Source organism: Bacteroides sp. AM07-18, from assembly GCF_003602695.1.
Taxonomy (GTDB): Bacteria; Bacteroidota; Bacteroidia; order Bacteroidales; family Bacteroidaceae; genus Bacteroides; species Bacteroides uniformis.
Map to the genome: position 1 here is coordinate 1 of NZ_QTLM01000007.1, position 56172 is coordinate 56172.

General features: G+C 44.7%; 59 protein-coding genes and 4 tRNA genes (1 of these 63 only partly in view). 27 read left to right on the forward strand and 36 right to left on the reverse strand.

The annotated features are described in order from the left end of the window. Positions 1 to 310: 310 nt before the first annotated feature. The 3 genes from radC to efp all read right to left on the reverse strand — a co-directional run bounded on the left by radC (position 311) and on the right by efp (position 2730). Positions 311 to 997, reverse strand: coding sequence for a DNA repair protein RadC (radC, locus tag DW096_RS10665; protein WP_022401073.1), 687 nt, complete (start codon positions 995 to 997; stop codon positions 311 to 313). Between the two features lie 31 nt (positions 998 to 1028). After that, positions 1029 to 2018 (reverse strand): glycosyltransferase family 2 protein, encoded by a 990-nt coding sequence (locus tag DW096_RS10670; protein ID WP_118930996.1) that lies wholly within the window; start codon positions 2016 to 2018, stop codon positions 1029 to 1031. Between the two features lie 145 nt (positions 2019 to 2163). Further along, positions 2164 to 2730, reverse strand: coding sequence for an elongation factor P (efp, locus tag DW096_RS10675; RefSeq protein WP_005825176.1), 567 nt, complete (start codon positions 2728 to 2730; stop codon positions 2164 to 2166). A gap of 194 nt (positions 2731 to 2924) precedes the next feature. Between efp and rpmH the strand changes: the two genes are divergently transcribed. The 7 genes from rpmH to DW096_RS10710 all read left to right on the forward strand — a co-directional run bounded on the left by rpmH (position 2925) and on the right by DW096_RS10710 (position 8247). After that, a complete protein-coding gene (gene rpmH / locus DW096_RS10680) occupies positions 2925 to 3086 on the forward strand; it encodes a 50S ribosomal protein L34 (protein ID WP_004292199.1) in 162 nt (53 codons plus the stop codon). Positions 3087 to 3255: 169 nt separating this feature from the next. Beyond that, positions 3256 to 3903, forward strand: a complete 648-nt coding sequence (locus tag DW096_RS10685) for a PASTA domain-containing protein (protein WP_117600267.1) — start codon at positions 3256 to 3258, stop codon at positions 3901 to 3903. A 53-nt stretch (positions 3904 to 3956) separates the two neighbouring features. Beyond that, positions 3957 to 5027 (forward strand): RluA family pseudouridine synthase, encoded by a 1071-nt coding sequence (locus DW096_RS10690; RefSeq protein WP_005834741.1) that lies wholly within the window; start codon positions 3957 to 3959, stop codon positions 5025 to 5027. Further along, positions 5024 to 6004 (forward strand): D-alanine--D-alanine ligase, encoded by a 981-nt coding sequence (locus DW096_RS10695; protein WP_005825166.1) that lies wholly within the window; start codon positions 5024 to 5026, stop codon positions 6002 to 6004. The genes DW096_RS10690 and DW096_RS10695 overlap by 4 nt, the downstream gene beginning before the upstream one ends. 12 nt (positions 6005 to 6016) lie before the next feature. Continuing rightward, positions 6017 to 7174 (forward strand): hypothetical protein, encoded by a 1158-nt coding sequence (locus DW096_RS10700; protein WP_005825164.1) that lies wholly within the window; start codon positions 6017 to 6019, stop codon positions 7172 to 7174. A 4-nt stretch (positions 7175 to 7178) separates the two neighbouring features. After that, positions 7179 to 7847, forward strand: a complete 669-nt coding sequence (locus DW096_RS10705) for a NigD-like C-terminal domain-containing protein (protein ID WP_118930997.1) — start codon at positions 7179 to 7181, stop codon at positions 7845 to 7847. A 13-nt stretch (positions 7848 to 7860) separates the two neighbouring features. Then, positions 7861 to 8247, forward strand: a complete 387-nt coding sequence (locus DW096_RS10710) for a rhodanese-like domain-containing protein (protein WP_035449865.1) — start codon at positions 7861 to 7863, stop codon at positions 8245 to 8247. Between the two features lie 140 nt (positions 8248 to 8387). Here the strand turns inward: DW096_RS10710 and DW096_RS10715 are convergent, their stop codons facing one another. The 12 genes from DW096_RS10715 to ribD form a co-directional block, all read right to left on the reverse strand. Next, entirely contained in the window at positions 8388 to 9341 is a 954-nt protein-coding gene (locus DW096_RS10715; RefSeq protein WP_087332252.1) for an acetylornithine carbamoyltransferase, read from the reverse strand. Between the two features lie 44 nt (positions 9342 to 9385). Beyond that, on the reverse strand, positions 9386 to 10633 hold the full coding sequence (locus DW096_RS10720; protein ID WP_087332250.1) for a glutamate-5-semialdehyde dehydrogenase: 1248 nt from the start codon (positions 10631 to 10633) through the stop codon (positions 9386 to 9388). 67 nt (positions 10634 to 10700) lie between these two features. Continuing rightward, a complete protein-coding gene (gene proB / locus DW096_RS10725; protein WP_087332249.1) occupies positions 10701 to 11780 on the reverse strand; it encodes a glutamate 5-kinase in 1080 nt (359 codons plus the stop codon). Beyond that, on the reverse strand, positions 11770 to 12009 hold the full coding sequence (locus DW096_RS10730; RefSeq protein ID WP_005825154.1) for a DUF2007-related protein: 240 nt from the start codon (positions 12007 to 12009) through the stop codon (positions 11770 to 11772). The genes proB and DW096_RS10730 overlap by 11 nt, the downstream gene beginning before the upstream one ends. Before the next feature lie 75 nt (positions 12010 to 12084). Then, positions 12085 to 12924 (reverse strand): glutamate racemase, encoded by an 840-nt coding sequence (gene murI / locus DW096_RS10735; RefSeq protein ID WP_008662870.1) that lies wholly within the window; start codon positions 12922 to 12924, stop codon positions 12085 to 12087. A gap of 109 nt (positions 12925 to 13033) precedes the next feature. Continuing rightward, positions 13034 to 13540, reverse strand: coding sequence for an OmpH family outer membrane protein (locus tag DW096_RS10740; protein ID WP_005834750.1), 507 nt, complete (start codon positions 13538 to 13540; stop codon positions 13034 to 13036). A gap of 128 nt (positions 13541 to 13668) precedes the next feature. Beyond that, the gene (locus DW096_RS10745; protein WP_120028761.1) at positions 13669 to 14184 is read right to left on the reverse strand and encodes an OmpH family outer membrane protein; all 516 of its coding nucleotides are present in this window, start codon (positions 14182 to 14184) and stop codon (positions 13669 to 13671) included. Between the two features lie 28 nt (positions 14185 to 14212). After that, on the reverse strand, positions 14213 to 15142 hold the full coding sequence (locus tag DW096_RS10750) for a hypothetical protein (protein ID WP_118930998.1): 930 nt from the start codon (positions 15140 to 15142) through the stop codon (positions 14213 to 14215). A 25-nt stretch (positions 15143 to 15167) separates the two neighbouring features. Continuing rightward, positions 15168 to 17807, reverse strand: coding sequence for an outer membrane protein assembly factor BamA (gene bamA, locus DW096_RS10755; RefSeq protein ID WP_118930999.1), 2640 nt, complete (start codon positions 17805 to 17807; stop codon positions 15168 to 15170). Positions 17808 to 17859: 52 nt separating this feature from the next. Then, positions 17860 to 18594 carry an isoprenyl transferase gene (locus DW096_RS10760; RefSeq protein WP_005834753.1) on the reverse strand — a complete coding sequence of 245 codons (735 nt, stop codon included), beginning with the start codon at positions 18592 to 18594 and terminating at the stop codon, positions 17860 to 17862. A 5-nt stretch (positions 18595 to 18599) separates the two neighbouring features. Beyond that, positions 18600 to 19964 (reverse strand): DUF6242 domain-containing protein, encoded by a 1365-nt coding sequence (locus DW096_RS10765; protein ID WP_005834755.1) that lies wholly within the window; start codon positions 19962 to 19964, stop codon positions 18600 to 18602. Between the two features lie 134 nt (positions 19965 to 20098). After that, a complete protein-coding gene (gene ribD / locus DW096_RS10770) occupies positions 20099 to 21154 on the reverse strand; it encodes a bifunctional diaminohydroxyphosphoribosylaminopyrimidine deaminase/5-amino-6-(5-phosphoribosylamino)uracil reductase RibD (protein ID WP_016272515.1) in 1056 nt (351 codons plus the stop codon). Positions 21155 to 21228: 74 nt separating this feature from the next. Here ribD and prmC point away from each other — a divergent pair, with 74 nt between their 5' ends. The 5 genes from prmC (at position 21229) to argH (ending at position 25135) form a co-directional block, all read left to right on the forward strand. Continuing rightward, the gene (gene prmC / locus DW096_RS10775) at positions 21229 to 22065 is read left to right on the forward strand and encodes a peptide chain release factor N(5)-glutamine methyltransferase (RefSeq protein ID WP_118931000.1); all 837 of its coding nucleotides are present in this window, start codon (positions 21229 to 21231) and stop codon (positions 22063 to 22065) included. Beyond that, on the forward strand, positions 22062 to 22541 hold the full coding sequence (locus tag DW096_RS10780) for a regulatory protein RecX (RefSeq protein ID WP_118931001.1): 480 nt from the start codon (positions 22062 to 22064) through the stop codon (positions 22539 to 22541). Before prmC ends, DW096_RS10780 begins: the two co-directional genes overlap by 4 nt. Positions 22542 to 22623: 82 nt before the next feature. Further along, on the forward strand, positions 22624 to 23262 hold the full coding sequence (pyrE, locus tag DW096_RS10785; protein ID WP_005825142.1) for an orotate phosphoribosyltransferase: 639 nt from the start codon (positions 22624 to 22626) through the stop codon (positions 23260 to 23262). A gap of 93 nt (positions 23263 to 23355) precedes the next feature. Beyond that, the gene (locus tag DW096_RS10790; RefSeq protein ID WP_117958816.1) at positions 23356 to 23766 is read left to right on the forward strand and encodes an SRPBCC family protein; all 411 of its coding nucleotides are present in this window, start codon (positions 23356 to 23358) and stop codon (positions 23764 to 23766) included. A 28-nt stretch (positions 23767 to 23794) separates the two neighbouring features. Continuing rightward, positions 23795 to 25135 (forward strand): argininosuccinate lyase, encoded by a 1341-nt coding sequence (gene argH, locus DW096_RS10795; protein ID WP_009037779.1) that lies wholly within the window; start codon positions 23795 to 23797, stop codon positions 25133 to 25135. On the opposite strand, the gene DW096_RS10800 is transcribed toward argH, so the two are convergent. From DW096_RS10800 to DW096_RS10810, 4 genes are all read right to left on the reverse strand, one after another. Next, entirely contained in the window at positions 25086 to 26765 is a 1680-nt protein-coding gene (locus tag DW096_RS10800) for a recombinase family protein (RefSeq protein WP_158589297.1), read from the reverse strand. The two genes, argH and DW096_RS10800, sit on opposite strands and share 50 nt — an antisense overlap. Next, positions 26752 to 26913: a hypothetical protein gene (locus tag DW096_RS19415; protein ID WP_165853719.1), complete on the reverse strand. Its 162-nt coding sequence runs from the start codon at positions 26911 to 26913 to the stop codon at positions 26752 to 26754. The genes DW096_RS10800 and DW096_RS19415 overlap by 14 nt, the downstream gene beginning before the upstream one ends. 92 nt (positions 26914 to 27005) lie before the next feature. Further along, positions 27006 to 28031: an AAA family ATPase gene (locus DW096_RS10805; protein WP_118448759.1), complete on the reverse strand. Its 1026-nt coding sequence runs from the start codon at positions 28029 to 28031 to the stop codon at positions 27006 to 27008. Positions 28032 to 28227: 196 nt separating this feature from the next. Beyond that, positions 28228 to 28521: a helix-turn-helix domain-containing protein gene (locus DW096_RS10810; protein WP_118931003.1), complete on the reverse strand. Its 294-nt coding sequence runs from the start codon at positions 28519 to 28521 to the stop codon at positions 28228 to 28230. Positions 28522 to 28693: 172 nt separating this feature from the next. Here DW096_RS10810 and DW096_RS10815 point away from each other — a divergent pair, with 172 nt between their 5' ends. Together DW096_RS10815 and DW096_RS10820 are read left to right on the forward strand one after the other, a co-directional pair. Beyond that, positions 28694 to 28999, forward strand: a complete 306-nt coding sequence (locus tag DW096_RS10815) for a hypothetical protein (protein ID WP_165853720.1) — start codon at positions 28694 to 28696, stop codon at positions 28997 to 28999. A gap of 28 nt (positions 29000 to 29027) precedes the next feature. Next, positions 29028 to 29615, forward strand: a complete 588-nt coding sequence (locus tag DW096_RS10820; RefSeq protein WP_118931022.1) for a tyrosine-type recombinase/integrase — start codon at positions 29028 to 29030, stop codon at positions 29613 to 29615. Here the strand turns inward: DW096_RS10820 and DW096_RS10825 are convergent. Both DW096_RS10825 and DW096_RS10830 read right to left on the reverse strand, forming a co-directional pair. Then, entirely contained in the window at positions 29612 to 31576 is a 1965-nt protein-coding gene (locus DW096_RS10825) for a patatin-like phospholipase family protein (protein ID WP_118931005.1), read from the reverse strand. The two genes, DW096_RS10820 and DW096_RS10825, sit on opposite strands and share 4 nt — an antisense overlap. A gap of 16 nt (positions 31577 to 31592) precedes the next feature. Continuing rightward, a complete protein-coding gene (locus DW096_RS10830) occupies positions 31593 to 32144 on the reverse strand; it encodes a hypothetical protein (protein WP_118931006.1) in 552 nt (183 codons plus the stop codon). A gap of 123 nt (positions 32145 to 32267) precedes the next feature. Here DW096_RS10830 and DW096_RS10835 point away from each other — a divergent pair, with 123 nt between their 5' ends. The 3 genes from DW096_RS10835 to DW096_RS10845 all read left to right on the forward strand — a co-directional run bounded on the left by DW096_RS10835 (position 32268) and on the right by DW096_RS10845 (position 34706). Further along, entirely contained in the window at positions 32268 to 32504 is a 237-nt protein-coding gene (locus DW096_RS10835) for a helix-turn-helix domain-containing protein (protein WP_032595125.1), read from the forward strand. A gap of 239 nt (positions 32505 to 32743) precedes the next feature. Further along, positions 32744 to 33247 carry a hypothetical protein gene (locus DW096_RS10840; RefSeq protein WP_118931007.1) on the forward strand — a complete coding sequence of 168 codons (504 nt, stop codon included), beginning with the start codon at positions 32744 to 32746 and terminating at the stop codon, positions 33245 to 33247. A gap of 262 nt (positions 33248 to 33509) precedes the next feature. Then, positions 33510 to 34706, forward strand: coding sequence for a hypothetical protein (locus DW096_RS10845; protein WP_100262892.1), 1197 nt, complete (start codon positions 33510 to 33512; stop codon positions 34704 to 34706). 88 nt (positions 34707 to 34794) lie between these two features. On the opposite strand, the gene DW096_RS10850 is transcribed toward DW096_RS10845, so the two are convergent. Together DW096_RS10850 and DW096_RS10855 are read right to left on the reverse strand one after the other, a co-directional pair. Next, positions 34795 to 35781 carry a hypothetical protein gene (locus DW096_RS10850; protein ID WP_199711487.1) on the reverse strand — a complete coding sequence of 329 codons (987 nt, stop codon included), beginning with the start codon at positions 35779 to 35781 and terminating at the stop codon, positions 34795 to 34797. Then, positions 35774 to 35968, reverse strand: coding sequence for a hypothetical protein (locus DW096_RS10855; protein ID WP_007848218.1), 195 nt, complete (start codon positions 35966 to 35968; stop codon positions 35774 to 35776). Before DW096_RS10855 ends, DW096_RS10850 begins: the two co-directional genes overlap by 8 nt. Positions 35969 to 36383: 415 nt before the next feature. On the opposite strand from DW096_RS10855, the gene DW096_RS10860 reads away from it, so the two are divergent. Further along, a tRNA-Gly gene (locus DW096_RS10860) sits at positions 36384 to 36456 on the forward strand. Between the two features lie 21 nt (positions 36457 to 36477). After that, positions 36478 to 36561: transfer RNA gene (locus DW096_RS10865), tRNA-Leu, on the forward strand. A 349-nt stretch (positions 36562 to 36910) separates the two neighbouring features. Here the strand turns inward: DW096_RS10865 and DW096_RS10870 are convergent. From DW096_RS10870 to argR, 10 genes are all read right to left on the reverse strand, one after another. After that, positions 36911 to 38161, reverse strand: a complete 1251-nt coding sequence (locus DW096_RS10870) for an acyloxyacyl hydrolase (protein WP_120028759.1) — start codon at positions 38159 to 38161, stop codon at positions 36911 to 36913. Between the two features lie 219 nt (positions 38162 to 38380). Beyond that, a complete protein-coding gene (locus DW096_RS10875; RefSeq protein ID WP_005825134.1) occupies positions 38381 to 40036 on the reverse strand; it encodes an AMP-binding protein in 1656 nt (551 codons plus the stop codon). Between the two features lie 7 nt (positions 40037 to 40043). Further along, positions 40044 to 40598 carry a helix-turn-helix domain-containing protein gene (locus DW096_RS10880; protein ID WP_005825132.1) on the reverse strand — a complete coding sequence of 185 codons (555 nt, stop codon included), beginning with the start codon at positions 40596 to 40598 and terminating at the stop codon, positions 40044 to 40046. A gap of 121 nt (positions 40599 to 40719) precedes the next feature. Continuing rightward, positions 40720 to 41493: a pyrroline-5-carboxylate reductase gene (gene proC, locus DW096_RS10885; RefSeq protein ID WP_044469112.1), complete on the reverse strand. Its 774-nt coding sequence runs from the start codon at positions 41491 to 41493 to the stop codon at positions 40720 to 40722. Between the two features lie 129 nt (positions 41494 to 41622). Then, the gene (locus DW096_RS10890) at positions 41623 to 42744 is read right to left on the reverse strand and encodes an aspartate aminotransferase family protein (protein ID WP_005825124.1); all 1122 of its coding nucleotides are present in this window, start codon (positions 42742 to 42744) and stop codon (positions 41623 to 41625) included. A gap of 5 nt (positions 42745 to 42749) precedes the next feature. After that, positions 42750 to 43718 carry an N-acetyl-gamma-glutamyl-phosphate reductase gene (gene argC, locus DW096_RS10895; protein WP_005834778.1) on the reverse strand — a complete coding sequence of 323 codons (969 nt, stop codon included), beginning with the start codon at positions 43716 to 43718 and terminating at the stop codon, positions 42750 to 42752. Continuing rightward, positions 43711 to 43929 carry a PspC domain-containing protein gene (locus DW096_RS10900; RefSeq protein ID WP_118931009.1) on the reverse strand — a complete coding sequence of 73 codons (219 nt, stop codon included), beginning with the start codon at positions 43927 to 43929 and terminating at the stop codon, positions 43711 to 43713. The genes argC and DW096_RS10900 overlap by 8 nt, the downstream gene beginning before the upstream one ends. Beyond that, positions 43930 to 45135 (reverse strand): argininosuccinate synthase, encoded by a 1206-nt coding sequence (locus DW096_RS10905; protein WP_035449833.1) that lies wholly within the window; start codon positions 45133 to 45135, stop codon positions 43930 to 43932. A 12-nt stretch (positions 45136 to 45147) separates the two neighbouring features. Next, positions 45148 to 45705 carry a GNAT family N-acetyltransferase gene (locus DW096_RS10910; RefSeq protein WP_005825115.1) on the reverse strand — a complete coding sequence of 186 codons (558 nt, stop codon included), beginning with the start codon at positions 45703 to 45705 and terminating at the stop codon, positions 45148 to 45150. A gap of 35 nt (positions 45706 to 45740) precedes the next feature. After that, positions 45741 to 46214 (reverse strand): arginine repressor, encoded by a 474-nt coding sequence (gene argR / locus DW096_RS10915; RefSeq protein WP_118931010.1) that lies wholly within the window; start codon positions 46212 to 46214, stop codon positions 45741 to 45743. Positions 46215 to 46531: 317 nt separating this feature from the next. On the opposite strand from argR, the gene DW096_RS10920 reads away from it, so the two are divergent. The 6 genes from DW096_RS10920 (at position 46532) to DW096_RS10945 (ending at position 53409) form a co-directional block, all read left to right on the forward strand. Next, complete coding sequence (locus tag DW096_RS10920) at positions 46532 to 48004, forward strand: rhamnulokinase family protein (protein ID WP_118931011.1); 1473 nt, start codon at positions 46532 to 46534, stop codon at positions 48002 to 48004. 41 nt (positions 48005 to 48045) lie between these two features. After that, the gene (locus tag DW096_RS10925; protein WP_118931012.1) at positions 48046 to 49299 is read left to right on the forward strand and encodes an L-rhamnose isomerase; all 1254 of its coding nucleotides are present in this window, start codon (positions 48046 to 48048) and stop codon (positions 49297 to 49299) included. A 22-nt stretch (positions 49300 to 49321) separates the two neighbouring features. Further along, entirely contained in the window at positions 49322 to 50332 is a 1011-nt protein-coding gene (locus DW096_RS10930; protein ID WP_005825105.1) for an L-rhamnose/proton symporter RhaT, read from the forward strand. A gap of 47 nt (positions 50333 to 50379) precedes the next feature. Continuing rightward, the gene (gene rhaD / locus DW096_RS10935) at positions 50380 to 51189 is read left to right on the forward strand and encodes a rhamnulose-1-phosphate aldolase (RefSeq protein ID WP_005825102.1); all 810 of its coding nucleotides are present in this window, start codon (positions 50380 to 50382) and stop codon (positions 51187 to 51189) included. A 25-nt stretch (positions 51190 to 51214) separates the two neighbouring features. Continuing rightward, positions 51215 to 52369, forward strand: a complete 1155-nt coding sequence (fucO, locus tag DW096_RS10940) for a lactaldehyde reductase (RefSeq protein ID WP_118931013.1) — start codon at positions 51215 to 51217, stop codon at positions 52367 to 52369. 122 nt (positions 52370 to 52491) lie between these two features. Continuing rightward, complete coding sequence (locus DW096_RS10945) at positions 52492 to 53409, forward strand: AraC family transcriptional regulator (RefSeq protein ID WP_120028758.1); 918 nt, start codon at positions 52492 to 52494, stop codon at positions 53407 to 53409. Between the two features lie 41 nt (positions 53410 to 53450). On the opposite strand, the gene DW096_RS10950 is transcribed toward DW096_RS10945, so the two are convergent. The 3 genes from DW096_RS10950 to DW096_RS10960 form a co-directional block, all read right to left on the reverse strand. After that, positions 53451 to 53523: transfer RNA gene (locus DW096_RS10950), tRNA-Pro, on the reverse strand. 15 nt (positions 53524 to 53538) lie between these two features. After that, positions 53539 to 53611, reverse strand: a tRNA-Phe gene (locus DW096_RS10955). Positions 53612 to 53748: 137 nt separating this feature from the next. After that, positions 53749 to 54750 carry a malate dehydrogenase gene (locus tag DW096_RS10960; RefSeq protein ID WP_117963073.1) on the reverse strand — a complete coding sequence of 334 codons (1002 nt, stop codon included), beginning with the start codon at positions 54748 to 54750 and terminating at the stop codon, positions 53749 to 53751. A 193-nt stretch (positions 54751 to 54943) separates the two neighbouring features. On the opposite strand from DW096_RS10960, the gene DW096_RS10965 reads away from it, so the two are divergent. Further along, on the forward strand, positions 54944 to 55780 hold the full coding sequence (locus DW096_RS10965) for a S1 RNA-binding domain-containing protein (protein ID WP_005834783.1): 837 nt from the start codon (positions 54944 to 54946) through the stop codon (positions 55778 to 55780). 100 nt (positions 55781 to 55880) lie between these two features. Next, positions 55881 to 56172, forward strand: the beginning of a protein-coding gene (locus tag DW096_RS10970) for a DUF4476 domain-containing protein (RefSeq protein WP_005825088.1). The gene runs 401 nt beyond the window's last position; the window shows 292 of its 693 coding nt (coding positions 1-292); the start codon lies at positions 55881 to 55883; the stop codon falls past the right edge of the window.

Genomic DNA, 56172 nt, shown 5'->3' on the forward strand with positions numbered 1-56172 from the left:
TAAAAAGAAAAAGCGTCTAGCTAAATCAGGAAAAGACATTTTCATTACTTCAGAAAGGGTTTGACGGTGGGGAAACACGCTTCACCCGCTGGGGGAACTCCCTTTACCCCTGGGGAAACTCCTTTTACAATACGCGGTAAAGGTCTTTACAATATGGGGTAAAGGACGTTACAATATAGGGTAAATACGTTTACATACTGTGGTAACGGCTTTTACATTGGCTGGTAAATAGCTGGTAAATACAATGTGCTGATAGTTAGTGTTATGACCGCTTTTGTCTTTCGTATAGTATGTCCGTAACTTGGATTATTTATAGCAATCCTTCGTCGTTGAAGCTGTAATGGCTTCCGTCCGTGACGATGACGTGGTCGGTCAGGTGTATGTTCATGGTTTGGGCGGCTTTCCTCACGAGTTCCGTCAGCTGCCGGTCGTCGTTGCTGGGGTGCGGGTTGCCGGAGGGATGATTGTGGATAAGGGCTATCTGTGTGGCGCGTTGCAGCAGGGCTTCGCGCAGGATACTGCGCACGTCGGCGGTGGTCTGGTCGATGCCGCCGCGGCTGATGCGTACCTTGTCTATCACTTTGGCGGCGTGGTTCATAAGCAGTACCCAGAATTCTTCTGTGGCAAGGTCGCAGAGCAGGGGATGGAACAGCTCGTAGATGTCGGCGGAAGAGCGGATGGCGGTACGTCCGGAGCGTTCCTGCAGCTTGCGGCGTTTGCCCAGTTCCAGGGATGCCATGACGGTGATGCTTTTGGCGGGGCCCATGCCTTTGAATCGGGAGAAGTCCCGCACCTCCCATTTGCCCAGGCGGTTGAGGTCGTTGCCGCAGGCGGCGAGTATGCGCTGCATCAGTGTCACGGCGGTTTCTTCCGTATTGCCGGAGCCAATGAGGATGGCTAGCAGTTCGGCATCGCTCAAGGCTTCCGCCCCTTTCTGCATCATCTTTTCCCGCGGGCGGTCCTCTGCAGCCCACTGGTTGATATTCAGTTTCTCCATATCATCCCTAATCCTTAACCCCTAATCCTCCTTATTTGTAAAAGTTCTTTTTGAACGCCTCGAACTCGTCCTTGCCAAGTATGCAGCGGTTCCACCAGGCGCGCAGGAACCCCGTCCCGTATCCGATGAGCTGGATGAAGGAGGCGGCAACGGAGTAGAGCCCGATGCTGAGGCTACGGTTCCGGATAGTGGAATCGATGCATACCAGAAGCGCATAAAGAGCGATGGGCAGCAGGCTGTACGGACAGAAGAGCGTTCCCAGCAGGAATATGGCCACTCCCAGGGTAAATGCGGCCGGCAGCAGGTGGACGAGCTTCAGTGATTCCGGATACTTCTTGTACAGATTGATGCGGGCAATCCCGGAATTGTGTACCTGCTTGAAGAACTTCCGAAAGTCTGTCCGGCGCTTATGGTATACCCAGGCACCGGGGAACAGCCGGCATGTATATCCTCCCTTGAAGATTCGGATGCTGAAGTCGATGTCCTCCCCGAAGCGCATCCGCGAGAATCCGCCCAGGGCTTGGTACACTTCCCGCCGCACACCCATGTTGAAGCTGCGCGGATAGAACTTGTCCATCTTCTTCTTCCCCCCACGGATACCGCCGGTGGTGAAGAAGGAGGTCATGGAGTAGTTGATGGCTTTCTGTATGTCTGTGAATGATTCGTGCGCGCGGTCGGGGCCTCCGAAGGCATCGGCGGCTTCGTGCTGCAGCTCTTCTTCCACAGCAAGGAAATAACCTTCGGGCAGGATGCAGTCCGAATCCAGTATTATCAGGTATTCGCCCTTGCTTCGTTCCACCCCGTAGTTACGGGTCTGCCCGGGGCCGGAGTTGGGCTTGTCATAGTAATGCACGTCCAATAGTTCCTGATACTTCTCTGTGACCGGCTTGCAGGGGATGGAGGAGCCGTCCTCCACCACAATCACTTCAAAATCCTTGAAACTTTGCCGCGTCAGGCTTTGCAGCAGTTCGTCTACCTCATCGGGGCGGTTGTATACGGGGATGATGACGGAGTATCTCATGGGTATGGCTCTATGTTTTGGTTATCTCCGCAAAGATATATCATTTAAGCTTTGCAGATGAATAAATGGAAAGAAAAATCCCCGGATGCCAAGTGGAGCACCGGGGATGATATGAAAAGGGCATTTGCCTGATTTCCAAAAGGGCTTATGCTTTTACGCGGCTTACGTAAGAACCGTCGCGCGTATCGATTTCGATAGTCTCGCCTTCGTTGATGAACAAGGGGACGCGGACTGTGGCGCCGGATTCTACTGTGGCGGGCTTCAGCGTGTTGGTGGCTGTGTCGCCTTTCAGTCCCGGTTCCGTATAGGTAATCTTCTGCTGAACCTTGATGGGCACGTCGGCATAGAGCACGGTTTCTGTGGAAGCGTCTGATACCACGTCTACTATCATTCCTTCGAGCAGGAAGTCAACACCGTTGATGAGGTCGTGGGCGATGGGAATTTGGTCAAAAGTCTCCTGGTTCATGAATTGGTAGTTGTCACCGTCATGATAGAGGTATTGGTGGGGACGACGTTCTACACGCACGTCTTCCAGTTTCTCACCGATGTTGAAACGACGTTCCAGAACGTAGCCGTTCACCACGTCTTTCAGCTTGGTACGCATGAAGGTATTACCTTTTCCCGGCTTTACATGCAGGAAGTCGATGCAGAAATACAGCTTGCCGTCCATGCGGATGCAAGTTCCGATTTTAATGTCTTGGGCATTAATCATACTTATAGTCTTTAATATTATTATATTGGTATTTACTTCTTTAGTGCTGGTTTGCGGGTGCAAAAGTAATGGAATTCGGTAAAAAACACAAAAACTTTTGAGAGAAAATGAGTTATCTCTTGGTTTATTTGAAAAAAGTACCTATTTTTGCAGCCCGAATTCGTGAGAATAATAACATAAAACAAGATACAGTAATGAAAAGAACATTTCAACCCTCGAACAGAAAGAGAAAGAACAAACACGGTTTCCGTGAGAGAATGGCTACAGCAAACGGCCGCAGAGTATTGGCAGCACGTCGTGCTAAAGGCAGAAAGAAACTGACTGTTTCTGACGAATACAACGGAGTAAAGGCATAATAGTCGTTCTCGTTCGTATTAAAGAAATAAGGGAGCTGCAAAAGACTGATTCTGGTCTTTTGCAGCTTTTCTTATGTATTGTGCCCGCTTCTCCGGAAAAAACTATTGCCAACTCCGTGTACTATGTGGTGAAAATTGTATCTTTGTCCCAAATAATGCATTATCGATTATGACAATAAAAGATTTTTTCTCTTTCCGGCAGAACCGGTTCTTCTGGGCGAACATCCTTGCGATGGCCGTTGTGGTAGTGGGATTGCTGTTCGGAGTGCTGAAAGGACTGGATATATATACCCGCCACGGCGAGGCTGTGATAGTGCCCGATGTGAAGGGCATGGGAGTGGAGGAAGCCGAGAAAATGTTCCGTAACCGCGGCTTGGTCTGCATCGTTTCGGATTCCAGTTATGTCAAGACTCTTCCTGCCGGCTGCATCCTCGAATATAATCCGGCAGCCGGACAAAAGGTAAAGGAAGGACGTACCATCTATCTTACAATCAATACGATTGAAGTCCCTCTGCACATAGTGCCCGATGTGGCGGACAACAGTTCGCTGCGGCAGGCGGAAGCGCGTATTCTGGCTTCGGGCTTCAAGCTGGCCGAGATACAGTATATTCCGGGTGAGAAGGACTGGGTGTATGGCGTGAAGTATAAGGGTCGTCAGCTTTCCATCGGCGAGAAAGTGCCCACCGGCGCAGTGCTGACGCTGATGGTGGGAGATGGAGGCGCCTTGAAGGCAGACTCCCTGGGAGTGGATTCCGTGGGAGGTACCGTTGAACCCGTGTTGTCCGAAGACTCTGCGGCAGATGAGTCCTGGTTCTGATAAACATCTGACTCCAATCGTAAATTGTAAATAGTCAAATTGTAAATGCCGTGATGATAGAAGAATTGCCGGATGATATAGATAATGATGAGCTGGACGACGTAGAGCCGGTGGGTGACGAGGCGCAACTCTATGAACACTTCCGTGTGGTGGTGGACAAGGGGCAGGAGATGATGCGGGTGGACAAGTATCTGTTCGACCGCTTGACGAACTCCTCGCGCAATCGCATCCAGAAGGCTGCCGATGCAGGCTTCGTGATGGCGAACGGCAAGGCTGTGAAAAGCAGCTATAAGGTGAAGCCGATGGATGTAATCACTGTGATGATGGACCGTCCACGCTATGAGAATGAAGTCATCCCCGAAGACATCCCCCTTGATATAGTATATGAGGACAAGTATCTGATGGTAGTGAACAAACCTGCCGGTCTGGTGGTGCACCCCGGTCATGGCAACTATCACGGTACGCTTGTCAACGCCATAGCCTGGCATATGAAGGATAATCCCGATTATGATGCCAATGACCCGCATGTGGGACTGGTGCACCGCATCGACAAGGACACCTCCGGCCTGCTGGTGATAGCCAAGACTCCGGATGCCAAGACGAATCTCGGCAACCAGTTCTTCAACAAGACGACAAAACGCCGTTACCGGGCGCTGGTCTGGGGAAATGTAGAGCAGGATGAAGGGACCGTTGTCGGCAATATCGGTCGTAATCCCAGAGACCGCATGCAGATGACCGTCCTCCCCGACGACCAGGGAAAGCATGCCGTCACCCATTACCGGGTGCTCGAACGTTTGGGATACGTCACACTGGTGGAATGTATCCTTGAAACGGGACGCACCCATCAAATCCGTGTGCACATGAAGCACATCGGACACATACTTTTCAACGACGAACGTTACGGTGGACACGAAATCCTGAAAGGAACCCACTTCGCTAAATACAAACAATTTGTAAACAACTGCTTCGACACTTGTCCGCGGCAGGCATTGCATGCCATGACGCTGGGGTTTGTGCATCCCGTCACCGGAGAAGAAATGTACTTCACTTCGGAATTGCCCGATGACATGACCCGGCTGATAGACAAATGGAGAGGCTATATCAGTAACAGAGAATTAGAATGAAACGCACGATTGCTATTGTAGCCGGAGGAGATACCTCCGAATTCCACGTCTCCCTGCGTAGTGCACAGGGGATTTACTCCTTCATCGACAAGGAGAAGTATACCTTATATATTGTAGAAATGCACGGACTGGACTGGCATGTACAGCTGCCCGACGGCGCTAAGACTCCGGTAGACCGCAATGACTTCAGCTTCGTGCTGGATGGCGAGAAAGTGACATTCGACTTTGCCTATATCACCATCCACGGAACTCCGGGTGAGGACGGCCGTCTGCAGGGCTATTTTGATATGCTCCACATCCCTTATTCGTGTTGCGGAGTACTGGCAGCGTCGCTCACGTACGATAAGTTTGCCTGCAACCAGTATCTGAAAGGTTTCGGTGTGCGCATTGCCGAATCGTTGTTGCTGCGCGGCGGACAGTCGGTAACGGATGAAGATGTGATGGAGAAAATCGGTCTGCCTTGCTTCATTAAGCCCAGCTTGGGAGGTTCCAGCTTCGGCGTGACCAAGGTGACGGCGAAAGAGCAGATACAACCTGCCATAGCCAAGGCATTTGCGGAAGCGCAGGAAGTACTGGTGGAGGCCTTTATGGACGGAACCGAGATTACCTGCGGCTGTTACAAAACAAAAGACAAGTCCGTAGTGTTCCCCATTACGGAGGTGGTGAGCCACAACGAGTACTTCGATTATGAAGCTAAGTATAATGGTGCGTCTGACGAGATTACTCCCGCCCGCATCTCGGACGATTTGACCCGCCGGGTGCAGACGCTGACTTCTGCCATTTATGATATACTCGGGGCCTATGGCATTATCCGCGTGGACTATATCATTACCGAAGGGGAAAAAATCAATCTGCTGGAGGTGAATACCACCCCCGGAATGACTGCCACCAGCTTTATTCCCCAGCAGGTTCGTGCTGCCGGAATGGAGATGAAGGATGTAATGACAGATATTATAGAAAACAAGTTTAAGGATTAATCATTATTCATTATGAATGCGAACGTGGAATTTGATGAAATCCGTCCTTATCATGATGAGGAACTTCCTCAAGTCTATGAGGAACTGATTGCCGATGCGGCGTTCCGGCAGGCAGTGGATACTGTGATGCCTGGTGTACCTTTTGAAGTATGGTCGCAGAAAATGCGCGCGTGTAAAACCAAGCTGGAATTTCAGAAGACCTTCTGCTATGGGCTTCTGTGGAAATTGGCGAAGGAGGCTACGGATGGATTGACTTTGGACCATACCGCGTTGCCGGCAGACAAGTCGGCGGCGTATACCTATATCTCCAATCATCGCGACATTATTCTCGATTCCGGTTTCTTGTCCATTCTTTTGGTAGACCAGGGTATGGATACGGTAGAGATAGCCATTGGCGACAACCTGCTTGTCTATCCGTGGATTAAGAAATTCGTGCGTGTCAACAAGTCCTTCATCGTGCTGCGTGCGTTGACCATGCGCCAGATGCTGGAGGCTTCCGCACGCATGTCCCGCTATATGCATTATACCATCAGTGAGAAGAAACAGTCTATCTGGATTGCACAACGTGAAGGGCGTGCCAAGGATTCCAACGACCGCACGCAGGACAGTGTGCTGAAGATGCTGGCAATAGGCGGTGAAGGCGACGTCATTGACCGCTTAATGGAAATGAATATAGCTCCGCTTGCCATTTCCTATGAATACGACCCTTGCGACTTCCTGAAAGCGCAGGAGTTCCAACTGAAACGGGACATTGAAGGCTATAAGAAAACGACGGCTGACGACTTGCTGAATATGCAGACCGGACTGTTCGGCTATAAAGGGCGGGTACATTTCCAGACGGGTGCCTGCATGAATGATGAATTGGCGAAGATGGACCGTTCACTTCCGAAGCCCGAACTCTTTGCACGCATGTCTGCACTGATAGACAAACGCATTCATGCCAGCTACCGGATGTATCCCAATAATTATGTGGCACACGACCTTCTCGAGGGGAAGGAGGATTTTTCCGACCATTACACTGCCGAGGATAAGCAGCGTTTCACGGCCTATATAGAACAACAGTTGGAGCGTATCTCCATTCCTAATAAGGACGTGGACTTTCTGCGCGGAAAAATGCTGCTGATGTATGCCAACCCGTTGAAGAATTATCTGGCGGCTATAAAAGAATGAATACATGAAGAAGTACTGTGATTGGTGGCTTTTTCCTTTATTGGCCTGTCTGTTGGCTGGTTGTGGCGATGATGATTATCATTATCCTTCCGTGAAGCTGGAATTCTTGACTGCCTTTTCGGGGGCTGACGGCTATCTGCGGTCTGTTGTGACGGATGAAGGGGAAACCTTGCCGGTAGTGGAGGACAAGACAAAGACGAACATAGAGGCAAACGCTTCGGTACGTGTCATCAGTAATTATGCTTCGGAGGTAACTGCCGATGGAACTGCCGGTGCGGTGCTGTATGCCTTGAGCGGTGTTCTTTCTGTCGCTCCCAAAACGGCCGACAAGTTCGAGGAGGGCGTCAAGACAGACCCTACTGATGTGCTGGGTATCTGGATGGGACTCGACTATCTCAATATGACACTGATAGTCAAGGAGAATGGTGAACATAAGTTCCATTTTATTGAGGATGAAGTGATTGTGGATACTGCTACCGGGTGTAGTGAAGTATATCTGACGCTGTATCATGACGCAAAGGAGGAGGTGGTGTCTTATACCAGGCGTGCCTACGCTTCCGTACCTTTGCGGCAGTATGCGGCAGAGGATATACAGAAGGTTATGGTTCATTTCAGTGTGCACACTTATTCCGGTGACATCAAGACTTACGATTTTGTTTATAACCCTGACTAAAATGAAATATTCGATGAAGACATTGTTCGCGGGTTTTTGCCTCGTTTTTACCACCCTCTTTTCCTGCCAGCAGAAGGAGGGACAGTTCAAGTCTGTTTCGGTAGATGACTTTTCCACATTGATAGCCAATCCGGAGGTGCAGCTTCTGGATGTGCGTACTGTTGCCGAATACTCGGAAGGACACGTGCCCCACAGTATCAATATCAATGTATTGGATGAGTCGTTTGAAACGATGGCCGACTCCACTCTGCAGAAGGACAAACCGGTTGCAGTATATTGTCGTAGTGGTAAGCGTAGTAAAAAGGCCGCTGCCATACTGAGCAAAAAAGGATATATAATCTATGACCTTGACAAAGGTTTCATCGGTTGGGAAGAAGCGGACAAAGAAGTGGAAAAGTAATAGCGGTGTAGCTGAAATGCATTTGCTATAATTTCTTTTTAGGCGAGGATTACGCGGATTTCACGGAAAAATTTAAGAAAAGAATCCGCGTTTTCCGCGTAATCCGCGCCTAAAAAGAATAAAGTAGTCTTGTCCTCTGGTTAGAGGCTTTCAAGCAGTCTCTTCAGCACCACTGTTGCTGAAATCTCCCGGTTGGCCGCTTCGGGGATTACGATGGACTGCGGGCTTTCTATCACATCATCCGTCACAATCATGTTGCGTCGAACCGGCAGGCAGTGCATGAAGTAGGCATTGTTGGTAACGGCCATCTGGCGCTCGCCTACTGTCCAGGCGCGGTCTTTGCTCAATATTTGTCCATAGTTGTCGCCCGTATAGGCAGCCCAGTTCTTGGCATAGACAAAATCGGCCCCTTCAAAAGCTTTCATCTGGTCATATTCTACGCGGGCATTTCCTACGAACTTGGGGTCGAGCTCATAACCTTCGGGATGTGTAATCACGAAGTCATAATCAGTTGCATTCATCCACTCGGCAAAGGAGTTGGGGACAGCCTGGGGCAATGGACGCGGATGTGGAGCCCATGTCATCACTACTTTGGGGCGTTCCGTCTTCTTGTATTCCTCAATCGTAATCAGGTCGGCAAAACTCTGCAACGGATGACGTGTGGCAGCCTCCATCGAGAATACCGGCCGGCCGGAGTGCTTGATGAACTGCTCCAGTATCACTTCGTTGTAATCGTCTTCCTTACTTTCGAAACGTGCAAAAGAACGTACGCCGATGACGTCGCAATAGCAGCCCATCACGGGAATGGCTTCCAGTAAGTGTTCCGGTTTGTCACCGTCCATGATGACACCACGCTCTGTCTCCAGTTTCCAGGCTCCCTGGTTGATGTCCAGTACAATTACGTTCATGCCCAGATTCAATGCAGCCTTCTGTGTACTGAGGCGGGTACGCAGGCTGGAGTTGAAGAAAATCATCATCAGCGTTTTGTTACGTCCCAGTTCCACATATTTGAAACGGTCTTTTTTAATCTCGAATGCTTCGTCCAGTGCAGACTTCAGGTTACCGATGTCCTGCACGCAAGTAAAGTTCTTCATATTTACAGTCTTTTTAGTGTATCTATATCTTTGTTATTCGGCTGTCAAGGTCTAGTCTGTCCGGAACCTTCGACAATCCATTTGTATGTGGTGATTTCTTCCAGAGCCATCGGACCGCGGGCGTGCAGCTTCTGTGTGCTGATGCCGATCTCGGCACCGAGCCCGAATTGTGCGCCGTCGGTGAAAGAGGTCGGCGCATTGACGTATACACAAGCAGCGTCCACTTCCCGACAGAACCATTCGGCACGTGTCTTGTCGTCCGTAATGATGCATTCGCTATGTTTGGAACCGTACTTCCGGATATGTGCCAATGCTTCCTGGAAAGAATTCACGGTTTTAATGGCCATCTTGTAGTCCAGGAACTCTCTGCCGTAGCAGTCTTCAGTGGCAGGTCTCAACAGCTCGGCGGGATATTTGCCATGCAAACTGTGGTAGGCGGGTTCATCGGCAAATATCTCTACATTGCTTGATTGTAGCGGCAGGCATAGGTCGGGCAAATCAGCCAGGCTGTCGGCTTCGATAATCAGGCAATCCAAAGCGTTGCATACACTGACACGGCGTGTCTTTGCATTGGCAATGATGGATGGACCTATGCTTATATCGCCATAGCGGTCGAAGAACGCATGGCATACGCCGGCACCGGTCTCTATAACCGGTACTGTGGCATTCTGGCGTACGAAATTTATTAGGCTGCTGCTGCCGCGCGGAATTATCAAATCTACATAATCGTTGGCATGCAGTAGTTCGGCAGTCGCTTCTCTGTCGGCAGGAAGCAGTTCCACGATATGTGTATCTACGTTGAAATGCTCCAGTACCTCGTGTATCACGCTGATTATGGCACGGTTGGAATAGTCTGCATCGCTTCCGCCTTTCAGAATACAGGCATTGCCGCTTTTAAGGCAGAGTGAGAAGACATCGAAACTGACGTTGGGACGGGCTTCGTAGATAATGCCTATGACGCCGAAAGGTACACTGACCCTTTTTATCTTCAATCCGTTGGGTAATACGTTCTCTTTAAGGACTTTTCCCAAAGGAGAAGGGAGGGCAGCTACGTTGCGGATGTCCGTAGCGATGTCCTGCAAACGGCTTTTTGTCAGTTTCAGGCGGTCGTATTTAGGGTCGGTAGAAGGCATACGCTCCAAATCCTTCTGGTTTTCACTCAGAATGAAGTCTGTTTTGTTTATGGCAGCGTCTGCAACAGCCAGTAATATTTGATTGATTTCTTTGTCGCTCAACGCTAACATGTTACGGCTGGCATCTTGTACGGCGACAAAAGTTTTGTTTAAGTTCATTTTTTTATTGAATATAGAGTGATAAATATGCAAGTATATATATCGTGGGATAGTATCCGTCTGTGGCTTATTCTATATATAGGTAGTCGTAGTGCACTACGGGTTTCTTTCCATGTTTTCCCATCGTTTCCCGTGCCTGGCTGGAGTCACAGTTGGCTTTTCCCACACCGATGGGTTTACCGCCGAAGTCGATAATCCGTACGATGTCGTCCTTCTCGAACTCGCCTATAACGTCAGTGATACCTACCGGTAGGATGCTTACTGCTTTGTCCGAGAAGAGCAGTTCGGTGGCACAATGATTGATGTGCAGTTCCCCTTTGGCAAACCCTTCGCTGTGTGCAATCCATTTCTTGATGCTCGATACCGGTTCCGGAGACGGAATGAAACGGGTATAGTTTAATTCTTCATTCTTCATTATTTTCACGAGGATGTTGTCCCGCTTCCCGTTGGCTATGATTACTGTGATGCCCTCATCCGCCACTTTGCGGGCAATGTTGGTTTTTGTCAGCATGCCGCCGCGTCCGAAGCTGGATTTGGAAGTTTGTATGTAGGAGGAGAGATCTTTGCCTTGTTCTATTTCACGGATGACTTGAGAATTCGGGTCGGCGGGTGAACCGTTGTAGATACCGTCTATATTGCTGAGAATGATTAGTGCCTGGGCATCCATCATGGAGGCTATCAGGCCGGACAGCTCATCGTTGTCGGTGAACATCAGTTCACTCACGGAGATGGTGTCGTTCTCATTGACAATGGGAATGACGCCGTTCTCCAGCATTACGGTCATACAGTTTTTCTGGTTGAGGTAATGGCGGCGGGTGGAAAAGTTCTCTTTCATTGTGAGCACTTGTCCCACGGGGATGCCATGCTCCCGGAACAGCTCGTAGTAACGGTTGATGAGTTTGGCCTGCCCTACAGCGGAAAAGAGCTGGCGCTGGTCTACGCTGTCCAACTTCTTGGTGGGGCGCACTTCGCTACGTCCCGAAGCAACGGCTCCGGAAGAAACAAGTATTATTTCTATGCCGGCCTTGTGCAGCTCGGCTATCTGGTCCACCAAAGCGGACATACGGGTGACGTCGAGAGTGCCGTCACGACGTGTCAAAACATTGCTGCCTACCTTGACAGCAATTCTATTGAAATCAATCTCCATTTTCTCTCTTTTCGTATTCACGGACTACTTCCATGGCGGCTTCGTAGTCCTTCTCATTGACGAGAACGGAAACATCTACCGCAGTGGCAGGCAGTACAACGTTTACTACCATTCCGTCTTTTGTTACAGCTTCAATATCACTATTTCCCAGCAGGCTCTTTACGAGTTCTGCTTCCCACGGTGAACCGGTGAACACCTCAACGAGTTTGCTTTTGTCTTCTTCTTTCATGATGGTATGAATTTAGAGGTTTCTGTCTTACAAATATAACAAATGTTTTTGTTTTAATGTTTAATGCTGACGAATTTATAGTTCAATCCTCTCAACTCTTATCGATTCATTCAGGAAAGTAGAAGCCGATTCTGTGAATTTCTCCTCCGATTCCGTGGTGCGGTAGACGCATCTTCCACCTTTGGTGCATTTTCTGTCCATTTCCGGATGACGGTGAAGATAGTCTTTCAGACTGTCTGCCACCAGTTCCCCTTGGGTGACGGTAGTGATGCCGTCGGGCATGTATTGTTGTATCTTAGGCAGCAGCAACGGGAAGTGCGTGCAGCCCAGAATGACGGTGTCTATCTGCGTGTCTTTGGCCAGCAGGTTGCCGATGTTTTTGCGTATGAAGTAGTCAGTACCCTCACCTTGTGCCTCATTGTTTTCTACGAGGGATACCCATAGAGGGCAGGCTTCACCGCTCACTTTGATGTCGGGGAAGAGTTTATGCACTTCCAGCGGATAGGATTCAGACTTGATGGTTCCTGCCGTGGCAAGCACTCCCACATGGCGGCTTTGGGTAATGTTCCCTATGCATTCTACGGTTGGGCGGATTACTCCCAACACACGGCGCATAGGGTCGAGGCGAGGCAAATCATTCATTTGTATGTTGCGCAGAGCTTTTGCCGAAGCTGTATTGCATGCCAGAATGACGAGGTGACAACCCATCTCGAACAGTTTGGTGACTGCCTGTAAAGTGAATTCATAGACAATCTCGAACGAGCGGGTCCCGTAAGGCGCACGTGCGTTGTCGCCCAGGTAAATGTAGTCATATTGGGGAAGAGCTTCCCGTATCTTGCTTAGGATGGTCAGTCCGCCATATCCGGAATCGAATATTCCGATGGGACCGGCTGCAGAAGGTAATGTCTGTTTCATGCTTTCTAAAGACTATGTACCATGCAAAGATAATTCAAATTTCTCAGTAATGTATAAAAAATAAGCGCGGATAAAACTATCCGCGCTTGCTTTATCATAAATAATTCTATTATTTAATGCCCAATTGTGTTTTAACTTTGGCAGTTACATCAACGCTCTGTGCTCCTACGAAAGGTATCGGGGTACGGGCCAAGTCGAAAATGTAGACAACACCTTCAGTTTTGCCGACAGCTTGGATGGCTTCGTCCAGTTTCTTATAGATGGGAGCCATAGCATCTTGCTGTGCTTTCTGCATACTTTGATAAGCTTCTTGTTGGAACTGTTCTTGACGTTGAGCCATATCCTGCAACTCTTTCTGACGTCTTTCTGCAATGTTTTTCGGCAGAGAGTCGGCTTGTGCCAGGAATTCTTGGTACTTCTTTTGGAATTCTTCGTTGGTACGCTGCATTTCATCCTGGTATTTTTTAGACATGGCGTCCAAGTCAGCTTGGGCTTTGGTAAATTCAGGCATAACAGCGATTACATCTTGAGAATTCATGTGAGCGAATTTAGCTTGCGCCATAGCTCCCAGCGGGAGGGCGAACATAACTACGAGTAGTGCGATTTTTTTAAGCATAATGTTTATTATTTATTTGAATGATTATTCGTCGGGGACAAATATAGCGCAAACTGAACGCAATACAAAATAAGCTCGCTTATTTTTAATCCAGAATGCAGTCTATATTCTGAAACAAATGTATGAAATTAATTTGAATATCCCAGTTTTGCAAGTACTTCATTGCTGACGTCAATACTCGGCGAGGCAAAAATGATACTTGATGCGGAAGCACGGTCTACAACTACCGCATATCCGTTCTGTGTCGCAATTTCCTTTACAGCATTGTATATTTCATCTTGAATGGGTTGCATCAGACTTTCACGTTTTTTATACAGTTCGCCTTCCGGACCGAAGTATTTGCGGCGCAGTTCGGCTGCTGATTTCTCTTTAGCGACAATCTCTTCTTCCTTTTTACCTCTCTGTGTTTCAGAAAGGGAAGCAATCTGAGACTGATAGTTCTTGTACAGAGTCTTGGCTTCTTCGGAAATCTTTTCGACTTCACTCTGCCATTGTCTGGAGGCTTGCTCCAGTTGTTCATTGGCACGTTCGTAGGCAGGAATATTTTCCAGGATATATTCCATGTCAATCAAGGCGAACTTCTGTGCATTGGCTGTCATACCTATGGCAAACAGCAGAAATATCAATAAAATAGTCTTTCTCATAATGTCTGGTTTTTATAATATATATTATTTACCAAATATCTGTCCAACTAGTGTTGCTCTCTCCTACTACAACTTGGGTGATACGCCCTCCTATAGCTACATCCCATATCCATCTATTTAAATTATTGTCGAAGTCAACCCTTGCTAGTGGTACTTCATGAGGGTCTGTAATATTGTTATAGTTAGCTACATATCCACTGTTAAAGGGGAATAACTCATGGTATGCAAGAATGCCATTTCCTTGTACAGAAGCCCCACCTGATAATTGAATTGAAAGGTTTCGCGGCAGACCTGCGTTTTTCCACCCGGCACTATATTTATATTCAAATTTAATCATAAAAGCCAATATTGCTGATGCTTGACGATTTATAATTATGCGATAGCTTCTAAGTTGATTGACATATTTATATTTATACTTGCTTTGTGGCCTTTTAAATTCGTATTGATGGTTTAACCCATTACCTTCATCAAAACCCACATGTCCGCTAACTGTTCTTGTTGTTGGAACCTGAATTAAATCGATATTGCCATTTCCACATAATATGGGGGATTTAAGCTTTTTATTATTGATTTCTATAACATATAGATTACCTTGATTATAATGTATTATTGAGTCGTTAATATTTACTTTGAGATCTTTGTTAAATAGAGCTTGAAAAGCCTTTGGCATTGACAACATTGTACTGTCAGTACATAATTGAGTATTAGATAAAAGTGCTTCAAAATTTTTGTTAGATACCCACTTCAATTGAGCGTTCTCATCTTCTATAAGCAATTGATGAAAAGTTTGAAAAAAGTCTGCGGTACTATTGAAATATAGCATCAAGGATTCCTCTCCTACAGGAGATAACGCTTCCTTACTCTGTGGTAGGTATTCTTCGTTGTTTTCGATCTCATTTCCCGTACATGCAGCTAGAAATATGCAAATACTGTAAAATGCTAAATAAAGTTTCTTCATGTTTTTTTGATTTAGTATTATAAAGTTAGAATTCTTGTCCCAAGATGAAGTGGAACTGGCTACCGCTGTATTGGAATGTAGGACCAATTTTGTCGAAACCGTAAGCCCAGTCGATACCCATCATACCGATCATCGGGAGGAAGATGCGGACACCGACACCGGCTGAACGCTTCAATTCGAATGGGTTGAACTTATTGACATCATGCCATGCATTACCGGCTTCCACAAACGTTAACGCATAAATACTGGTACTTGTTTCGAGCATCAAAGGATATCTTAATTCCAGTCCGAGACGTGTATAGGCATAACCTTCAGAACCGTATGGAGTCAATGAACTGTTCTCATAACCACGGAGGGCGATGCTTTCTGTAGCATAGCTGGAGTAGCCGGTCATACCGTCACCACCCACGTCAAACGTTTCGAATGGAGACTTCTTGTATTTGTTGTAGTGTCCCAGCAAACCGAATTCTACACGTCCCATCAATACCGGAGTACGTTTAACGGTAATCGGGTCCATCAACGGGATATAGATTTTGGATTTGAATTTCCACTTGTGGTATTCAATCCACTTGTGCATCTTGTTCATGTCTTCCTGGCTGCTGGTGCTGTACTTGCTGTAATCGGTACCGTCGAACAGAGAGAAAGGCGGTGTGATTTGTGCAGACAACGAGAACTCGGAACCTTGGCGCGGATAAATCGGGTTGTCGATAGAGCTACGGGACAAGGTCAGGTTGAGGCTGAGGTTATTACACTTACCGTTGGTAACCGGGAAGTACTGCCAGTCACTCAGAACATAACGTTGGTAAGACAACTCGGCTGTGAATTGGAAATAGTCATCCGGCCACTTCAAGCGCTTACCGAACATCACAGCAAGACCATACATCTGGATAGATTTGTCCGGGTCGTAATAATTCTCGTAGTTGTTGTAATTGCCGTAGTTGTACATACCGTAGCCATACATACCACTATAATAGCTGTTGTAATAGCTGTTCATGTAGGCCGAATTGTAATAACGGCTACTGATGTCGGTCTGGCGGGAATAGAAAGCCGATACGGAGAACGCATTCGGGCGTTTACCGCCAAACCACGGGTCATAGAATGAAACGCTGTATGACTGATAGTATTTGGCATTGGTCTGGCCGCTGATGGTCAATGTCTGACCGTCACCTTGCGGGAGGATACCGCGGTAGTTCTCACCCGGATGAAGCAGGTTGGCCAGAGAGAAGTTGGTGAACTTCAGACTTAACTTACCGATAATACCCGTTTGTCCCCAACCGGCGGAGAACTCTACCTGGTCGTTGGCTTTGGATACAAGGTCATAACCGATGTCTACCGTGCCGTCTTCCGGTCTCGGCTGGATGTCGGGCTGGATTTGTTCGGGGTCGAAGTGTCCCATCTGCTGGATTTCACGCATGGAACGCATCAGGTCTTCACGGCTGAAGAGTTCGCCCGGACGGGTACGGAGTTCACGGCGTACTACGTTTTCATACAAACGGTCGTTACCGTTGATGCTGACTTTATTGATGGTAGCCTGGCGGCCTTCGTAGATACGCATTTCCAAGTCGATGGAGTCGCCCACGATGTTTACTTCCACCGGTTCGAGGCTGTAGAACAGATAACCGTTGTTGTAGTAGAGGTTGCCGATGGCATCGTCATCGGTCATTGTACGTTCTTCAAGTAACTTTTGGTTGTAGACGTCACCCTTCTTCATCTGGAGGAGGAAGTTCAGTTGTTCGGAAGGATACAGTGTGTTACCTACCCAGGTTACATTGCGGAGGTAGTATTTCTGTCCTTCCTCAATCTGCATGAAGATGTCTACCGTGCGGTCATCGTAGGGCTTGATACTGTCTGTCACGATGATGGCGTCACGATAACCCAGTTCGTTGTATTTGTCGATAATCAGCTGTTTGTCCGCTTCGTAGTTGTCCTCAATGAATTTCTTGGTGCGGAACAGATTGAGCAGCTTGCCCTTTTCGTTTGTTTTCTTCATCACACGCTTCAGCTTCTTGGTCGTGAGGGCCTCGTTGCCTACAATGGTGATTTGATGTACTTTCACTTTCTCCTTCTTGTCGATGTCGATGTTGACAATCACTTCATTCTTCTTTTCCGGATCATCACGTTGGGTGATGATTACATCTGCATTCTTGAAGCCCTTGTCGTCAAAATAGCGCTTTATCAAGGTCTTGGCGCGGTCCACCAGATTAGGTGTAATCTGACCGCCCTTTATCATGCCGATTCTGCTTTCCAGGTCTTCACGCTCTGACTTCTTCACACCGTTGTAGCGTATGTCGGAAACACGCGGACGCATGGTCAGATGAATGGTCAGCCAAATTTGGTCGCCTTCAATCTTGTCTGCTGTAATTTCCACGTCAGAGAACAGACCGTGGCGCCAGTAGCGCTTACAAGCTTGTGTAATCTCGTCACCCGGCACGGTGATAGTCTGCCCTTTGGATAGTCCGGACAATCCGACAATTACATAATCCTCATAGTTCTGGGCTCCTTCGACCTTAATGTCGGCTATTTCATACTTCTTGGGTGTTCCCGAATAGAGTATAACCGGCTTTTCGGTTTCATCGGTGTTGTTTACGTCCTGTGCTGCTGTTGTCAGTGCGCAGCCGAAAAGGCAGACAAACGTTACGAGTATGGAGAAAATACGATAGTGCATCTTTTTATTTACTATTTTACAATTTACTATTTACTATTTGTGTGTCCGGTGATTAATTGATTTGCTCGCTGGTCTTGCCGAACCTGCGTTCGCGTTTCTGATAGTCACATATGGCTTTGCGTAATTCTTCTTCACGGAAGTCGGGCCAATAGGTATCACAGAAATAAAGTTCCGAATAGGCGCATTGCCAGAGCATGTAGTTACTAAGGCGGAGCTCTCCTCCGGTACGTATCAGCAGGTCGGGGTCGGGCATGAAGTGGGTTGTCAGATGACGGGATATGAGCTCACTGTCGATTTGTTCGGGTTTCAGCTCACCTTTCTGTACCAGGTCGGCTATTTGCCGGGCAGCTTCCGTTATTTCCCAGCGGGAAGAGTAGCTCAATGCCAGTACCAGGCACATTCCCGTGTTGTGGGAGGTGTGTGCCACGCAAGTGTTGAGCCGTTGCTGTACGTTGGCAGGCAGTTTTTCAATATCTCCTATTACCCGGAAACTGATATTGTTCTTCATGAACGTCTCTTCCTCTATGGAGTCGAAGAGCAATCCCATCAAGGCGGCTACCTCGTCCGACGGACGATTCCAGTTCTCGGTAGAGAACGTATATAAAGTAAGGTATCTGACTCCTAATTTAGCGGCTTCCTCTGCAATGACGTGCACAGTCTCTGCGCCGGCCTGATGTCCATAGCTGCGTTCGTGTCCACGCTGCTTGGCCCACCGTCCGTTACCGTCCATGATAATCGCCACGTGCTGGGGTATCCGGTTTAGATCGATTTCTTCCTTATATGACATCATTATTATTGTATTTCGAAGCCCAATCTGTTAAGACGTCCGCGCCATACTTCATTCTTGGTGCCGTTACCGCCGAATATCACCCAAATGAAGTCCCGTTTGTCTGCCGGGGCCACAGTTTTGTCTTTCGTCGGTTCCACTATAATGGAGTACGCGCCTTTCCCTTTGAATTCCTGGGGTAGCAGGAACTTGGTTTCTGTCTTGCTCCACGCAATGCCTGTGATGGAGTTGTAGATGGCGTCAAGTTCTCCTCCAAAGCAATAGAACATGTCGCCATAGTACATAATGGCAGGGTTGACCATGCCGGGACAAGATGTGTCGTACACCGTGTTAGCCAGGCTTGCCCAGCCTTTGCCGTCCAATGAGAACCAGGGTATTGTCTCTTGTTCGTTGGCCAGCGGCATTCCTGCCAGAACCACCTTCTCTACACCATTGCCGGTGTTGGTCTGGGTGGTGGATATGTTTTCGGTAGGGAATCCTGCCGGGACTTCCTCAAGGGTAAGGTTGTCAGCCGTGTTTTCCGCTTCCCAATTCTTTCCGTCTTTACAGATGTTGAAATATTGCTTTCCGTTGATTTCCACAATACCCGAGAGCCGGTCGGAGAAACCATTGATGAGGACTATGACATTGTCTCCCAATGTAGTGACTTCTGTCCAGGCGCCGCCGTTGGTAGAGCTGAATACTCTTTTGCTTTCTGTAACCATATAAAGCGCATTGTTATACTCTACGGCAGATGTCAACTTTACGTCTGAGGGGAGGTTGCTGACATTGACTTTACTCCAGTTGTATTTATCGGGCGCAGTCGATGTCTTGTAAGCAGTACTGTTGGAAGTGTAGACAAATAGTTCGTCTCCCAGTACAACCGCTTTTTGCTGACCTAAATTGATGGTATTGGAGAATATATTCCCCCTTTTCTGCATGTCTGTCCATACGAGTGAGTCCGGGTCTTGCAGGTGTACATTAACTTTCAATTTATATTCGCGGACTGTAACACCGTCGGCGGCATGTGCTTTGAACAGCATGCCGGCATCGTTATTCATGGCGGGTCTCAAATCCACGGAGTCCGACATGACGAATACCGTGTCGGTAGGCGAGCCTGAAGTTATCCAACCGGTAACGGTCATAGTATCAATTAGAATACGGTCAATGATGGTATCTGAACCTACGGGCAATGAATCTCTGTTATAGATGAGTCTATTGAGCTGGTCAATTGTAAATTTGTAATGTTTGCCATGTATGGTATCGATACCAAAAGCATGTATAGTAGCATCGGAGCTGAATTCATAATTGTCGTCAGAGTCAAGGCATGAACTTAGAGCAAATGACACAATAAGAAAACTCACAATTACTGATAGAAACTTTATTCTCATTTTGAAAGTTAGTGTTTATTTACAAGTTGCAAAAATAGGAACATTTTTTTCTATAAACAGCTTTACGGGGAAGTTTTATATAAAATTATAGATAATATCCCCCTTTTTCTCGATAAAAAAGCCCTGAAATGAGGCTATTGACTGTTTCTTGAGGCAGTATAATGGCGAAAACTCCTGCCGAAAGAATGCTCTGTTGCAAATGGATATCCGTCACTGATTTCGGGTGCTTTGACGCCGGAATGAAGAAGGTACGGAGTTTCTTCCACAAAGATTTCGTCCCACAATCCGGCAGCGATGAAGGATTGGAGAGTTTGGCTGCCACCCTCTACCAAAAGGGATTGTAATCCGCGTGTATACAGCGTTTCCATGATTTCGGGGAGTACATTCCGCCGGTAGTCGCTGACTGGCAGATACTCTACATTCGGTAGCGGAGCGTGCGGGGCTTCTGTAAAAACGAGGGTCGGCACGCTACCGTCAAATAGGTGAAGGTTGGGGGATAGCTTTTGTTGCCGGTCCAGCACGATACGTACCGGTGAACGACCATACCAATGGCGGACATTCAGGCCGGGATTGTCCAGCTCAGCCGTACGGGTACCTACTAATATGGCGCTGTGCTCTGCCCGTTTCTTGTGTACCAGCATCGAAGTCAGCAGGCTGGAGAGGATAACCGGTTTACCGTCCGTGCGGGAGTAATCGATATATCTGTCAGAAGATTCCGCCCATTTTAGGGTGATGTAGGGGCGTCGCAAAGTATGGAAAGTGATGAACCTGCGGATGAGCTGCCGACATTCTGTTTCCAGCACTCCGACAATAACTTCACGTCCGGCATCCTTCAGTTTCTGTATGCCCCGGCCCGCAACCTTAGAAAAAGGGTCCCGGCACCCGATGACGATACGTGGAATCTGCTTCTCGATGATGAGGTCTGCACAAGGAGGAGTTTTGCCATAGTGCGAACACGGTTCCAGGCTGACATAGATGGTGGAACGTTTCAGCAGGGACGTGTCTTTCACGGAACGGATGGCGTTGACCTCGGCGTGGGCTTCTCCACAGCGCACATGGTATCCCTCGCCTATGATTTTCCCGTCACATACTATTACCGCCCCCACCATCGGGTTGGGTGCTGCATTGCATAGCCCGTTTTGTGCCAGTTGGATACATCGCAGCATGTATTTCTCTTCTTCTGAATTCATATCCTTGCTTACCTTTTGGTTGAATAATCAAAATTAATGATTACTTTTGCAGCCCGAATAAAACCGGACCCCGAATGAATGTAACCGTTTCACATATCCGCAGTGCTTTGCAGGAATGCTACCCTCCCCGGGAGGCGGCCAATCTTTCCCGTATTGTCTGCTGTGAAATGTTTGGTCAGGGTAATATTGACTATTACCTGGGCAAAGATATGATTTTATCTCCAAACGATGAAAGGGAATTGGAAAGCATTCTTTCCCGTCTGTGCAATTTTGAGCCCATACAGTATGTGCAGGGTACTGCCCGTTTCCTGGGGCGTACTTTTCGGGTGGCTCCGGGGGTGCTTATTCCCCGTCCCGAAACGGAAGAACTGGTGGAGAGGATGCTGAAGGAAGTCGCTCCGGCTTCCCGTATTCTCGACATTGGCACCGGAAGTGGGTGTATTGCCGTCACTTTGTCTAAAGAGTTGCCGGAAGCGGAAGTAACTGCTTGGGACATTTCCGGAGAAGCTCTTGCCATAGCCGGCGACAATAACCACCTTTTGCAGGCCTCCGTGCTATTTGTACAGCGTGATGTCCTGACGTATCAACCGGTTGAGGGTGAATGTTTTGATGTAATCGTCAGTAATCCGCCTTATGTTACGGAAACAGAAAAGCGGGATATGGAACCAAACGTCTTGAACTGGGAACCCTCACGGGCTTTGTTTGTTCCAGATAGCGACCCGCTCCGTTTCTATCGGCGTATAGGTGAACTGGGACGGAGCATGCTGACGGTCGGCGGCCGACTCTATTTTGAAATCAACCGGGCATTTGGAGAGGCTGTCGCTTCGATGCTTCGCAAGCAAGGCTATACGAATGTCCGTATCCGAAAAGATATTTCCGGCAACGACCGGTACGTAATTGCAGAACGATGATAGAAATAACTGAAACTGAAGCTTTGAACAGAGTGGCGGCATATTGCTCCACTGCCGAGCATTGCCGGGCGGAGATTGCGGAGAAACTGCAACGCTGGGGCATTGCCTATGATGCCATAGACCGTATCATCAACTGTCTGGAACAAGAGAAGTACATTGATGAAGAGCGCTTCTGCCGTGCTTTCATCAACGACAAATACCGTTTTGCCAAATGGGGCAAGATGAAGATAGGGCAGGCGCTCCAGTTGAAAAAGATATCTTCATCTGTCTATTGGCCCTATTTGAACGAGATTGATGAGGAGGAATACCACGCCGTCTTGCAGAAACTGCTGGCGGCAAAGCGTAAAAGCGTCCGTGCCGAAAGTGAGTATGAGTTGAATGGCAAACTGGTGCGTTTTGCCTTGAGCAGGGGGTTCGAAATGAAGGATATATGTCGTTGCATAGAGGTTTCTGAGGAAAATGACTACTTCGAATGAAAATTATCGGCTTTCTCTTTTTTATTCTCATTCTGTTTCCGTATTTTTGTGCCATATTTATCATATATAGATTAGTTTTGCTATGAAAACTTTAGAAAGATTGTTTGCAGAGAAGTTGCTGAAGATAAAAGCGATTAAACTACAACCGGCTAACCCGTTCACTTGGGCATCCGGATGGAAGTCTCCGTTTTATTGTGATAACCGCAAAACCCTTTCTTATCCTTCTCTCCGTAATTTCGTAAAGATTGAAATTACGCGTCTGATTTTGGAACGTTTCGGACAGGTGGATGCCATTGCCGGTGTGGCAACGGGAGCTATCCCGCAAGGTGCCTTGGTGGCCGATGCATTGAACTTGCCGTTTGTATATGTACGCTCCACTCCGAAAGACCATGGACTGGAGAATTTGATTGAAGGTGAACTTCGTCCCGGTATGAAGGTGGTAGTCGTGGAAGATTTGATTTCTACGGGTGGAAGCAGCTTAAAGGCTGTAGAAGCTATCCGCCGTGACGGATGTGAGGTCATCGGTATGGTGGCTGCCTATACTTATGGTTTCCCGGTTGCCGAAAAGGCTTTCAAGGATGCCAAAGTGCCTTTGGTGACGCTGACCAATTACGAGGCTGTGATGGAAGTGGCACTGCGTACGGGCTATATCGAGGAAGAAGATGTGGAGACTCTGAATGAATGGCGTAAAGACCCTGCACATTGGGAATCTGGTAAATAAGAACTTATTTGTAAAAATGTTAATATGGATAAAAGAGCCATTCGGATAGATTCTGTCCGGATAGTTCTTTTTTCTTTTTGAATACGATTGATTATGACGAAATTTGAGAGTGGAGTGAAAGTTGTACCGGCTTCACAAGAAGCTGTTTATGAAAAGCTTTCCGACCTGAGCAATCTGGAGAAGGTGAAAGACCGTTTGCCTGAAGACAAAGTGAAGAACTTGAGTTTTGATGCGGAGAGCATGACGATAGAGGTGGCTCCCGTAGGAAAGATTACGTTGCAGATTGTGGAGAAGGAACCTTGCAAGTGTATCAAGTTTGCAACAACCACTTCACCGCTGCCCTTCAATCTGTGGATACAGATTGTACCCGTCACCGAAACCGAATGTAAAATGAAACTGACCATCGGCATGGATATAAATCCGTTTATGAAGGCCATGGTGCAGAAACCCTTGCAGGAAGGATTGGAGAAGATGGCAGATATGTTGGCGATGATACAATATTAATCACTAACCATTAATCATTAGAAACAACGTGGCTCAGAAACTTTGGGAAAAATCCGTTCAGGTAAATAAGGATATCGAACGCTTCACGGTAGGCCGTGACCGTGAAATGGACCTTTATTTAGCAAAGCACGATGTGCTGGGTTCCATGGCGCACATCACGATGCTCGAAAGCATTGGCTTGTTGACGAAGGAAGAACTGCGGCAATTGCTGGCCGAATTGAAGGAAATCTATGCGATGGCCGAGCGTGGAGAATTTGTGATAGAAGAGGGAGTGGAAGACGTTCACTCACAAGTGGAACTTATGCTGACGCGCAACTTGGGTGATATAGGTAAGAAAATACACAGCGGACGTTCGCGCAACGACCAGGTGTTGCTCGATTTGAAGCTCTTTACCCGTGCAGAGATAAAGGAAGTGGCGGAGGCTGTGGAACAATTGTTCCATGTGCTGGTTATGCAGAGCGAACGCTACAAGGATGTACTGATGCCGGGTTATACACACTTGCAGATAGCCATGCCGTCTTCTTTCGGACTTTGGTTTGGGGCATACGCCGAGAGCCTGGTGGACGATATGATGTTCCTTCAGGCAGCTTTCAAGATGTGCAACCGCAATCCTTTGGGTTCTGCTGCGGGATACGGTTCCTCGTTCCCGCTGAACCGTACGATGACTACCCGTCTTTTGGGATTTGATTCCCTCAACTACAACGTAGTGTATGCCCAGATGGGGCGTGGCAAGATGGAGCGTAATGTAGCTTTCGCCCTTGCCAGTGTGGCCGGAACCATATCGAAATTGGCTTTTGACGCATGTATGTTCAACAGTCAGAACTTCGGTTTTGTGAAGCTGCCGGACGATTGCACTACCGGCTCCAGCATCATGCCTCACAAGAAGAACCCGGACGTCTTTGAACTGACGCGTGCCAAGTGCAACAAACTGCAATCCCTTCCCCAGCAGATTATGATGATAGCCAACAATCTTCCTTCCGGCTATTTCCGTGACTTGCAGATTATCAAAGAGGTCTTCCTGCCTGCTTTTCAGGAACTGAAAGACTGTCTGCAGATGACGACTTACATTATGAACGAAATCAAGGTGAACGAACATATTCTTGATGATGACAAGTATCTGCTTATTTTCAGTGTGGAGGAAGTCAACCGCTTGGCACGTGAAGGGATGCCTTTCCGCGATGCCTACAAGAAGGTGGGACTGGATATTGAAGCCGGAAACTTCTCGCACAGCAAAGAGGTACATCATACCCATGAAGGCAGTATCGGAAACCTTTGTAACGATGAAGTCTCTGCCCTGATGCAGAAAGTGGTAGATGGTTTCAATTTTGAGACCATGCAAGCTGCAGAGAAAGAGTTGCTGGGCAGGTAAAAGGTTCTGCGGGTTCAAGTCCCGCTGCGAGTACTCTAAGAGACGAATCGTGTTTTTCACGGTTCGTCTCTTTCTTTTTATCTCCGTTACCTGTTGGATATGAATACTTTAGGAGAAAGAATTGGTTCACTTTTTTAGGTTCAATATGCTCGTTATTTTTGTCGTAAATAAATCCGTCAGGAAATACGAGTTTTTGTAGTCTTCTTCTTCCTTCTAATCCTTGCAACTCCCACAATTCAAATAAGTTAGAACGCATTTTAAAAGCAAAATCAATGAATTTATCGAGGTTCAATATTTCTGTGTTCACTTTTGAAAATTCGGTCTTTAAATCTCTTACTTCTTTCTCTAATTTCGTCATAACCTTCTCGCAAATGCTTTGTTTCTTCGCATCGGTACAGAGTGCATAATTTGTTTCTACTTGTTCCAACTCTTTTTCTTTAGCTTTGATGTTTGCTTTGATAGATTTGGCTCGTTCTCTGTTTTCTTGATTCATATATTCAAATGTGATGGTAAGTTGCATTTTTAAGAGTTCACTTACTTTGTCTGATAGGGCATACCTGTTTACTTCTTCTTCAAAGGCTTCATGTACCTTTTTAGTAGAACTGTTGTACTTGCATCCTTTTCGGCTGCAAACGTAATAGCCTATATCAGTACGTCCGAATCTCTTTCGCATTTTGGTTGATATGCTGGCAGATAGATTTTTTCCGCAACATGGGCACTTGATACTACCTAATAATGGTGCATACTCCTTGTCTATCTTTTGTTCGTACCCACTATGATTTTTGGATAACTCCCCGTTTACTTTCAAAAAAATCTCTTTGGAAATCAGCGGTGGGTGATTTCCTTGTACAATATCTCCTTGCAGGAATTTATGTGCCATATAGCCGCAATAAAAAGGGTTCTTGAATAATTCAGATAACTTTTGTTTGCAGATGTGTAGCCCTTCTGCTTCCAATCTGTGTCTGATTTCTTCATTGGATAACTTGTTATTTGCTTTCCAAAGAAATGCTTTCCGAATCAACTTACCTTCTTCGTTGATAGTTATAATTTGTTCCTTCTTGGTCGTTTTTTGGTCATATCCTCTAGGGGCTTTCCCAATCCACCTCCCTTTTAATAATGCTTTTACGCTGTTTTCAATGGTAGTTGCCCGTTTTTCGTCATTCTGAAACCTTGCATTTGCAAGTTCCATGAGTTGCATATACTTTCCTACTGGGGTACGTGGGTCATAGTTGGAGGTTGCAGATACTACGTATGCTCCTCTAGCCTCAACTTCTTCAATGATAGTTGTACTTCCCGTTCTGCTGAAACGGGAGGTACTAAACACTATTACTGTTTTTACGGGTTGGCTGCTGCCTTTCTTATTACTTTGTTTGATGAAAGCAAGCATACGGTTAAACTCCTTGCGTTCTTTGTCGCTTTTGGCACTTTCATACGTGCCGCCAAATTCACCAACGACAGTGTATGAACGTACTTTGGCATACTCTCTGCATTTGTCAATTTGCACTTCAAGACTTTGCCCATCAACTTGCTCGCTTGAACTAACACGAGTATAAATGATGGCGTTACCGCCTATTTGCTCCTTTTGTTGCTTTTTGCCTTTGGCAAAACCTTTTAAATCAAAATTCTCCATATTTCTTATCTTTTTTAGTATATGCTTCATAGCTTAGAATTGAAAAAGCATATAGTGTATCAATTAATTCTTTGGTGTCTTCTTGGGTTATTCCTTTGAAGTTACGATTTTCTTTGATTGTATCTATGTTTAAATGCTGTGCATCCATATTGTGTTTTCATTACAAAATTGATTATTATTAGGATAAAGAGAAAAAGTAAGTGAATGTCAGATTATTTATTAGCAATATTTTGCATTTTACTACTCCGCATTCCGCATTTCCGCACTTTCTATCTCATTGCTTCCATTTGCTTGCTCGTTGATAGCTTTTGGCTCTGTATAATATTCTTCGTATTCATCTATCCATTTTTTTATGGTCTTATCGCTGATGCCCGTCATTTTGGCAACCTTTCTATAACTCTTATGCTCTTTGTAGAGTTGATATACCTTTTCTTTTTCGGGGGTAATATTACCAGTTCCTTTAATCAAATCTTTTTCTCTTGCATATCCTTCTTCCTTGAAGTATAGAAAGTTATCTTCTCCTTTTTCAATAGAGCAGACCAATACGTGTTCTTCGTTTAATATGATTTGGCTACTTCTGTTCTTTAGCTGTTTTATGTATCGTTTTTCGTTGCCATCTGTTTTTGCTTGCCCTATGCAAAAACAACTGTCAATGAAGTTTCCCACATTCTTAGACCCAGCTAAATTGTCTAAAGTAATAGGAGAATTGTCTTTTTTCTTGGGTGAATGTCCTAGTAGTAAGAAGCTTGCTCCTAAGCTATTCATGAATGTGCGTAGTTCGAGAATGAAGGTAGCCGCTTCATTTGCTTTGGATAGATTGGGGTGCAAACAAGTGATATTATCAATAATGAATAGTTTGATTCCTTTTTTTGTTACCGCTTCTTCGATTCTCATTCTTAGGTAGGCTCTGCGTTCTTTGAAATTTTTAGCCATATCAAAATCAAGATTAGGGCGATAGATATTCTGAGGGAATTTGCAGGGGATTGTGCCATCTTCGTTTGTATATCTATCACAGATTTGTTGAATGTTCAATTCATAATCAAAATATAGAATTGGTTGTTTCTGAGCTACATGTTTAGCTATCTGCATTGCATAAATGCTCTTTCCACAATTACTTGCACCAAATAAAACACATAGTTCATTTTCGTACCAAAGGTTTTTGTATAGTGGCTCTCGCTTTGGCTGCTTCATACCTTCGGCTATAATATCATTCATTGTGGTGTATTCAAAACTATCTTCATTGAAAGTATTTTTTAAGTTCATCATAATCATAATTTTTTAATGGTTATACATAGTGTCTTTGGTACCTTTTGACATTGCAAAGGTATAGTGATATGATGAATTGGGGATAGGACTTTTTTACACCTCACTTATATTTTGCTGTTTCTTAGTGAGTTATATTTTGAAAGGGGATTTTGGAGGGGATTTGTAGGGGAAAATGAGGGGATTATGATAGATTGACTTATGAATTGTCACTATCAAAGCGATTGATTATGTTTCTGATGTCTTGGAATGAAGTGATTTTGAAGATTTCATTTCCGATTTCTATATATCCGTTGATATTCTCTTTTTGTTCTTTTTCAAAAAGTTCTTGAATTGGTACTTCTAGGGCTGCTGCAATTTTTTCGAGAACTGCGACAGAGGGATTACCGTTGATGTGATTACTTAATCCGACACGGTTTATTCCTATCTTGTCCGCTAAAGTTTGGACGGTCATACCTTTTTCTTTAATAACTTCTTTGATTCGTAGTCCCATACCTATTTATTCTTGTTATATATGCAAATATACGTTTATTCTTAAAATGTATATTGATGGCAGTACGTAAAATAAGTTAATGTAATGCTAATAATATACACTTTTATTTGTTTATGTCTACTGAAAGCACTACGTTTGTGGTGTAATAATAAACCAATAACACTACAATAAGATGAAGCGATATAATAAACAGCAGGTGATGAAGGATGCTTACAGACTTTACAAGAATGACTTTCAACGTAGAGGGCGTTCATGGTCGGAGTGTTTAAAAGCTGCTTGGAGTTGGGAACGAGATGCTGTTAAAACACGAGAAGAAAAAGCAGCAAAACTCGATGCGATGATTGCAGCAAGTTGGGCGGCGCATAATGCACGTAAAAATGAGAGTGTTCATAAAAATGAGTTTGAAGGCTTATCTGCTGATGCGGTTTCCTGGGCAATGGGATATAATCGTGGCAATGGATTTTATTGTGGGGATTAAACAGAAGATTTCAATTAAAAAAAATATTATGAGTTTGAAAAATAGCTATGTTACTTCGGATTATATGGAATGGGATTCAATGCTGTCATTGGTTAGAAAGCTGTATCGTGATAAAGAATACCGTTTGTCTTTGTTGATTGGCTGTGGTTCTTTCTTCGGGTTGCGCATATCGGATATTCTTTCTCTTACATGGTCTATGTTGTTGGATGATGAGAAGTTTGTCATCATTGAAAAGAAAACGGGAAAACGCAGGGAAATTAAAGTGAATACTAACTTTCAGAAGCATATAGCAGACTGTTATACAGCTTTAGGTGTAGTAGATAAAAATGAGAGGTGTTTCCTCAGTCGTAAAAAAACGGTGTATAGTACGCAAAGAATTAATGTACTATTCAAGTCAATAAAATCAAAATATAATTTGAAAATTGAACACTTTAGTACCCATAGTATGCGAAAAACGTTTGGCAGGAAAGTTGTTGAGGCAGCAGGGGAAAACTCAGAATTTGCATTGATAAAGTTGTCAGAGCTATTTAATCACGCTGATATACAGACTACTCGTCGATATTTGGGACTACGTTCGCAAGAACTGTTAGAAACTTATGATATGTTGAACTTTTAGAATCCAAATCCAATATTGAGATAAAATCCTAAATCTTTTGTTTTGTTAGAATAAGAAAGAAAACCTTCTATTGGACCCAATGGACTTTCATAGCCATATCCAACACTAATTCCGTATATTGGTTTTCCATGAAAGAAGTTTGATAGGTGATTTTCTGAAATGGCGTAATTACCTGCAAGAGTCAGATGCTGTTTCTTTTGAAATGTGTGTTGAATTTTGATTTGCAGACCTCCGAATGCGTTATTGATATTTTCTGTGTGTATAAGCCCTGAGAATGGTATTTGCTGCTCAAAATCTAAACTATATCCTTCACCACCTATCATGTTGCTGTATATTAGTGGAGTGTTAGTATTAAAAAGAAGTCTTCCATATATTGATGGTATACAATATGTGCTATAACTTATGGGGAATATTTTCTTTATCTGAGTATCAAATGCTGAATAGTTTGCGGAAGAGTGGCAGTTGGTATATATTGTATATCCAATGTGACAATCTAAACCTTTTGTTGGAAAATATTTTTTGTTAATAGTTTCGTATTTCAATTCTACATTGTAATTTAGGAATAAGTCATAGTTCTTCAGATATGAAAATTCTTGATTTGCTAATGTCCTGAAAAAGCGTTGATAATCTAATGATATATTAGCTTTAAATAATAGATTGTCTAATGGTATTATCGAATATGCCAATTTACTGGTATTCTGTATAAAACTTGGATTAGCAATCTTTTGTCCATTCCTGTATAGAAAAATGTCATTATAAGCGATTTTATTGATGATGTTTATTTCCTGTATCTTTGATAATGGGAGGCTATATTGAGCGTTAAGAAAAGATTGTTTACCGCCTCTTAAAGTTATTTCAGCTTTTCCTGTTTTTAGGTTTTGCAAATTCACATTTAATAAGATTGCCGCAATATTTTCGCTATCAAATCTTAATGCAACTCTTAATTGGTCGTTTTTTATAGAGGTATATTGAGGGCTAAATGGTAACTGAAATGAAGTGGCATGCGGTTTTTTTAAAGGTACTATTCCAACTTTATCTTTGATTGATTGTAAAGAAGCATAATTTGTTCTTGCTGCATTCTCTCCTCTTATGATAAGGGTATCAATCGCTTCATTCGAAAAACTTGCTGCATTATATCCTTTTACATTAACTTTAATGTAAGCATCAACTTGTTTGATTTTGTCAATATCTAATTCAGATTGACATATCATTAGCATTAACTGATTGACAACATCAGGTACAGCCTGTAATTTATCACTTGTTGCCAATTCTGATTGTGCATCAATTGCAATGATTATATCTGCTCCCATGCTTTTAGCAACGTCAATGGGTAGGTTATCTTTGAATCCTCCATCTATTAGAACCTTCTTGTCTGAATATAGTGGAGTAAAAACGACGGGGATAGCCATACTAGCTCGCATTGCCTCTGAAAGTTTGCCTGACCGAATAACTTCTTTCTGATTTGTTGCCATATCTGTAGCGATACATGCAAAAGGAATTGGAAGACTATCGAAATTAGTTGTATCATTATAGTCTTCTGTGAGTTGCTGCAATAACTGTGATATATTTCTGCCCCTGATTATACCTCCGCTCTTTTCATTATTTTTAATGGGTAATGATATGAGATATTTGTTGTCATCCAATTTGAAAGGAAATGGTATTGCATCACGTGAAATTTTATCAGTAAGTAGGTCAATCCAATTTGTTTGCTTTACTATTATTTCTAGCTGTTCAGATGTATATCCAATAGAATATAGTCCACCTACAATTGCACCGATACTTGTTCCTGCGACATAGTCAATAGGAATTCCCAATTCTTCTATAACTTTTAAAGCTCCGATGTGTGCTACTCCTTTTGCACCACCACCACTCAATACAATTGCTACTTTTTTACGTGGTAGTGCATGTATTACTAAGAGTGGGGTGCAAAATAAGAGTAATACCAGAATACATCTTTTCATTGCTAACAGTGTGGATTTATTTGTTAGCTAGGGGATTATAATTAGGGTAAGTAAACGCTAACTTACCTGTAAGATTGTATATTGTTCCTCCATTGGGTGAATTTGTCCATGATAAATTATTAAATGACAGTATAATGCCTTTTTCTTTGTATACTTCTTCAACAGTTATTTCTCCTGTTATATTTTTAGGCTGATATTTGAGAAAGTCGTCTTTTGAACCTGCAAAAAATCCTCCTACCATCGTTAACTTATCTCCTTTTTTAATATCTTTTTGAGGTGAAACCTTTATGTTTAAAATATATCTATATGTTTTATTTGACGAATTTTTATCAAAAAGAATTGCGTCAAATTCCGTCCCATCTGCATTACATTCAGAGCATCCAGTTTCCTTATAAGTGGTTGAGAATGTACGTGCATTTTCACTGCTAAAAGCCTTTATGTGAATACTTCTGTCCGTTGAAAACTCTGTGTCAACAGGATTGTTGTTTAGAGAAGAATCATCATTACTTTCACAACTGTACATAACTAGGCTAGTCGCCATTAAAATGAAGAATAGAATTTTTTTCATGATTTTTTTAATTAAAAGTTGAATACTTGTTATTTAATTGAGATTGCAAAGATAATACGCGTACATGTACGCTCAAAACTTTTCTGCGATAATCTTTCCTTTACCAATTAAAATGATTGGTATATGACTAAAATAGAAGAATTTGTAATACAGAAAGTGAAGGCTATGAGAGTGGAACGAAGGTGGTCTCAGATGGAATTGGCAGATTATATGAATATGTCTGCAAGTTTCATTGCTGATATTGAGAATCCTAAGCGCAGGGCAAAGTATAATCTAAACCATTTGAATGTACTTGCTAAAGTCTTTGATTGTTCCCCTAGAGATTTCTTACCTGATGTTCCAATAGAAGAAGAGGTCTGAACTTGATAAATATGAAAGTTGTAATTTTACATGTTAGTGGTGTTGATACCTATAATATTCACTAGTCTTGAAAGTGAATAAAAATAAATTTAAGAAGTTAAATGCGAGTTGCTTTTCACAAGTTCATTTGTGTTAATAAGCGTATTGAATGGCTTGTTTTTTAAGCAAAATGCTAGCTTGATTCCATTATTCAACATTTATTGGTTGACAAGAAACTGTTTTAGAAATATTATGAAGAAATGATGAATATAGCTGATTTAAAAAAAAAATTAGGTTTAGAAGGTGCAAAAGAGAAGTCAAGGAAAGAAAAGTGTGAAGAGGTTAAAAGAATTGTGGATTATTTGAAAGAGCACACAATAGAACCTATGTGGGAAATGTCTACAAATTATATGCAAGCTTCTCCTTGGAAAAAGCTCTCTCTCCTCAATGCGGATGTGAAGACCCTTGTAAGCGAATCGAATATTGATACACGCAAAGTAGTCCGAGATAAGTACTTGTTAACGCCAAGACATATTCGTATATTAAAAAAGTGGATTGACAAAGAACTTATTGACCCACCGCTCTGCAATTATGAGAATAGAATCTGCATATTAGAAGGGAATCATAGGATTGCATTATGCAAATTTCTAGAAGTTGCCCAAATACCAATACTAGTCCCCAAAGAAAATGCTGATATTTTGATAACGCGATATGGGTTTTCTCTAATACAAGAAATTGTTTTAAAGAACACGTCTAATATTTAGATAAAAAGAGGTGCTGAATTAATTCTCATGTTGGACCTCATATTCACAAAGAATAGAAGTGAATATTAGAAATGGATTTATGTTATTGATTATGAATGTTTTATGTAAATTGGTAAGAAGTGCGTTAAAACTAATATTCACTTTTAGCTAATAAGCTGTCTTTTTGAATGTTTTATATCAATATGAGCCAATATCCATAAAAGCCAATTTTGTAGGCTTACAATGAAATTTGTATCTTTACGGCAGTTTAAATGCCGTTGATATGATACTATCACAAGAAGAAAGAGAATACATTCAATTATTCAAAGATATGATTGTGGTTCTATATGCGGATAGCGATATAGAACCACTTTTAACTTTTTGCAATCAGTGTATAACAAAAGAAGCTGAAATCTTTTCAAGTATGTCAAGACATTTGGAAATGATGCGCAAAAAGAATAATGACATTCAGAATGCTCAGTATCTCAAAAACGTGATAAACGGTGTTATTGCCATGCTTGGCAATGAAAATATAATTTTATATGATAATATTGAACAATTAGATGTACAGTTTAGAAAGCAAATAAAAATCACTCTTGCAATCTTTGATAGTTTAGATAAGGAGTATATAAGCAGTCATTCATTGGAGGAAATTAGCCAATATATATGCGATAATTCATTTATTAAGAACTTGGATATTAGGTTAATATCTTCTTTAAAGAAGTTGTACGCTAAGAATAATACCATTGATGAAAGTGATAAAGATATTCTGATTGCACTAATTAAGTACTTTTTGTATGACATGCAGCATAAGATTAAATATAACTATATCAATATGCTGATTATAGAAAATCAAGAACAGCCAATCATAGAAGATAAAGCCAAAACATTGCAGTCATTTCTGTTTTATGCCCAAAGAATAGCGGGGATTCGTTATCAGAAAATAGTTGTGAATGAAGCTGTTTTACTTAATGATGATACTATTATGGAAATCGAGAAAGAGGCTTCTGTGGATAGTATCTTATCTAAAGATTCTTCTCAGACTTTAATAGAAAAAGAAGGTCTTTCAAATAAAGCCGTTCAACCGCTGGCGAATGAAAAGAAAAATAGTAGTACAATATTGGATAAAGGAAAGTTATTGGAAAAATTATGTCCTTCTTTACATAATCGAGAACAAGTCAGAAAGATACTTGAAAAAGTTGATGAAAGGTTTGAAATATCCAATGGTGAATGTTCTAAATTGGATATTGCTACGCTTTGTCTTATATTGAAAGAAAAATGCACCTTGTTCAATAAGAATATTAGGAACTTCTCGGACTTTAAAGGATATATTTGCTCGTATTATGGTGTTGCTAATCCTTCATATAAGAAGAATGATTGCCTTGTTTGTGATGGAATGTCCCCATCTCGTTTTGATGAACTGTATAATGATAATGGGGCTTTTTGGAACTTATGTTTACGTAAAAATAACCAATATTGATAGATTGTATGCGGAAGTGCGGAGGTGCGGAGTGAAATATAGTAATTGCTATTTCTGATTCCGCACTCCGCATATCCGAAGTTAATGTTTAATTTTCGCTATATTGTTTTTTTGAACTACGTTTTTTAAAGATATTTTTCTCTGTATTTGAATTAGTTACCCTAGAAAATAGCCGTTGGCAGGGGTGGTTGTTATACCCTTCTGATAAGAGGTCTGTCCAATCTATTGCTTTTCCGTCTTTTTCAAACCTGATAAGACTGTTGAGGGTATAACCAAAAAGTTTTGCTAGGAATTTTTCATCAGCTAAAGAATAGAATGATAATTCATACCTGGTTTTCACGATATAATCTTTGATTTCTTCATTGTTGAGATGAACTTCTAAACGATGCAATTTTGAAGGATTGTTATAGTAGTTATTTATGTACGCTTTATCCGAGCTATTGATTATTTCAGCTTTCTTGTTGTATGCTATAAGGGTACTACCTTTGCTCTTATCTTTTATAGCTTTTTTTTGTTTAATGTTGACGGTTAAGTATTTATCTTTATCCATATTCCCACTGAAAGTATATGTGATTTCGGGGCGGTCTTCTTTGCGATTGGTGATTCTTTTTCCGTTCAGAAGCGTTGTTATTTGTGGGTTTCGGATAAGTTTTCGTATCAGTCGGGCTATGTCGTTTGACATATCAAGACATAGGTCTAGGGTTGTTATATTATGTAATTCTAGCCCTAAATTGCTTTCAATAAAATCTAAATAGTATATCTCATCGCTGTATAATACACGATTGGAAATATTAATCCATGCTTTTTTATATCCGTTTTGGTGGGTATTGCTTTCTTCTTTATTGTCATTGATGCCCAAACGTAGTTCTCCAAACAATTTATCTTTTCCCATGTCGTTATAACGTATCTCATAAACAAACTTGAAGTGTTTCCCTTCTATTCGTCTTAGATAGAAGTACAGAAAATCAATTTCTTCTCCAATCTCTTTGTCTTTTATGACATTGATATTGTTGGGTTCTGTCACTTCGTAACAGAGCCTCAACGCATCTATATTTAAACCGTATATTTTATTCATGTTCTTCATTCTTATTTTCATTATTATTAGGTTGATTGGGTACTGTTGCCCAATACTTTTTCAGTCCGTTAGATATAGCTTGGGTGTGAGTGGCTGATTTTGTTCTACCTCTTAGACTTTGGCTAATCTTTTGTTTGGTTGTATCATTCAGTTGTCGATACTGTCTTTTGTAGTTGTTATTATCCATAGTTTATTTGTTTTATACATATATAAATATGTGGTTTAGTAGGAAAGTAAAGTCTAATAGGCTGAATTTTCAAAAAAATATCTGGAAAATTTTTGATGGATGGCTAACAGCTAGGTCTTTATCACACCTACTAAAATAGTACTTTCTGAGTCTCGGATTACGGCGTTAAATTGTTGTATATTAATTTATTATAGTTGCATTTTATAGGTGTACTGATATTTTTGTCCTTATTACTATACTTGCTAAATACTCTCTATAATTTTACTAATTTGTGGTGTTGATTGCAGATAATCTACTATTTCTAGAAAATCATTCCAAAGGTTCAATATTTCATCTGTTAAGGGTACTGTACTTTTATAAAAAAAAATTTGGCAGAAACGGGAAAACTGTTTATCTTTGCACCCGTTCTCCAAATGCGGAAATAGCTCAGTTGGTAGAGCATAACCTTGCCAAGGTTAGGGTCGCGAGTTCGAGTCTCGTTTTCCGCTCTCCTTTCCCTTTTTTAGGATGCTCGAATGGTGGAATGGTAGACACGAAGGACTTAAAATCCTTTGGCCATTGCGGCTGTGCGGGTTCAAGTCCCGCTTCGAGTACTCGATTAAGCTCTGTGAATCATTGATTTGCAGAGCTTTTTCTTTATAAGCTCTTGATATGAAAGACCGTTTCCCTATAGCGAACAAAGTGTTTCCCTTAATAGAACAAGTTGTTTCATTATGGCGAACACTTTGTTTCCCTTAACAGAACATTTCGTTTCATCATATGAAAACAGACTGTTTTTCCTTATTGGAACAAACTGTTTCTCTATACTTGAACAAAGTGTTCATCTCTGTGAACTAACAAACTAACTATAATACTATAGTAGATGATATGCGCGTGGCACTTGGTAATATGTGCTTGCAGATGAAATAAAAGAATCTATATAAATAGCCTCCTCTTTATTGTTCAGAACAGCTTGGGGCGTTTGTTATTGAACCGATAGCCGATACCCAACATCAGATAATTGGGCTCATGAAATTCCCGGAGGTTATATCCTATATGGAGATACGAATTGCGTGTTACGTCTATTTTCAGGGCAAGAATCTGATAGAAAGACTTCATGTCACCGCCGCCGTGCAGAACATTGGCTCCCAGACCGATACCTACCGTGAAGTAAGGCATGACAAATTCTCCGCGGGCGGATAAGCCCAATGCCATCTGCTTCTTGGCGGGCGGAGTATAGAAGCCGTTCTCTTCCTCGTACGATTCTTTCATGTTCGCACTGTGGTCGTACACGCCGTCCAACGCCACACCGGCGCGGAATTTATAGCCGAAGTTGTACATGGGTGCAACGCTGAAACCGAACACGTTGTAAGTGCCGGGTGCGGGTACCTGGCCACTACTGCCCTCATGGGCCACTGCTTTCTTTCGCCAGGAGCCGAACAAAGTCAAGTCGTAGCTGACGTGGCGGGGGAATGGAGGAACAATAGGGCGTTGCCATGATTGGGCGAGTTCATCCGCTCTGCGGTTAAAGTTATATACCAGTCCCACTTTGCAGTCCACCGTGTTCAGACCGGAGTTGGGATATTGGGTGTTTCCGTTGGAAAAGTGGCTTCCGGTAGCTCCTATCATCAAGTCGAACTTGGGGGAGAGTGCCCACTTTAAGTAGAGGTTCACATTGAGATAGGCATTCACTTTCGAGCCGATAATCTGGTTCTCCGGGTTGTCATATTCATCGTAGGGTTTCCAGCCGAACGATGCGCCGAAGTTCCATTCATAGTTCAAGGATATGCGGGGGCTGAATTGGGCGATGCGTCCCCCTTGAAACAGATAGACCGCCAGCGGGTTGCCCAGCTCTTCCGGATTGCCGAAGTTGAAATAGCCGACTCCAATCCCTTGATAGGCTCCTATATAAGCCTGGTCGGCAACGGTGTGGGGACGGAGCTGGAAGGAGTATTTCAGATGGCCGGCATAGGCATTTTTCATGGCCTTGTATTGGTGGTTGGAGTACTCCAGAAAAGGGCTGGTCTGAAAAATATAGCCAGCACGCCCTTCTACGCCTAATCTGTGGATGAAGCGCTGTGAGAAAGGGAGTGTATCCCGTTTGTATTCCGAATGACTATCGGATGTCCATTGTTGGGCGTATATTGTATCAGACAAGAAAAGTACCGCTCCTAAGAAAGCCAGTATTTTCCATATCTGCGTTCTATTTTTCATATGCCGTGTCGGTCTTTCTTGTTTATAAATGTTCCAAGTGAAGTTTAATTTCGTGCAAATATAGTTCTTTTCTCCTTTTGGTATTCACAATGAGACAACTATTTGTAAAAAGAGGGGGTAAAACGGAAATCGTCAATAGAATGGCCGACTTCGGTTTTATCCCCTCCTTATTCATTCACCCGGATGTTGTCTTATGATTCAGATGCTGGGTGGCGAGTATTATTTCCGGTCGTTCTCCCGGATTTCCACACGGCGGATTTTCCCGCTGATGGTTTTGGGGAGCTCATCAACAAATTCGATGACACGCGGGTATTTGTAGGGAGCCGTCACTTTCTTCACATGGTTCTGCAACTCCTTGACAAGCTCTTCTTCGGCGCGTGCCTTGTACTCTTTTGCCAACACAATCGTAGCTTTTACCACTTGGCCGCGGATTTCATCGGGCACACCGGTAATGGCACATTCCACTACGGCTGGGTGGGTCATCAATGCACTTTCCACTTCGAACGGGCCGATGCGGTAACCGCTACTTTTGATAACGTCGTCGGCGCGGCCCACGAACCAGAGGTAGCCGTCTTCGTCCTTCCAGGCTACGTCTCCCGTGTAGTAAATGCCGTTGTTCCATGCCTCGTGGGTACGGTTGGCATCGCGGTAGTATTCCTTGAACAATCCCAGCGGTTTGCCTTTGTCGGTACGGATTACAATCTGTCCCTGCTCACCGGCTTCCACAGAACGGCCGTCGTTGTCTATCAGGTCTACGTCGTATTGCGGATTGGGCAATCCCATGCTGCCGGGTTTCGGTTCCATCCAGGGCATGGTGGCGACGGTGAGGGTCGTTTCGGTCTGTCCGAAACCCTCCATCAACTTGATGCCCGTCAGTTTCTTGAAGGTCTCGAATACAGCGGGGTTCAAGGCTTCTCCGGCGATGGTGCAGTATTCCAGGCTGGATAGGTCGTACTTCGTAAGGTCTTCGTGAATGAGGAACCGGAAGATGGTGGGCGGTGCACAAAGCGACGTGACGTGATAATCCTGTATCTTCTCCAGTATGGCTGCGGGAGTGAACTTCTCGTGGTCGTATACAAATACGTTGGCACCGGCAATCCATTGTCCGTAGAGCTTGCCCCACACGGCTTTTCCCCAACCGGTGTCGGCAATGGTGAGGTGTAGGCTGCTCTCTTTCAGGTTGTGCCAGAAGCTGCCGGTGACGATATGTCCCAACGGATAGGTGAAGTCGTGGGCCACCATTTTGGGCTCTCCGGTAGTACCGCTGGTGAAGTACATCAGGGAGATGTCATCGTTCGTGTTCGGATGTTCCGGTTTCACGAAAGGAGCGGCGGCCTCGATACCTTTGTGGAAGTCTTCGAATCCTTCGGGAGCTTCCGGCCCGACGCTTACGAGGCGTTTCACAGAAGGAGACTCTGGCATAGCTGCCGTGATATGGTCGGTGATGACGCTTTCGCCGGCACAGACTATCATTTTAATGTCTGCGGCGTTGCAGCGGTATACGATGTCTTTCTTCGTCAGCAGGTGGGTGGCGGGAATCACCACTGCACCGAGTTTGTGCAGTGCCACAATGCTGAACCAGAATTCATAACGGCGTTTCAGTATCAGCATCACCATGTCTCCGTGCCCGATGCCGAGGCTTTGGAAATAGGAAGCCGTCATGTCTGTGTACCGTTTCATGTCGGCAAAGGTAAACTGCCGGCATTCGCCCTGGTCATTGGTCCACAACAGTGCGGGTTTGTCGGGCTGCTCGGCTGCCCAGGCATCCACTACGTCGTAGCCGAAGTTGAAATTCTCCGGTACGTTTATCTTCAAGTTCTTGATGAAGTCCTCCTGTGAGGTGAAGGATGTTTGAGATAAAAATCTTTCTACCATAACTTTATTACATGATTACTGCCAGGAATTTTACAGTCTTTCCGTCAAGCGCCTTCATGCCGTGCGGCAGTTTGGAGTTGAAGTATAGACTGTCTCCTTCGTTTAAGATTAAGTCTTTGCCGTCGATGCTGACCATCATACGGCCTTCCAGTACGAGGTTGAACTCCTGACCGGTATGGCTGTTGTAATGTATCGGCTCGCTGTCCGGTTTCGGTTCTACGGTCACGATGAACGGGTCTGCCGTGCGGTTGATGAAACCGGCTGCCAGCGATTGGTATTTATATGCCTTGGTACGTTCTATACTGGTTCCTTTTCCGGCACGTGTCAGGAAGTAGGAGCTCATTTTGGGCTCTTGCCCAAACATCAGTGCGTCCAGTGATATGCCGTAGTGCCGTGCTATCTTCTGCAGCATGCTGACCGAGATGTCGAATTCTCCGGTTTCGGCCAGACGGTACTCTTCTGCAGAGATGTCGCAGTCGCGGGCGATATCGTCGGCAGTCAGTTCCAATACGTCACGCAGTCCGCGCAGGCGTTCGGCTATTTGTCTGATTTGTTCGTCCATAATTATATTTTTTTAATGGGTTGTTATTAAAGTGTGGCAATGTGCCAATAGGCTGCACAATGTTTAATTATACCGTAGCTCATAGGCATATCGGGACATCGTTACATTAGCACATTAAATATCATTTACTCGCTTTGATGGCTTTAATCACAGTGGAGGTGAATCCTTCATGTTCCAGCTCGTTGATTCCCTTGATGGTAATTCCTCCGGGGGTACACACCTTGTCAATCTCAACACTGGGGTGCGTGTCGTTGTTCAGAATCAGCTCGGCTGCCCCTTTCACGGATTGTGCCACCATGCGCATGCCGTCTTTGGGATAGATACCCATTTCAACGCCGGCCTGCATGGCTGCCTGGATATACTTAAGCACGTAGGCAATGCCGCAGGAAGTCATGGCAGTGGTTGCCGCAATCTTTTCTTCGGGAATGAGCATGGCGAGTCCCATCTGGTTGAAAATGTCCAGCATCAGTTGCTCCTGCTCCTTGGTGGCATTGCGGCTGGCGATGAGTGTCATGCTTTCCATCTCGCTGATGGCGGTATTGGGAATAAGACGGAACATGGTCATTTCTTTGTCTGCTACATAGTGTGTCAGCTCTTCAAAAGGAATGCCGGCTGCAACGGATATAAGAATCTCTGTGCCTTTTAGTTCCAGTTCCTTTATCACTGGCTCCATCAGCCATGGCTTCACGGCAAAGATTATCATATCTGCACCGGCTGCCGCTTCCTGGTTGTCATTGGTCACTTGCAATGCGGGGAATTCTGCCTTCAGCTTGTCCAGCTTGCCCTGGGTGGGGTTGGAGACAATGATGTTACCGGCAGGGATGATTGTTCCTTTTGCCAGCCCTCGGGCAATGGCTCCCCCCATATTTCCTGCACCGATAATTGCTGCTTTCATATCTTTTTGTTGTTAAAAGAGTTGTTTTGCTGGCAAAGGTAGATAAATTTTCTACAAAAAACGACCGAGAGAGAAAGGTATTCTGCTTTTCGGTCGTTTCTTTTGCTGGCTGATTATTTGTGTCAAATATTAAAGTACTTTCTTGAAGCGTTCCAAGAATTCCTTTGCTTCATCCATGCCGAGGCACAGAGGCGGCAGCAGGCGAAGTACATTCGTACCGCTTACACCGGTGAATACATGCTGCTCTTTCAGTAGTCTTAGGCGCAGTTCCTTGATGGGTTCTTCAAATTCCAGCCCTATCATGAGTCCGCGTCCGCGAACGTCCTTGATTTGAGGGAATTTCTTTAGTTCCGTTATCAGGAAGTTGCCGACTTGGGCTGCATTCTCTATCAGGTTTTCCTGCTCTATCACATCCAGCACGGCAAGGGCGGCACTGCAAGCCAGGTGGTTTCCACCGAAAGTGGTTCCAAGTTGCCCGTATACTGGTGTAAACATTGGGCTGATGAGTACGCCTGCCATCGGGAAACCATTGCCGATGCCTTTTGCCACGGTGATGATGTCGGCTTTGATGCCGTTGTACTGATGGGCGAAGAACTTGCCGCTGCGTCCGTAGCCGCTTTGGATTTCATCGAGAATCAAGACCGTGTTGTGTTCCGTACAAGTCTGGCGGAGAGCCTGCATGAATTCGTCTGTCGGCAGTTGGATGCCGCCTACACCTTGTATGCCTTCGATAATCACTGCGCAGACATCTCCTTTGGACAATTCGGCCTTCATGGCTTCGATGTCGTTCAACGGGAGGTAGGTGACGTGCCCGCAGTTGTTGATGGGAGCGATGATTTTAGGATTGTTCGTTACTTCCACCGCCAGTGAGGTACGTCCGTGGAATGCTTTTGAGAAGGATATCACACGGGTACGGCCATTGTAGAAGGAGGCGAGTTTCAAGGCGTTTTCATTGGCTTCGGCACCGCTGTTGATGAGGAAGAATGAGTAGTCGTCATAGCCACAGACTTTTCCCAAGCGTTCTGCCACTTGCTGTTGCAGCTTGTTAATTACTGAGTTTGAGTAGAATCCTAACGTAGCAACTTGGTTACTCACCATCTCTACATAATGTGGATGTGCATGTCCGATTGAGATGACTGCATGGCCACCGTAGAGGTCGAGGTATTCGGTACCGTTCTCGTCCCATACATGGCAGCCTTTTCCTTTGACGATGTTGATGTCAAAGAGAGGGTATACGTCGAATAAATTCATTTTTTTTAGAATGCAGAAGGTTTCAACCGTAATCCTACGGTCTCTTCCAGGTTAAACATTAAATTCATGTTGTGGACTGCTTGTCCGCTGGCACCTTTCAGGAGGTTGTCGATGCAGGAAATGATAAGCAGCTTGTCACCGTGCTTCTCCAGGTGGATGAGGCATTTATTGGTATTCACCACTTGTTTCAGGTCAATGTTCTTTTCCACGACAAATGTAAAGGAATCTTTGGCGTAGTATTCTTCGTACATACGGATGATTTCTTCCAGAGCCACTTTGGTCTTTACTACGATGGTAGTGAAGATACCGCGCGGGAAGTCACCCCGGTAGGGGATAAAATCTATTTCTGCATCGAAACTGTTTTGCAGCTGGCGGAGTGATTGCTTGATTTCGGGCACGTGCTGGTGCTCGAAAGCTTTGTAAACACTCATGTTGTTGTTGCGCCAGCTGAAGTGGCTCGTGGCACCCGGTTTCACTCCGGCACCCGTACTTCCGGTGATGGCATTCACCATGATGTCATCATTCAGCATCAGGTGCTTGGCGAGCGGCAGCAGCCCCAATTGTATGCAGGTGGCAAAGCAGCCCGGATTGGCTACATGCTTTGCCTTGCAGGTGGCGCGGCGGTTCAGTTCCGGCAAGCCGTAAATGAAGTCGTGGTCAGGAGAGGCTATGCGGTAGTCCATGGAGAGGTCGATGATTCTCAACTCCTCGGGCACGTTGTGGCTTTCGAGGAATTTTCTCGTGTCGCCATGTGCCGTACAGAAAAACAGCACGTCGATTTCTTCCAACGGAAGCTGGTCGGTAAATACCAAATCTGTTTCACCGTACAGTCCTTCGTGTACATCAGTAATTTTGTTGCCGGCGTTGCTTGAACTGTTTATGAATACGATTTCCGCTTCCGGATGGTTGAGCAGTAAACGTATCAGTTCGCCTGCCGTGTATCCGGCTCCGCCGATGATTCCTACTTTAATCATTTCTATAATATCTATTGGATTCTTCTGGTATGATAATCAATAATATAATGTATATAATTACACCTGCAAAAGCAGTAAAGACGGTAGCGAACGTATAAACGGTGCGTACTAAAGATACGTCAAGTCCGAAAAAAATTGCCAGTCCTGCACATACACCGGAAAGTATTCTTCCGGTTCGGGGACGTGTCAGTTTCCGTTTCTTGTCCGTCATTTAGATTTTCTCGTCTTTGTGATTTGAATAATATGCACGCAGTGCCGTGGAGGTTACTTTGATGAATCCCTTGGCATCTTCTGCCGTCCAGCCTTTCTGCATTTCGCCGTATTCGCCGAACTTGTTTTTCACAAGGTCGTCCTTGCTTTCTACACCTACGGTAGAGAAGCAGAGTGGGTGAAGCTCGAGGATAGCCGTACCGTTTACGTTGCGTTGCGAGGATTCCAGCATGGCTTCGATGTCGCGCATTACCGGTTCCAGATATTGGCTTTCGTGCAGGAACATGCCGTACCAGTTGGCTACCTGGTCCTTCCAGTATTGCTGCCATTTGCTCAAGGTATATTTCTCCAGGAACTTGTGTGCGCCGATAATCAGCATGGGTGCGGCAGCTTCGAAGCCTACACGGCCTTTGATACCGATAATCGTGTCGCCTACGTGCATGTCGCGGCCGATGCCGTATGCTGCACCGATCTCTTCCACTTTCTGGATGGCTTTGATGGGATCGTCGAATGTCTCGTCGTTCACGGCTTTTAGTTCCCCCTTCTCAAAAGTTAGGCGCAACTGCTCGCTGCCCTCTTTGGTGCAGTGTTTCAGGTAGGCGCTTTCGGGCAATCCTTGTGCAGAATCTAGAATCTCACCACCACAGATGGAGGTGCCCCACAGACCCACGTTATAGGAGTATTTCAGTTTGGTGAAGTCGGCGGCAAAACCGTGTTGGTTCAGGTAGTCAATCTCTTCCTGACGGCTCAGTGCCATGTCGCGTGTCAGCGTAATGATTTCCACGCCCGGAGCCATGACGAGGAAAGTCATGTCGAAGCGAATCTGGTCGTTACCCGCACCCGTAGAACCATGAGCGATGGCATCGGCGCCGATTTCGTTGGCATAGCGTGCAATGGCCAGTGCCTGGAAGATACGTTCGGAACTTACGGAGATGGGGTAGGTGCCGTTACGCAGTACGTTTCCGAATACCATGTATCTTAGGCTTTTTTCGTAGTACTCTTGCGTCACGTCAATGGTGACGTATTCTTTGGCACCCAGCTTGTAGGCATTCTCCTCGTTAGTCTTCAACTGTTCGGGGCTGAAACCGCCAGTATTGGCACAAGCTGCATATACTTCGTATCCTTTTTCTTTGGCAAGATACATGACCGTGAATGAGGTATCCAAACCGCCGCTGAATGCGACTACCACTTTTTTCTTCTTTTCCATATCCTTATATTTTTATATTTTATCTTCTTCGTGCAGCTTCGGGTCGTAAAGCATTGCTGTGCAGATGCAGAATTTACGGTTCTTGGCTACCAATATATCATGGTTGATACAGCCTTCGCAACCTTTCCAGAAGGATTCGTCATCGGTTAGTTCGTTGAAGGTGACGGGCACATATCCTAGCTCGGTATTCATTTTCATGACGGCAGCTCCACTGGTGAGACTGAAAACTTTGGCATTGGGCCAACGTAGGCGTGCCAGGCGGAAAGAGGCGGTCTTGATACGTTTTGCCAGTCCCAGTCCCCGGTATTTGGGGTGTACTATCAGACCGGAGGTTGCTACATATTGCTTGTTGCCCCAGCTCTCTATGTAGGTGAAACCGGCAAAATCGTCTCCACACAAGGCTATGATGGCCTTTCCTTCTTTCATCTTAGTAGCTACGTATTCGTGTGTGCGTTCTGCGATGCCCGTTCCGCGTACCTTGGCAGCTTCCCGGATGGTATCCAAAATCTTGTCCACGTAAACTTCATGTGAGGCGTCAGCCACCATCACATCAATTTGTTTCGAATCCATTTCTTATTTAATTTCTTGTTTTTTGTTGTTATCTATCATTTAATGTTCGGGATGATTTGCGATAGGAAGCTGCGTACCTCGTCATGTGACGCCGCTTCGTGCACCACCAGCATGATGGTGTCATCTCCGGCAATGGTACCCAGAATGGCGGGACACTCCCGGTTGTCGATGTCGTAGGCCATGCTGCTGGCATATCCGGGCCGGGTACGGATGACGGCAATATTGCCCGAAAATTGAAGTGAAACGAATCCGCTTGTCATCAACATCTCACTTGCACTCTGGTCGTTCGAACGTTTATACATGATGTTGTTGGGCAGCACATATACGTATTTACCGTTCATGTTCGCTGCTTTCGCTACTTTCAGCTGTTTCAAGTCGCGTGACAAGGTGGCTTGTGTCAGTTCAAAGCCTTCCTTGCTCAAAGCTTGCAACAGTTCTTCCTGAGAACTGATGTCTTTGCTTGAGATAATCATCTTGATGGCGTCTAACCGATTGGCTTTTTTCTTCATTTTCTGTATAATTATTCTAAGAGTGGCGCAAAATTAGGGATTATTTCGGAAAGAATATGCAAAAAGGAGACTTTTTTTATTCTTTTTATACATAGGTATATTATATATGTTGTTCTTGTTCTCTTTGTAGCAGCCTTGTTTATCTGTTCTTTCACGTTATTGGGGATTGTTTCTGTATGCATTTGATAAATGTTGATATAATATAGAATAGATATGCAATTGCCAAATCTGACACCCTTTCAATCAAAAACTGTACAAAAAGTAGGGGGATAATCTCCTATTTTTGTATCGTTGAATAGCAACTAAAACTAATTACCATGAAACAATGCTTTTTTGCGGTCGACTTGGGGGCTACCAGTGGTCGCACAATTCTGGGAACTTTTACTTCGAATGGTTTGGAAATGGAAGAAGTAAACCGTTTCCCAAATCATCTGATTGAAGCTGGCAGACATTTTTACTGGGATATTTATGAACTTTACCGTCATATTATTGAAGGGCTGAGGATTGCCGCCCGTAAAGGTGTAGAAATAACTTCCATCGGTATCGACACTTGGGGAGTAGATTTTGTCTGTGTAGGTAAGGATGGGGGATTTCTTCGCCAGCCGTATTCCTATCGTGACCCTCATACGGTGGGTGCTCCGGAAGCGTTCTTCACACGTATACCTCGTAGCCATGTGTATGGATGGACGGGGATTCAGGTGATGAATTTCAACTCCTTGTTCCAACTTGATACATTACGCCGTAATCATGACAGTGCATTGGCAGCTGCAGATAAATTGCTGTTTATGCCTGATGCTTTGAGCTATATGTTGACCGGTCAGATGGTAACGGAGTATACTATTGCCAGTACGGCACAGTTGGTAAATGCCAATACCTGCAGGCTGGAGGATGCCTTGCTGCAGGAGATTGGACTGACACAAGCTCATTTCGGGCGTTTTGTCTATCCTGGTGAAAAAATAGGGGGCTTGACGGAGGAAGTACAACGAATAACCGGACTTGGTGCTGTCCCCGTGATAGCTGTTGCCGGGCATGATACAGCTTCTGCAGTTGCTGCCGTACCTGCCATGGACCGTAATTTTGCTTATCTAAGTAGTGGTACTTGGTCTCTGATGGGAGTGGAGACGGATGCTCCAGTCATTACTGCTGAAGCAGAATCCTTGAATTTTACGAATGAAGGCGGTGTGGAAGGAACCATTCGTTTGTTAAAGAATATTTGTGGTATGTGGCTGCTTGAACGTTGCCGTACCGAATGGGGGGAAATCTCTTATTCCGAACTCATCGTTGAGGCTGGTACTTGTGAACCATTCCGTAGTCTAATTAATCCGGATGATGCTTTGTTTACCAATCCGGCGAATATGGAGCAGGCCATCAAGACCTATTGTGCCGATTATCGTCAGCCTATTCCCATGACACATGGACAGATAGTACGCTGTATCTTTGAGAGTCTTGCTTTGAGATACCGTCAGGTGCTGGATAGCCTGCGAAATCTTTCACCACATCCGGTGGAGGCCTTGCATGTTATCGGTGGCGGCAGTCGTAACGAGCTGCTTAACCAGTGGACAGCCAATGCTGTCGGTATTCCCGTGATTGCCGGACCTTCCGAAGCTACTGCTATCGGTAACGTTATGGTTCAGGCATTGGCTGCCGGAGCAGCTAGAGACATTGCTTCCATGAGACAGCTCATCAACCGTTCCATACCATTAAAGACTTTCTATCCGCAGGATATGGAGGATTGGAATGCCGCCTACCTGCACTTCAAGCAATTGACGATGACTAATTATAATGGATAATGATTACCAATAACTTATAACTCATAATCAAATCACGTATCATGAAAGAAGAATTGATAAACAAAGCGTATGAAATTGCTAAAGAGCGTTACGCAGCTCTCGGATTGGATGTAGAAAAAGTAATGGAGCAACTTCAGAAAGTGTCTATTTCCATGCATTGTTGGCAGGCTGATGATGTTCAGGGATTCGAATCTGCCGGCTCATTGACCGGTGGTATCCAGACTACAGGAAACTATCCCGGTAAAGCCCGTAATATGGAAGAACTGCGTTCCGATATTTTGAAAGCTGCTTCTTATATCCCCGGTAAGCACCGTTTGAATTTGCATGAGATTTACGGTGACTTTGGCGGTACCTTCGTAGATCGCGATCAGGTAGAGGTGAAACATTTCGAAAGCTGGATGCAATGGGCAGCCGAGAATGGTATAAAATTGGATTTTAATTCCACTTCTTTCTCTCATCCGAAGAGCGGTAATCTTTCTTTGGCTAATCCGGACCAAAGTATCCGTGATTTTTGGGTCGAACATACTAAAAGTTGTCGTGCCATTGCCGAGGAAATGGGGCGCCGCCAGGGAGATCCCTGCATCATGAATCTCTGGGTGCATGATGGCAGCAAGGATATCACTGTAAACCGTATGAAGTATCGTGCACTTTTCAAAGATTCTCTCGACCGTATTTTTGCTACGGAATACAAGCATATGAAGGACTGCCTTGAATCAAAGGTATTCGGTATCGGTTTGGAGAGTTATACGGTAGGCTCCAATGAATTCTGTATGGGTTACAGTGTACAGCATCAAAAACTCATCACTATTGATACAGGACACTTCCATCCTACGGAAAGCGCTGCCGACAAGGTGTCCTCCATGTTGCTCTTTGTTCCTGAGCTGATGCTCCATGTAAGCCGTCCGGTACGTTGGGACTCTGACCACGTAACCATCATGGATGATCCTACCCTTGAACTTTTCCAAGAAATTGTCCGTTGCGATGCACTGGACCGTGTACACATAGGTCTTGACTATTTCGATGCTTCTATCAATCGTATCGGTGCTTATGTAATAGGTACCCGTACGGCGCAGAAATGCATGTTGCGTGCGTTATTGGAACCATTGGCAAAGCTTCGCGAATATGAGGCCACCGGTCAAGGTTTCCAGCGCCTTGCTTTACTCGAAGAGGCTAAGGCTTTGCCTTGGAACGCTGTTTGGGACATGTTCTGCTTGAAAAACAATGTTCCGGTAGGTGAGGAGTTCATCGCTGAAATAGAGAAGTATGAAGCTAATGTAACCTCTAAAAGAGGATAGGAACCCCTTGTAACTGACAGAAATGGAAATAATATTAGGGTTATTGATTATTGCCATCGGAGCATTCTGCCAATCCAGTTGCTATGTACCCATTAACCGTATCAAGGAGTGGAGCTGGGAGTCGTATTGGATTGTACAAGGTGTTTTCGCTTGGCTGGTTTTTCCGTTCTTGGGTGCGTTGCTGGCAGTACCTGCCGGCAATTCGCTGTTCGAAATTTATGCAAACAATCCTGCGGATACGCTTTGGACTATGTTCTTCGGAGCTTTATGGGGAGTGGGGGGACTGACGTTTGGTTTGTCTATGCGCTATTTGGGCGTAGCTCTTGGGCAGTCTATCGCTTTGGGTACTTGTGCCGGATTGGGAACGATATTGACTCCGGTATTTACTGGTAAGGCAGGAGATTTGACAACATCGGTTATTGTTGGTGTAGTGGTCACGTTGGTAGGTATTGGCATTATCGGTCTGGCCGGTAGCATGAAGTCTGCCAGCCTGAGCGAAGAAGAGAAGAAGAAGGCCGTAAAGGATTTCAATTTTACTAAAGGTATTATTGTAGCCCTTCTTGCCGGATTTATGAGTGCGTGTTTCAGTATAGGATTGGGTTTTGGAGAGAAACTCTGTTTTGCTGAAAGTGCGGATATATTCAAGACACTGCCTGCTACATTGATGGTGACACTGGGTGGTTTCATTACGAATGCCGTCTATTGTTTCTATCAGAATTCCAGGAACAAAAGTTGGGGCGATTATGGCAAGAAATCCCTTTATGTAAACAATGTCTTGTTTTGTGCTTTGGCCGGTGTGTTGTGGTACAGCCAGTTCTTTGGTCTTAGCTTGGGTAAGGGATTCCTTGCTGCCTCTCCGGTATTGCTCACATTCTCGTGGTGCATCCTAATGTCGTTGAACGTAACGTTCTCTAATGTTTGGGGTATCCTTTTGAAGGAATGGAAAGGGTGTACACCCAAGACAATTACAGTGCTTGTCATAGGCTTGGCAGTCTTGATAATTTCTTCTTTCCTGCCACAGTTGCTGGGGTAAGTTTAAATACCTATCTTTGAATATAAAACTAAAATATATCTGCATATATGAAATCAATTCTAGAAAATCGTCCGGCGCTGGCTGCGGAAGTTAATAAGGTGGCTGAGGTGGCTGGTTATCTCTGGCAGAAAGGTTGGGCAGAACGTAATGGGGGCAATATTACGGTCAACATCACTGAGTTTGTAGACGATGAAATCAAGGCTATGCCTGCCATTAGTGAGGTGAAATCAATCGGTGCTACTTTACCTTATTTGAAAGACTGCTATTTTTATTGCAAAGGCACCAACAAGCGTATGCGCGATTTGGCCCGTTGGCCGATGGAGAACGGTTCGGTCATCCGCATTCTGGATGACTGTGCCAGCTATGTCATTATAGCCGACCAGTCTGTACAGCCTACATCGGAACTTCCTTCCCATCTTAGTGTACACAACAATCTGATAGCGAAAGGTTCTCCCTATAAAGCTTCGGTGCATACGCATCCTATTGAGCTGGTAGCCATGACTCACAACAAGAAGTTTCTGGAAAAAGATGTAGCTTCGAACCTGCTTTGGAGTATGATACCGGAAACAAAGGCTTTCTGTCCTCGTGGTTTGGGCATCATCCCTTATCAACTTCCCAGCTCGGTAGAATTGGCTGAGGCTACCATCCGAGAACTGGATGACTATGATGTAGTGATGTGGGAGAAACATGGTGTGTTTGCTGTGGATGTGGATGTGATGGCTGCTTTCGACCAGGTGGATGTACTCAATAAATCTGCCCTTATCTATATTGCTGCCAAAAATATGGGTTTTGAACCGGACGGTATGAGCCAGCTTCAGATGAAGGAGATGTCCGTAGCGTTTAATTTGCCTAAATAATTGTTTTAACAGATAGTGTGTAATTATGTATAGAATGATATTGAATGAGACCTCTTATTTCGGTGCCGGCTGTCGCGAAACGATTGCCGTGGAGGCTGCCCGCAGAGGTTTCAAAAAGGCTTTCTTTGTAACGGACAGAGATTTGATCCGTTTCAAGGTGGCTGATAAAGTGATTGAAGTTTTCGAGAAGAACAGTATACCTTATGAGCTCTTCAGTGATGTGAAGGCCAATCCTACCATTACCAATGTACAGAATGGTGTGGCTGCTTTCAAGGCATCCGGTGCCGATTTTATCGTGGCTTTGGGTGGCGGCTCTTCCATTGATACGGCAAAAGGTATTGGTATTGTTGTGAATAATCCGGATTTTGCAGATGTGAAGTCTCTGGAAGGTGTGGCGGATACTCGTCAAAAGGCTGTCCCTACTTTTGCTTTACCTACTACGGCGGGAACTGCTGCTGAGGTGACCATCAATTATGTTATCATTGACGAAGAGGTCAAAAAAAAGATGGTTTGTGTAGACCCTAATGATATTCCGGCAGTAGCTATTGTTGACCCGGAGCTGATATATTCCATGCCGAAAGGATTGACTGCTGCAACCGGTATGGATGCACTGACTCATGCCATAGAAAGCTATATAACGCCGGGTGCATGGGCTATGTCGGATATGTTCGAACTGAAAGCCATTGAAATGATTGCTGTCCATTTGAAAGCTGCCGTAGACAATGGCAGCGATTCGGTTGCCCGCGAGGCCATGTCTCAAGCGCAATACATTGCCGGTATGGGGTTCAGCAATGTCGGTCTGGGCATCGTTCATTCCATGGCCCATCCTTTGGGTGCCCATTATGACACTCCGCATGGGGTGGCCAACGCATTGCTTCTTCCTTACGTAATGGAGTATAATGCAGCGTCTCTGGCAGCTTCCAAATATGTCCATATTGCGAAGGCGATGGGAGTCAATACGGAAGGTATGAGCGTGGAAGAAGGTATATGTGCTGCTATTGATGCTGTCCGGAAATTGTCTTTAAGTATTGGCATTCCACAGCGGTTGCGTGAAATCAATGTTAGGGAAGAGGATTTGCATCAATTGGCTATCGATGCTTTCAATGATGTCTGCACCGGTGGCAATCCGAGACCTACATCTGTGGAAGATATAGAAGCTCTGTATCATAAAGCTTTTTAAGGCAAGCGCTATTTTAGGTTACATGTCTATTCCCGTCCGTGATGAATAATATTCGCTGCGGACGGGATTTTTCATAAATAATCTCTATTTTTGTTCCGGAGCTATTATGGAAGGCACGTGTTATGACTAAAAATTATAATGATTTAGGAGTAGAGTTTAAGTACCTTATTGTAAATGACATGGACCAGAGATATGGTCTTTGGGTAAATACTGTGGGCTTTCAGTCTATCCAGCCTAATTCTCCTTATCCGTTGAAGGATCATCCTACCGGTTATTTTTTCAATGCGCAGAAAGGACGGATTCTGCGCGAGTACCAGTTGGTCTATATTACTAAAGGGAGGGGGTTGTTCTCCTCGGAGACCACGCCAGAGAAGCAAGTGTGCAAAGGACGACTGATGGTGCTGTTTCCCGGTCAGTGGCATACATATTATCCTTATGTGCAGACGGGTTGGAATGAATATTATATTGGTTTCGAGGGAGCTGTGATTGATGATATGGTGAAAGGTGGTTTTCTATCGAAAGAGAATCAAGTGTTGGAGGTGGGGTTGAATGAAGAGCTCGTTTCACTTTTCTCTCGCGCTTTGGAAATTGCGGAAGCTGATAAGATTTCTTCCCAGCAATATCTTGCCGGTATTGTGCTACATATGATAGGGATGATATTGTCCATCTCTAAAAACAAGATTTTCGAAGTGGGTGATGTCGATCAGAAAATAGAGCAGGCTAAAATCATCATGAACGAGAATGTATTCAAGGATGTTGACCCGGAAGAACTGGCAATGAAGTTGAATATCAGTTATTCTTGGTTTCGCAAAGTATTTAAGGATTATACCGGCTATGCTCCTGCAAAATATTTCCAAGAGCTAAAGTTGCGTAAGGCTAAGCAATTGCTGGTGGGTACTTCTTTATCGGTGAAAGAAATCTCTTTTATGCTCGACTATAAGTCTACCGAGCATTTCTTCTCCTCGTTTAAGAAACGTACGGGGTTTACTCCATTGGAGTATCGCTCTTATGGTCGGGAAACCGGAGGAGAGGAGGTATAAAACAAAAAAAGACTTAACTTCTAAAAGTTAAGTCTTTTCTGTCGGAATGAGGCGACTCGAACGCCCGACCCCTACGTCCCGAACGTAGTGCGCTACCAACTGCGCTACATTCCGATTGCTTTTGAAAAGTGGTGCCACCAGGAATCGAACCGGGGACACAAGGATTTTCAGTCCTTTGCTCTACCAACTGAGCTATGGCACCTTTTTCGTTTGCGGGTGCAAAGATAAAGAGTTTTTTTTATACCGCAAGGCTTTTTGAGGAAAAATATCTAAAAAAGGTGCCTCTTGCTCTATGGAGCGAGGCACCTTACTTCTAAAAATCATTTGCTATCGAAGACATCAGTCGATATTCGGATTGATGCTGTGCCAGTCTTTGATGGCAGGCAGTACACCCATTTCTATCACCTCGTCACGAAGTGTGCAGAGATGGGCATAGCTTTCTTTCAGTTTGGCTTCTTCTTCGGGCGTGCCGTTCAGTTCCTTATAGTGTACACCGTCTTTGGTAATTTCAGTTTCCATTGCCATCATGATGTGGTCGAAGCCGTGGCTGTGTACATATGTACCGGCAGGCCAGCGGAACGGTTTGCCACCCATAGCTGCAGCTATCATTTCGATGGAGACGTATGCCGGGCTCTGGAAGGAAGAACGTCCACGGAGGGCGATGATGTTGGCACCGCCTTTGGTTACCTTAGTCTGGATTTCGATCCACTGTTCTTTAGTCAAGGCGGGGGTACCGATGATATCAAGTAACGGTTTACCGTCCACCTTGGCGGTAGAGGCATATACAGCCATCTGTTCACCATGACCGCCGTAGGTACGGCAATTTTCGATTTTGTCGGGGGCAATGCCGAAGTGCTTGGAAAGTTCACTGCGCAGGCGGGTGCTGTCGAGGGCAGCCAGTGTGGTCACTTGTGAAGGTTTCAGGCCGGAATACAATAGGGTAATCAGACCGGTGATGTCGGCAGGGTTGAAAATGACAACCACGTGCTTCACATCCGGACAGTAGGCTTTTACATTCTTACCGAATTCTTCGGCAATAGCGGCATTGCCTTTCAAAAGGTCTTCGCGGGTCATGCCGGCCTTGCGGGCGGCACCGCCTGATGATACCACATACTTGGCACCGGTCAGCGCTTCTTTGATATCGGAGGTAAATGTGATGTTCATTCCTTCGAATCCGCAGTGGAACAGCTCTTCGGCCACACCTTCCAGTCCGGGAGCATAAGGGTCGTACAGACATAGGTTGGGAGTGAGATGCATCATGATTGCAGTCTGTGCCATGTTTGAACCGATCATGCCGGCTGCGCCGACGATTGTCAATTTGTCATTTGTCAGAAATTCCATAATCTTTTTTATTTAAAGGTGAGTAATATCTTTTCTTGCTGATTGTCACGATACAAAGATAACCCTTTTTGAAGAGAGTTGTTCATAGAAAAAAGTTATCTTTTAGAGCAAAAAGTTATTTCTTCTTTCCGAACTGCTGTATTGTACCTAAATTACTTATCTTTGTTGGGAAAATGAAGATAAGTAAGAAACTATGAGCATTGAGTTAGGAAAGTACAATACGCTGGAAGTGGTGAAGGAGGTAGCCTTCGGCATGTATCTGGACGGTGGCGAAGAAGGTGAAATTCTGCTTCCGTCGCGTTATGTCCCCCAAGACTGTAAGGTGGGAGACAAACTGAACGTTTTTATATATCTTGATAACGAAGAACGTCTGGTAGCCACTACTCTGACACCGTTAGTGCAGGTCGGGCAGTTTGCCTGCTTGGAGGTGGCGTGGATAAACCAGTATGGTGCTTTCCTTAACTGGGGATTGATGAAGGATCTTTTCGTCCCCTTCCGCGAACAGAAAATGAAGATGCAGGTGGGAAAGAAGTATGTGGTTCATGCCCATTTGGATGATGAAAGCTATCGTATCGTGGCATCGGCCAAGGTAGACCGTTATCTTTCCAAAGAGAAGGCCGCCTATGAGTCGGGGCAGGAGGTGGATATCCTGATTTGGCAGAAGACGGATTTGGGATTCAAGGCGATCATCAACGATGAATATAGCGGCTTGCTATATGAGAGCGAGATATTTCAGCCACTGCACACGGGCATGAGGATGAAAGCCTATGTGAAGCAGGTACGTGAAGACGGCAAGATAGACCTGCTGCTTCAAAAACCGGGGCAGGCTAAAGTAGAAGATTTCTCAGCTACGTTGCTGGACTATATCCGTGAACAGGGCGGACGGATAGCTTTGAATGACAAGAGTCCGGCAGAAGAAATCTATGCAACTTTCGGTGTCAGCAAGAAAACCTTCAAAAAGGCTGTGGGAGATTTGTACAAAAAACATCTGGTTGTATTGGAGGAAGATGGAATCAGGATTAGGAATTAGTCCCAGTCATTAGGAATTTCCCTACTTGTAAATAGAGACAATCATTAGGGAGGGGAATTTCCTCTCCCTATTTTTGTCGTACAATAAAAAAAGAAAAGTCATGATACGTCATTTGATATTAAGTGTTTGTCTAGTTCTGGTAGCGTTTCCCGCAATAAAAGCGGCGCCCATAGACGGAATCCGTATAGAAAGTCCATACCGTAGAGTGGTGGTACTGGTCGACGGACAGCAGGTTTGCCTGCCTACTTTCAGTTGTTTTGTAGCCAATCTGCGTGGTAGTTGTCGGGTAGAGGTTTATGAAGCGCCATCCCGTGGGGAGAATTCCCGAAGAGGAAAACTCCTATATGATGAACGTGTGCATTGCTCCATCAATGAAGTGGAAGATATTTTCA

Excerpts from the sequence above, each read along its gene's own strand:
- radC (WP_022401073.1), bottom strand. The coding sequence starts at position 997 with ATGGAGAAACTGAATATCAACCAGTGGGCTGCAGAGGACCGCCCGCGG.
- DW096_RS10670 (WP_118930996.1), bottom strand. The coding sequence starts at position 2,018 with ATGAGATACTCCGTCATCATCCCCGTATACAACCGCCCCGATGAGGTA.
- efp (WP_005825176.1), bottom strand. The coding sequence starts at position 2,730 with ATGATTAATGCCCAAGACATTAAAATCGGAACTTGCATCCGCATGGAC.
- rpmH (WP_004292199.1), top strand. The coding sequence starts at position 2,925 with ATGAAAAGAACATTTCAACCCTCGAACAGAAAGAGAAAGAACAAACAC.
- DW096_RS10685 (WP_117600267.1), top strand. The coding sequence starts at position 3,256 with ATGACAATAAAAGATTTTTTCTCTTTCCGGCAGAACCGGTTCTTCTGG.
- DW096_RS10690 (WP_005834741.1), top strand. The coding sequence starts at position 3,957 with ATGATAGAAGAATTGCCGGATGATATAGATAATGATGAGCTGGACGAC.
- DW096_RS10695 (WP_005825166.1), top strand. The coding sequence starts at position 5,024 with ATGAAACGCACGATTGCTATTGTAGCCGGAGGAGATACCTCCGAATTC.
- DW096_RS10700 (WP_005825164.1), top strand. The coding sequence starts at position 6,017 with ATGAATGCGAACGTGGAATTTGATGAAATCCGTCCTTATCATGATGAG.
- DW096_RS10705 (WP_118930997.1), top strand. The coding sequence starts at position 7,179 with ATGAAGAAGTACTGTGATTGGTGGCTTTTTCCTTTATTGGCCTGTCTG.
- DW096_RS10710 (WP_035449865.1), top strand. The coding sequence starts at position 7,861 with ATGAAGACATTGTTCGCGGGTTTTTGCCTCGTTTTTACCACCCTCTTT.
- DW096_RS10715 (WP_087332252.1), bottom strand. The coding sequence starts at position 9,341 with ATGAAGAACTTTACTTGCGTGCAGGACATCGGTAACCTGAAGTCTGCA.
- DW096_RS10720 (WP_087332250.1), bottom strand. The coding sequence starts at position 10,633 with ATGAACTTAAACAAAACTTTTGTCGCCGTACAAGATGCCAGCCGTAAC.
- proB (WP_087332249.1), bottom strand. The coding sequence starts at position 11,780 with ATGGAGATTGATTTCAATAGAATTGCTGTCAAGGTAGGCAGCAATGTT.
- DW096_RS10730 (WP_005825154.1), bottom strand. The coding sequence starts at position 12,009 with ATGAAAGAAGAAGACAAAAGCAAACTCGTTGAGGTGTTCACCGGTTCA.
- murI (WP_008662870.1), bottom strand. The coding sequence starts at position 12,924 with ATGAAACAGACATTACCTTCTGCAGCCGGTCCCATCGGAATATTCGAT.
- DW096_RS10740 (WP_005834750.1), bottom strand. The coding sequence starts at position 13,540 with ATGCTTAAAAAAATCGCACTACTCGTAGTTATGTTCGCCCTCCCGCTG.
- DW096_RS10745 (WP_120028761.1), bottom strand. The coding sequence starts at position 14,184 with ATGAGAAAGACTATTTTATTGATATTTCTGCTGTTTGCCATAGGTATG.
- DW096_RS10750 (WP_118930998.1), bottom strand. The coding sequence starts at position 15,142 with ATGAAGAAACTTTATTTAGCATTTTACAGTATTTGCATATTTCTAGCT.
- bamA (WP_118930999.1), bottom strand. The coding sequence starts at position 17,807 with ATGCACTATCGTATTTTCTCCATACTCGTAACGTTTGTCTGCCTTTTC.
- DW096_RS10760 (WP_005834753.1), bottom strand. The coding sequence starts at position 18,594 with ATGTCATATAAGGAAGAAATCGATCTAAACCGGATACCCCAGCACGTG.
- DW096_RS10765 (WP_005834755.1), bottom strand. The coding sequence starts at position 19,964 with ATGAGAATAAAGTTTCTATCAGTAATTGTGAGTTTTCTTATTGTGTCA.
- ribD (WP_016272515.1), bottom strand. The coding sequence starts at position 21,154 with ATGAATTCAGAAGAAGAGAAATACATGCTGCGATGTATCCAACTGGCA.
- prmC (WP_118931000.1), top strand. The coding sequence starts at position 21,229 with ATGAATGTAACCGTTTCACATATCCGCAGTGCTTTGCAGGAATGCTAC.
- DW096_RS10780 (WP_118931001.1), top strand. The coding sequence starts at position 22,062 with ATGATAGAAATAACTGAAACTGAAGCTTTGAACAGAGTGGCGGCATAT.
- pyrE (WP_005825142.1), top strand. The coding sequence starts at position 22,624 with ATGAAAACTTTAGAAAGATTGTTTGCAGAGAAGTTGCTGAAGATAAAA.
- DW096_RS10790 (WP_117958816.1), top strand. The coding sequence starts at position 23,356 with ATGACGAAATTTGAGAGTGGAGTGAAAGTTGTACCGGCTTCACAAGAA.
- DW096_RS10800 (WP_158589297.1), bottom strand. The coding sequence starts at position 26,765 with ATGGAGAATTTTGATTTAAAAGGTTTTGCCAAAGGCAAAAAGCAACAA.
- DW096_RS19415 (WP_165853719.1), bottom strand. The coding sequence starts at position 26,913 with ATGGATGCACAGCATTTAAACATAGATACAATCAAAGAAAATCGTAAC.
- DW096_RS10805 (WP_118448759.1), bottom strand. The coding sequence starts at position 28,031 with ATGATGAACTTAAAAAATACTTTCAATGAAGATAGTTTTGAATACACC.
- DW096_RS10810 (WP_118931003.1), bottom strand. The coding sequence starts at position 28,521 with ATGGGACTACGAATCAAAGAAGTTATTAAAGAAAAAGGTATGACCGTC.
- DW096_RS10815 (WP_165853720.1), top strand. The coding sequence starts at position 28,694 with ATGAAGCGATATAATAAACAGCAGGTGATGAAGGATGCTTACAGACTT.
- DW096_RS10820 (WP_118931022.1), top strand. The coding sequence starts at position 29,028 with ATGAGTTTGAAAAATAGCTATGTTACTTCGGATTATATGGAATGGGAT.
- DW096_RS10825 (WP_118931005.1), bottom strand. The coding sequence starts at position 31,576 with ATGAAAAGATGTATTCTGGTATTACTCTTATTTTGCACCCCACTCTTA.
- DW096_RS10830 (WP_118931006.1), bottom strand. The coding sequence starts at position 32,144 with ATGAAAAAAATTCTATTCTTCATTTTAATGGCGACTAGCCTAGTTATG.
- DW096_RS10835 (WP_032595125.1), top strand. The coding sequence starts at position 32,268 with ATGACTAAAATAGAAGAATTTGTAATACAGAAAGTGAAGGCTATGAGA.
- DW096_RS10840 (WP_118931007.1), top strand. The coding sequence starts at position 32,744 with ATGATGAATATAGCTGATTTAAAAAAAAAATTAGGTTTAGAAGGTGCA.
- DW096_RS10845 (WP_100262892.1), top strand. The coding sequence starts at position 33,510 with ATGATACTATCACAAGAAGAAAGAGAATACATTCAATTATTCAAAGAT.
- DW096_RS10850 (WP_199711487.1), bottom strand. The coding sequence starts at position 35,781 with ATGAATAAAATATACGGTTTAAATATAGATGCGTTGAGGCTCTGTTAC.
- DW096_RS10855 (WP_007848218.1), bottom strand. The coding sequence starts at position 35,968 with ATGGATAATAACAACTACAAAAGACAGTATCGACAACTGAATGATACA.
- DW096_RS10870 (WP_120028759.1), bottom strand. The coding sequence starts at position 38,161 with ATGAAAAATAGAACGCAGATATGGAAAATACTGGCTTTCTTAGGAGCG.
- DW096_RS10875 (WP_005825134.1), bottom strand. The coding sequence starts at position 40,036 with ATGGTAGAAAGATTTTTATCTCAAACATCCTTCACCTCACAGGAGGAC.
- DW096_RS10880 (WP_005825132.1), bottom strand. The coding sequence starts at position 40,598 with ATGGACGAACAAATCAGACAAATAGCCGAACGCCTGCGCGGACTGCGT.
- proC (WP_044469112.1), bottom strand. The coding sequence starts at position 41,493 with ATGAAAGCAGCAATTATCGGTGCAGGAAATATGGGGGGAGCCATTGCC.
- DW096_RS10890 (WP_005825124.1), bottom strand. The coding sequence starts at position 42,744 with ATGAATTTATTCGACGTATACCCTCTCTTTGACATCAACATCGTCAAA.
- argC (WP_005834778.1), bottom strand. The coding sequence starts at position 43,718 with ATGATTAAAGTAGGAATCATCGGCGGAGCCGGATACACGGCAGGCGAA.
- DW096_RS10900 (WP_118931009.1), bottom strand. The coding sequence starts at position 43,929 with ATGACGGACAAGAAACGGAAACTGACACGTCCCCGAACCGGAAGAATA.
- DW096_RS10905 (WP_035449833.1), bottom strand. The coding sequence starts at position 45,135 with ATGGAAAAGAAGAAAAAAGTGGTAGTCGCATTCAGCGGCGGTTTGGAT.
- DW096_RS10910 (WP_005825115.1), bottom strand. The coding sequence starts at position 45,705 with ATGGATTCGAAACAAATTGATGTGATGGTGGCTGACGCCTCACATGAA.
- argR (WP_118931010.1), bottom strand. The coding sequence starts at position 46,214 with ATGAAGAAAAAAGCCAATCGGTTAGACGCCATCAAGATGATTATCTCA.
- DW096_RS10920 (WP_118931011.1), top strand. The coding sequence starts at position 46,532 with ATGAAACAATGCTTTTTTGCGGTCGACTTGGGGGCTACCAGTGGTCGC.
- DW096_RS10925 (WP_118931012.1), top strand. The coding sequence starts at position 48,046 with ATGAAAGAAGAATTGATAAACAAAGCGTATGAAATTGCTAAAGAGCGT.
- DW096_RS10930 (WP_005825105.1), top strand. The coding sequence starts at position 49,322 with ATGGAAATAATATTAGGGTTATTGATTATTGCCATCGGAGCATTCTGC.
- rhaD (WP_005825102.1), top strand. The coding sequence starts at position 50,380 with ATGAAATCAATTCTAGAAAATCGTCCGGCGCTGGCTGCGGAAGTTAAT.
- fucO (WP_118931013.1), top strand. The coding sequence starts at position 51,215 with ATGTATAGAATGATATTGAATGAGACCTCTTATTTCGGTGCCGGCTGT.
- DW096_RS10945 (WP_120028758.1), top strand. The coding sequence starts at position 52,492 with ATGACTAAAAATTATAATGATTTAGGAGTAGAGTTTAAGTACCTTATT.
- DW096_RS10960 (WP_117963073.1), bottom strand. The coding sequence starts at position 54,750 with ATGGAATTTCTGACAAATGACAAATTGACAATCGTCGGCGCAGCCGGC.
- DW096_RS10965 (WP_005834783.1), top strand. The coding sequence starts at position 54,944 with ATGAGCATTGAGTTAGGAAAGTACAATACGCTGGAAGTGGTGAAGGAG.